Origin of the sequence: Magnetospirillum sp., assembly GCA_027532905.1 — a bacterium.
In the GTDB taxonomy this organism is placed as follows: Bacteria; Pseudomonadota; Alphaproteobacteria; order CACIAM-22H2; family CACIAM-22H2; genus Tagaea.
This window is the reverse complement of the sequence record JAPZUA010000006.1, coordinates 53579-108574: the sequence shown is the minus strand read 5'-3', so window position 1 is coordinate 108574 and position 54996 is coordinate 53579. Positions and strand designations below refer to the sequence as shown.

Here is a 54996-nt window from a genome sequence, read left to right as displayed (position 1 = left end):
TAGAACCCTGACGGCGGAGGGCGTTTGCCATGCAGGCTCGCTTTCGCCTTGTCCTCGCGGGCCTCCTCTGGCTGCTGCCGGGCGCGCCCGTCGCCGCGAGCGAAGCCAAGCTCGAAACCGCCCTTGCGATGTTCTACGAAGCGGCTTTGTGGCGCGACAACACCGCCCCCGGCGACAATACGCCGCGCCCGATCAGCGGCATCGTGCGGCTCGAGCCGCCGTTGCGTCTGCATCTCGGCCGCACGACCAGCAATTCGATCGCCGCTTTCGCCGAAGGCAAGACGCGCGAAGCCGCCGCGATCGTGGGCCTGCCGGTAACGGTCGTCGAGAACTCGGTCGATGCCAATTTCCGCTTCGATTTTTTCGCCGAGAACGCCGTGCCGCCCGGCGTACCGCCGCAGCAAGGCTGCGGCACGGGTGCCCGCGTGCAAGGGACGGCCCTCGTGAGTACGCTGCATATCCGCGCGATCCAGCCCAATTGCGTGGCGCACGAAATCCTGCACGGGTTCGGGCTGCTCGGCCATCCGCACGATTTCGACACGCTGCTGAGCTACAAGCGCGCGCCCACCGCGCGCGAGAACTACACCGAGCTCGACCGGCTTGCCTTGCGCACGCTCTACCAAGCCGGCATGGCGCCCGGCACGTTCCATCTGCCGGCCTTGCTGGTCGCGCGCCAATTCATGGCCGAAGAATTGGGCCTCGTCGCCAAAGGCGGCGATACGACACGGCTCGCGCGCCCCGTGCTCGATGCAGCCGTCGTGCGCATGCGCGCGGCCGCCGCCGAGGGTGCGCGCACCGTCTATCTGCAGCTCGGCTTTGCCTACGAGGTCGGCCATTATGTGGCGGTCGACCCCGTGGAAGCCGTGCGCTTCTGGGAATTGGCGGCCGGCCAGCGCGATGCCGAAGGCCTGTTCCGCCTCGGCCTCGCCCTCCAGCAAGGCAAAGGTACGACGCAAGACGAAGCCGCCGCCCGTCGCCGCTTGCGCGAGGCAAGCGCGCTCGGCCACGGGCCTGCGGCTTTTGTTGTCGCACAAGCCTATCGCGACGGGCGCGGCGGCTGGCCCAATGCGGTCGAGGCCTATGCGTTTTTCGACCTTGCGGCACGGCGCAACGTCGCCCCCGCAGCTTCCGCCCGCGACGCTTTGTTCGCAAGCTTCGATGCCGCCACGCGCACGCGCGCACAAGCGCAAGCGCGCCAGTTCCCGACCGTGCCGTCCGCCCCCGCCCGATAGCGGATGCCGGATCAGTAGATCCCGTCGCCGCCTTCGCTGCCGGGGATCGAGATCGTGAGGCTCGGATCGGCGAAGCGTCCGCCGCCGTCGAGCACGGGGCCGTCGGCGCGCAATTCCGTGCCGGGCTTGAAGGCTTCGAGGATGCTGTCGCGCTCGCCGGGGCGCGCAGGCGCACCGGTCTGCGGATTGACGCGCACGAGGCGAATGCCGGGCGGGATGCGGAACGGCACGTTGGGCGTACCCTTCAGCGCTTCGGCCATCACGTCGCGGAAGATGGGGACCGCGACCGACGAGCCGGTCTCGTTGGGCCCTAGCGTGCGCGGATTGTCGAAGCCGACCCAAACGCCCACGGCCAAATCGGGCGAAAAGCCGATGAACCAGGTGTCGAACGAATCGTTTGTCGTCCCGGTCTTGCCGCCGATGGCGCGGTTGAGTTCGCGCAAACGCCGCCCGGTGCCGCGCTCCACGACACCCTGCAACATCGAGGTCATCTGGTAGGCGGTCGCGGCGTCGATCGCCTGGGCGCGGCCGTCGGGCAGTTCGGGCGGCTCGGAGCCCGGCAACCAGAGATCGCTGCGGCAATCGGCGCAGGCACGCACATCGTGGCGGTAGATCGTGCGGCCCTCGCGGTCCTGCACGCGGTCGATCAGCGTTGCCTGGATGCGCTTGCCGCCATTCACGAACATCGCGTAGGCCGTGGTTTGGCGCATCAGCGTGGTCTCGCCCGCCCCCAGCGCCATCGCGAGGCTCGGCTGCAGCTTCTCGACGACACCCAGGCCTTCGGCGACGGCCGCAACCTTGTCCATGCCGATCGCCTGGGCCAAGCGAATGGTCATCAAGTTGCGCGACTGCTCCATGCCCACGCGCATCGGCGAGGGGCCGTAGAAATTGCGCGAATAGTTCGCCGGGCGCCACGGCGGCTGGCCCGGCCCCTGGTCGACGACGATGGGCGCGTCGAGGATGAGGCTCGCGGGCGAAAACCCGTTGTCGAGGGCGGGCAGATAGACGAACGGCTTGAAGGACGAGCCGGGCTGGCGCTGGGCTTGCGTGGCGCGGTTGAACTGGCTCATCTCAAAGCTCCAGCCGCCCACCATCGCGCGCACGCGCCCCGTATGGGGATCCATCGCCACGATGGCCCCGCCCACATTCGGGATCTGGCGCAGCGCATGGCGATTGAGGGGCGAGGCATCGTCGGCGCGCTTCTCGACGATCACGACGTCGCCCACCGCCAGCACGTCGGCGGGCGCGCGCACGGGCGGGCCCAGGCGCTGTTCGCGCTCGGTCTTGCGCGCCCAGCGCAGATCTTCGAGGGCCAGTGTCGCGCGGCCGCCGTCTAGCAGGCCCAATTCGGCGGCATCGTTGCCGAGGCCGCGCACGAGCGCCAGCGACCATTCGGGCAGCATGCCGGGCGGGCGCTGCACACCCTGCAAGCGCCGGCGCCAATCGCCGCTCGTATCGATGCGCGCGATCGCTCCGCGATAGCCGTGGCGGCGGTCGTAGGCGAGCATGCCGCGCATGAGGGCGGCTTCGGCGGCCGCCTGCAGCATCGGGTCCATCGTCGTGCGTACGCTAAGGCCGCCGCGGAACAGCTCGCGCTCGCCGAAGCGCGCGAACAATTCGCGCCGCACTTCCTCGGCGAAATAGTCGGCGCGCACGGTGTCTTCGGGTCCGCGATTGCGGGTGACGATCGGCGTGCGGCGGGCGGCCTCGTACTCGGCCAGCGAAATCTGGCCGTCTTCGAGCATGCGGCCCAACACCCAGTCGCGCCGCTCGACCGCACGGTCCATGAAGCGCGCGGGATTGTAGTTGTTGGGCGCCTTGGGGAGCACGGCCAGGAACGCGGCTTCGGCGAGCGTGAGTTCGGCCAGCGACCGGTCGAAATAATTCATCGCCGCCGACGCGACACCGTAAGCGCCGTAGCCGAGATAGATCTCGTTCAAATAAAGCTCGAGGATGCGGCGCTTGGAGAGCGTTTCTTCGATGCGCAAAGCGAGGATCGCTTCCTTGACCTTGCGCTCGATCGACACTTCGTTGGTCAGCAGCATGTTCTTGGCGACCTGCTGCGTGATCGTGGACGCGCCCACCGGCCGACGGGCACCCATATTGGCGAGGTTCTGCACGGCCGCGCGCGCAATGTCGGGCAGGCTCACGCCGGGATGCGAATAGAAATTTTTGTCCTCGGCCGCAAGGAACGCGCCCACGACCTGGCGCGGAATCGCGTCGTACGGCACGAAGATGCGCCGCTCGATCGCGAACTCGGCAAGGATGCGCCCGTCGGCCGCATGCACGCGCGTGGTGACGGAAGGCTGGTAGGCCGCAAGCGCGCCGTGGTCGGGCAGGCCGCGCCCGAAATACCAGAGCCCGGCCAGCACGGCCCCACTGCCGCCGACCAGCGCCAACACCAGCAGAACGACAAGCGTGACGAGTGCACGACGCATCGAGGGCGGCCATCCAGGTTCGGTTGCGAGGCGGGAGATATAGCGCAGTGCCGGGGCGCTGTCGCGCCCGTGCGCGGTCTCTTGTTCGGAGCCGCCCCGCCGAACGACGTACCGTTGCATCACTATTGACTGATTATCTTACTTAGGTATATTTATTTGCAATGACTTTAAGGAGAACATAATGCGCATGATCAAACGCGGATACAAGCAGAAATCGGCTTTCGCCCCGTCGGAACGCCAGTGGAGCGCAATGATCGCCCGTGAACAGCGCCGCTTGAGAGAACAAAAAGCGAAACTTAGGGCGCCCGCGGCGAACCAGATTTCGGCCCAGCAATTCAGAGACATGCGCCGGGCCGAACGGCTGCGCGCGCGGCCCTCGACGGAAAACGGACAATGACGACAGTCCTGACAGCCGACGGCGCTGCGCGGCTAGCGCTTCTCGGGCGGCTCGTAGCGTGGGCCGTCGCAGGTCATAACGTCGCGGTGGCTCACCCGCTCGTTCTGCATGGCACAAGCGCAGGCTTCAAAAGCTGGAACAGTATCAACCGATTCCGCATGAGACGGCGCGTAGGCACGGTTCTGCCCAAGCTCTGGCAACGTCAACGCCATCGAGCCTGGCGCGCGTATGATTTCAAATTTGAAGCTGAGAATTTCGTCGATTTCCATCTTGGCGACCGGCATCGATATCTTGCCGTAGCCCTCTGCGTCGAGCTCTTCGCCGACCCAGCGCGCCGTGGAAGACGGCCCGACTTCAGGGTCCCTTCGATAGTCGATTACGATGCGCTCGATGCGCAACGGCGCACCGTTGTCCACCCGTTCGATCCGCACGCGCACGAAAGCGTGCACGTCGTCCGAATGGAACGGGTCGCCGTGCCGTTCGAACCCGAGTTCGACGCGCTTCAAGGCCGCGACCGGATTGCCGATCCGCTTGGACTGCGCCTCGACATTCGGATAGTCGACCGAAAAACTCAGCTCCATCGTGCAGCGCAGCGGCCGGTCGTTGAAATAGTTCGTCTCTGTGATTGCGCGCAGTCGGGATTCCTGAAGTTGGCTGCGCAGCCGGTAATCCTCGGGAACCCGCGAATCGCGCGGATTGATCCGATGATTCTGCGCCATCGCCGTGCCGATCCCTAGCGAGAAAATCAGCATGCCCGCAAGGACGAGCAAACCAAGGCCTGTCCAGCGGCTGCACAGGCCTTGCGCGAAGAAACGCAGCTGCATCTCGCAACTCCGAAAACAGGAAAGGGCACGAACTATGACCAAGAATAACCCGTTCCGGCTGAATCCGGAAGTCAGCACCACTCTGCCAAGATTTCTGGCGCATGCCGAAGGTACGACCGGCGAAACCGGAAAGACCTCCATTGTGCGCAACGGCGACAGCGGCCTGTCCGTCGGGCGCATTCAGATGGACCTATCGAAGCACAAGGACCTTGCCGACCGGCTCGTTGCCATCGGCAAAGCCACCGGAATCGCGGGCGCCGAGGAAATCACCGCCGATATGCTGAAGCAAACGCATGAAGCGTTTAAGGACCGAAACGGAAGGTACAACGAAGTGCAAATCGCAAAGATCGAGAAGTTCGCTGCGGGCGTGCTGAAAACAAAAGAAGGCGAAAGCGCGCTCGAAAATGCCGAGCGCGGCCAAGTCCGCACGGTCGTAGCCAAGGTCGAAGAGGCGTGCGGACAGTCGGGGCCGAACGCGCAGAAATTCTGCGCAAGTCCCCAAGGCCAGCGCGAACTGGCGGCCTATATCCACCAATACGGCACCGGCAAGATCGACGAGCTCAAAGCCCATCTGCGCGGCGAAGTAGTGACGCTTGGCAAAGGCGGCAAGGATGCCGACGGGACCAAGGTGCAACTCACGCAAGAGCTGACCCCGGAAAGCTTCCGCAGCGACTACTGAAACACAACGCTCTATGCGCAGAAGAATCCGGTCCCGATCGCCACGCGCGACAAAAACGTCGATGTCGCAGACGCGCGCAGGCTTCGGGCGTGCGCTCGAAAAAGCCGGGCCGGACGGGTTCGCGCGCAGATTTGCGCTCGGGCAGTTCCGCGATTTTGCGACCCGGCTCGACAACGGCGTGGCGCGCTACGAAGGCCTGAAGCGCGACGGCTGGATCGGGCCGAAGACGACTGACGCGTTCAAGACGGCCCTCTACAATCTCGGGCCGCAGAGCATCGCCGACGATTTGGAGGGGCTGTTTGCCGCTTGAAGCCGCGTCAGCCGCGCCGTGCAGGATTAGCCGCGAAATAGGCGTCGATCGCGCGCAGGATGCCGGCGGCGACCTTCGTGCGATGGTGCGGGCGATTGAGCAGGAGTTCGTCCTGCGCATTCGAGAGATAGCCCATCTCGATCAGCACCGAGGGCGTGTCGGGCGCCCTCAGCACGGCGAAGCCTGCGAAGCGATGCGGGTTCTGCGGCAGCAGCAGCACCTCGCGCCCCATTTCGGACACGAGATGGCGCGCGAACACGATCGAGCGGTTCATCGTCTCGCGCTGCGCAAGATCGATCAGGATCGAGGTCACGTCGCGGTTCTCGCGCGTGAGGTCGACGCCCGCGATGATGTCGGCGCGGTTTTCGCGCGCGGCCAAAGCGGCCGCTTCGTTGTCCGACGCGTTTTCCGACAAAGTGTAGATCGACGCCCCGCGCGTGGCGGTGTTGCCGCTGCCCATCGAGTCCGCATGGATCGAGATGAACAGATCGGCCGATTGCTGGCGCGCGAGTGCGATGCGATCGCGCAGGCGGATGAACACGTCGTCGTCGCGCGTCATCGCCACGCGATAGCGGCCGGTCTGTTCGAGCTGACGGCGGAGTTCGCGCGCCATCGCGAGCGTGATCTCTTTTTCGTGCGTGCCCGAAACGCCGATGGCCCCCGGATCGACGCCACCATGGCCGGGATCGAGCACGATCATCGGCCGCCCGGTCGGGCGCGCCGGTGCGCCGCCCTGGGCATTGGGAAGTTGCGGCGGGCGCGGGCTCGCGACGGCCGCAGGGGCCGCGACGGTCGTGGGCGCCGTCGGGGCCACGGGGGCGGCGACGCGCGGGGCTGCCGTTTGCGCAAACTGGGTGGGCGGGCTCGGTTGCGGTTGCGGCTGGGCGGGCGTTTGGGTTTGCAGTTGCGGCGGTGAAGGCGCATTGGCCTGCATCGCGCGCAGAACGCCGGAAGCCGACCAGGGTTGGACGTTCTGCGCGAACGCTTCGGGTGTCGAGCGCTCGAAATCGAGCACCAGGCGCTGGCCGCGCCCGCTCGGGGCAAGGTCGAAGCGTGCCTCGCGCAATTTGGCGGGCTGGGCAAGATCGAGCACGAGGCGCCCGGCGGCGGCATTGAACGCCCCGTAGCGCAAGCCCGACACGAGCCCCGAGGGGGCGACCTCGCCGCCGGTTATTCGCCACTGCACACTTGGCAAATCAACGACGGCGCGCATCGGCTCGTTCAGGAAGAACACCCGATGGTCGATACGCCGGTTGAGTGTGAGGATAAGGCGTGTGGAGCCCGCCGTTTCGCCCAACGACACGCCTGTGACGATAATTTCCCCGCTTGTTCCGGGGTTTAGGGGCGCATTGGGTGCGGCGCGCTGCGGCGTTTGGGCATGGGCGGCGGGCATGCCAAGGCTCCAGGCTGCCAAGCAGCCCGCAATCCACAAGATATTGAGAAAACGCCCGCGCATGACCGCGACATATATCCTGCGGCGCGAATCGACGGCAAGCACGAACCACGGCAAATTTACCAATTGTGGGGGGGCGGGTTGGTCTGTATTGTGCTTGTCGCATACTGTTCGTTGTTCGCTGGAAAGCGAGCGCCCCAGACCGGAGCGCCCTTTCCGTGCGGGTCCACAGGGAATTGCAGCAACCGCGTCCGGTTTTCGGTTCGCGAAGCGGCAAACCTCCCGAAGATACCGCGGCGAACGCATCAGGGCGGCCGATCCGAACGGCGCACGCCCAAAAAGGACCCCCGCATGCGGCGGGTCCGCCCCCGCTCCCGCCGCTGTTGGGAGCGATCTCAAGCGGGCGGATCCCCATTTGCGAAGGTCAAGACCGCGGCACGGGCCCAAGGAACCCGCGCGCGACCGCAACGCCAACGGGTCCAAGGGCCCGGCGGCATGTGCGCCACGACGATCCGGTCAAAATTTTTTAGCGCGCGCACTCGTTTTGCGCGACCGCGCGGCGTATTCGCCGCATGCGTCGCGCTGCAAAAAAACGAACGGGCCGTGCGCGCTTTCGCATCGGAGAGAAAGTATCGAAATGGCAAAACGTATGTTGATCGACTCGACCCACCCGGAAGAAACCCGCGTGGTCGTGCTCGACGGAAACCGGCTCGAAGAGTTCGATTTCGAAACCGCCAGCAAAAAGCAGCTCAAGGGCAACATCTATCTGGCGCGCGTCACGCGCGTCGAGCCGTCCTTGCAGGCCGCGTTCGTGGAATTCGGCGGCAACCGCCACGGCTTCCTCGCCTTCAACGAAATCCACCCCGACTATTACCGCATCCCGGTCTCCGACCGGCAGGCGCTGATGGCCGAGGCGGAGGAAGAAGACGAGCGCCCGCGCCGCAGCAGCCGCGAAGATGCCGCCGATCCCGCCCCCGTCATCGCGCTGCCGCAGGACGCCAATGCAGGTCCCGTCGATCTGACGCCGGCCCCACTTGCCGAGACGGCCCAGCTGCCGCTGTCGGACGAGCTGCTGCCGCCTGCACCTGTGCAAGCACAGCTCGATCTGGCCGCACCAGCACCCGACGCTGTCCCGCATGCGGATGCCGCACCGGCCCCAAGTGCGGACGCAGCGACGGGCTTTGATCCGGCGCCGCTCGAAGGTGCGCCGATCGAGGGCACGCCGCTCGACGCCCCGCACGAAGCGCTGCCCGGCGAAGAGCCCAGCGAACCGCGCCAGCACATCGTCGAATCGGTCGGCGGCGACACGGTCGACGACGCCCACGAAACGCGGCGCCGCGCGCGGCCGACGCGCCAATACAAAATCCAGGAAGTGCTGAAGCGCCGCCAGGTGCTGCTCGTCCAGGTCGTCAAGGAAGAGCGCGGCAACAAGGGGGCCGCTCTCACCACTTATCTGTCGCTCGCGGGCCGCTATTGCGTGCTGATGCCCAACACCGACCGCGGCGGCGGCATTTCGCGGCGCATCACCTCGCAGCAGGACCGCAAGCGCCTCAAGAACCTGATCGAAGAGCTCGACCTGCCCGACGGCATGGCCGTGATCCTGCGCACCGCCGGAATGGAGCGCGAGACCGCCGACATCCGCCGCGACTACGAATATCTGATGCGGCTGTGGGAAGAGATCCGCGATCTAACGCTGCGCAGCTCGGCCCCGGCGCTGATCTACGAGGAAGGCAGCATCGTCAAGCGCGCCATCCGCGACATGTACAGCTCCGGCGTCGACGAAATCCTCGTTGCGGGCGAACACGGCTTCGACGCCGCGCGCCACTTCATGGGCATGCTGATGCCGAGCGACGTTGCGCGCATCCGCCGCTACGACGACGCGCAAACGCCGCTGTTCCAGCGCTTCCAGGTCGAAACCGAACTCGACGAAATGCATCTGCCGACCGTGCGTCTGCGCTCGGGCGGCTACATCGTGATCAACTCGACCGAAGCGCTCGTCGCGATCGACGTTAACTCGGGCCGTTCGACGCGCGAGCGCAACATCGACGAGACCGCCTACAAGACCAATCTCGAAGCCGCCGACGAGGTGGCGCGCCAATTGCGCCTGCGCGATTTGGCGGGCCTCATCGTCATCGACTTCATCGACATGGACGACCATCGCCACCAGGCGGCGGTCGAACGGCGCCTCAAGGAGGCGATGAAGTCCGACCGCGCGCGCATCCAGATCGGCCGCATCTCGGCCTTCGGCTTGCTCGAGCTGTCGCGCCAGCGCCTGCGCCCGTCGATTTCGGAAATCAGCTTCGAGGTCTGCCCGCACTGCCAGGGCACGGGGCGTCTGCGCTCGACCGAATCGGCCGCCTTGCACGTGCTGCGCGGCATCGAGGAAGAGGGCGTGAAACTGCGCGCGGCCGAAGTGCTCGTGTATGTCGCAACGTCCGTCGCACTCTACTTGTTCAACAACAAGCGCGCGGCGATCGCGGGCATCGAAAGCCGCTACGGCTTCCATCTGCAGTTCCATTCCGACGACAGCCTCATTCCGCCCGCCTTCCGCATCGAGCGCGGCAAGGCCAAAGCGGTCGATGCCACCAGTGCCGCACCAATCCGGCAGATCGAAGACTTTGCACCCAGCGCACCCGAATCGCGCGGCGAGTACTCGGCCGCCGCAGACGTGGCGCGCGACGACGACGACGATGTCGCGGGCGAAACGGCAGCGTCCCCGCGTGCGGCCGAAGAGCGCAACGAAGACGGCAGCATCCGCCGCCGTCGCCGTCGCGGTCGCGGTCGCAATCGCGCAGATGGCCGCCCTGAAGGTCGCCAAGATGGGCGTACTGAAGCGCCGCGCGCCGACAGCGAAGCCGCACAAGCCGCCCCGATGCAAGACGAAGCCGGCGATGCCGCCGGGCCTGCGGAAGGCGTTGATGCCGCAACCGCTGGCGACGAGGCGGGCGGCGACGAAGCCAGCCGCCGTCGGCGTCGGCGCGGTCGGCGCGGCGGTCGGCGTCGCGGACGTCGTCCGGAGGGCGAGAACGGCGCCGAGCAGCCGCAAGCGGCCAATGGCGTCGGCGGCGAGAGCAACGGCGACATGCCGGTCGCAGCCGCCGCAATGCCGGATGCCCCGGCCCTCGCAGCCCCGAGCGACGCCTATGCGCCGGCCCCGATGGGCCGCGTGCAGGGTCCCGGCGACGCGCATGATTGGCCGTGGAACCGCCGCGGCGAAGACGGCCCGGCAACGGCACCTGCGGCAGCGCCCATACCCGCCCCGGCACCTGCCGCCGCAATGCCGCCGCAGATCGCGACACCGGCCGAGCCCATCATGGTCGCACCGCAACCGACCCCGGCTGCAGCACCCGCAGAAGCAAGCGCTCCGCCGCCGCCCGAGGACGATCCCAATCGTCCCAAAAAGCGCGGCTGGTGGAATCGCCTGACGGGTTGAAGAAGGTTTAGCGCCGCCAGGCGACCAAGCGTCTGGCGGCCTCTTCCATGTCGGCGAGCGTGCCGGCAAACGAAAAACGCACGAAGCGGTTGCCGCGCGCCGGATCGAAATCGAGCCCCGGCGTTGCGGCCACACCCGCTTCGTCGAGCATGCGGCGGCAGAATTCCGCACTGTCGTTGGTCATGTGCGCCACATCCGCATAAAGATAGAAGGCGCCGTCCGGCGGGGCGAATTCGCGGAACCCCGCTTTGGGCAAGGCGGCCAGCAGATAGTCGCGGTTCGCACGGTACGCCAGCACATGCGCTTCGCATTCGGCGTGCGCGTCGAACGCGGCGATCGCGGCCAATTGGGCCAAGGTCGGCGGCGAAATGAACAGGTTCTGTGCCAGCCGCTCGACTGCGCGCACCAGATCGGGCGGCACCACGAGCCAGCCCAGGCGCCAGCCGGTCATTGAGTAGTATTTGGAGAAGCTGTTGACCACGAACGCGTCGTCGCCGAACGAAAGCGCTGTGGCCGCACGGCCCTCGAACACAATGCCGTGGTAGATCTCGTCCGACACGAGGCGCACGCCGCGTTTCGAACACCAGCGGCATAGGGCGCCGAGTTCGTCCGGCGACAGCATCGAGCCCGTCGGATTGGCGGGGCTCGCCACGATGAGGCCCGCGAGATCTTTTCCGCTTTGCGCCAGCAATTCCGGCGTGGGCTGGAAGCGCGTGGCGGCCGTGGCGGCAAACCCCACCGGTTCGCAATCGAGCGCCTTTAAGATGTTGCGATAGGCGGGATAGCCCGGATCAGCCAGCGCCACGCGGTCGCCCGCATCGAACGCGGCGAGAAACGCCAGCAGAAAGCCGCCCGACGAGCCGGTCGTAACGCAGATGCGCGCCGGATCGAGCGCCACGCCGTACGTGTCGGCATAATGGCGCGCGATGCGCGCGCGCAACGCGGGCAGGCCCATCGCGTCGGTATAACCGAGCTTGTCGCTGTCGAGGGCGGCTTTGGCGGCGTTACGCACGGTCATGGGTGCAGGCGTGCCGGGCTGGCCCACTTCGAGATGCACGGCGCGTTCGCCCGCATGTGCGGCCGCTTCGTCGCGCCGATTGGCCGCACGCATCACATCCATCACGATGAACGGCGAAATCCCCGCGCGCCGCGCAACCTTCAAAGCCATTGCCGAAACTCCCGCCGCTATTGCGAGCCGGTGGCGAAACCGGCACCGCGCCGGTCGGTTTCGATGCGGCAGGATTCCGGCTGTTCGGTTGCGCCCTCGGCGCAATAGATCGCCTGCACGCGCCCAATACCGCCCGCAACCTCGGCCGCGCGATAGCCGCGCGCGGCAAGGGCAGGTACCAAGCCCGGCCCGTCGACGCCGATGCGCCCGTCGGGCAACGGCGCAGCGCGCGCAAGATCGATCGCGCGATCGAGCGTGAGGCGGTCGGCGAGCACGCCGAGAGCCGTCTGCGACAATGCAAACGGCGCGGCAACCCCGCCCGAGGCGGCCCCTGCGAACACCACGGACTGGCGGTCGCGCAAGGCGATCGCGGCCGTCAGCCAGCGCGTGGCCGATTGTTCGGCCGTCGGCGCCGGGGCGAGCAGAAAGCCGATCCCTTGCGGCAGGCGGCCGATGCCGAACGCCTCAAGGCCGGTGAAGCTGCACGCAACCGCCATGCCGTTGCGGTCGATCACGCTGAGGGCCGTACCCGCCGCCATGTCGGGCTCGGGCGCCCACGGCCCGCCTGCGCCCGCAAGGCCCCGCAGCCGCGACGGCGCAAGCGCGTCGCCCAGCGCAATGCGGTTGGCAAGATCGGGCCCAAGCCACTGCGCACGGTCGCGCGAGGCGGCCGACGCCGTGGCCAGCATCAGGCCGGCACGCTGGTCGGCCGGGGTCGCGCGCCAACGCTCGGCGAGCGCCCCGTAGAGTTGTGCGGTCGCAAGGCTGCCGACAGCAGGGGCCGCCGCCACGAAGAAATCGGGCGTGCCGCCGATATTGAAAGCCGGTTGAATCTGCGGCACCCCGGCGGCGAGGTCCTCGAAACGCAGATCGATGCCGGCGGCTTGAGCCGCACGCGCGAACTGGTGGGCGGTCACGCCTTGATGCAGCTCGCCGGGGCCGCGCTGGCGCAAGGTGCCGAGTACCGCACCCATCTGCGGCTGCGCGAGCGGCTGGCCTTCGGTCAAAGCCTGGCCGTCGCGGCTGAAGATCGCGGCAAGGCCCGGATCGGCCGACACGACGTTCCAATGGCGCGCCAGATCGATCGCCAGCGCACGCGTGGCAGTGGTGCCGCCGCGCGCGAGATTTTCGGCCGGTGCGACGACCTGCTCCCAGCGCAAACGCCCGTAGCGCGCCTGCATCGCAAACAGGCCGCGCGGCAGGCCGGGCGTGGCCACGACCGAGTCGGGCCGGGCGGCCACGGCCGGGAACGACACGGTTTCGACCGTGCGCACGCGGCCCGTGCCGGAAGCCACCATGCACAGCCCGCCCCCGCCCAGCGGCATCTGCCCCGGATAAGTGACGCTGAGCGTCAAGGCGGCAGCGGTGGCCGCATCGGCGGCCGAGCCGCCGGCCGAGAGAATGTCGCGCGCGACGAGGGCCGCACGCGGCTCGTCGGCCGCCGCCCCGCCCAGAAAGCCGCGCACCGAGCCGACCACGCCCGGCACGCCTTCGTCTTTGCCGCCCAGGCCCAATGTGCTGCAGCCGCCCGCGAGCGAAGCTGCGGCAAAAGCGGCAACAATGTGTCGAACGTGTCGGCGGGCCCGCGATTGATTTCGGGTGGTGCTCGGCATAGCTTGTCTCGAGAGTTTGGCGGCCAATTCAGGAGTCGAATGGATCCGCGCAGTGTTTGACAAATTTGCGTTCAAAATGGGGCCGTTTGGGTTGTTGCGCGCGCGCCTGTGCGACGGTCGGAATCGGCTGTCCTTGTTCGCGCGCTTGCTGGCGCTTGCCTTGGTCTGCGCGATGCCGTTTGCCGCGCAGGCGCAGCAGCGTATCAGCTTCATCCGCGACGCCGAAATCGAAAATACCATCCGCATCTACGCCGCACCAGTGTTCCGCGCAGCCGGCCTCAACCCGGACGACATCGCGGTCCACATCGTCAACGACCGTTCGCTGAACGCGTTCGTGGCGGGCGGGCTCAACATGTTTTTCCATACAGGCCTGCTGCTGCGCGTCGAAACGCCCAACCAGCTGATCGGCGTGATCGCGCACGAAACCGGCCACATCGCCGGCGGCCATCTGGCCCGCCTGCCGGACGGCATGCAGGCGTCCTGGGAGACGTTGGTCATCTCGCTTTTGGGGGCGGCAGCGGCGGCCGTGGCGGGCAACGGCAATGCGGCCATGGCCTCGGTCATGGCGGGCCAGCAGATCGCCGAGCGCCAGCTCCTGCGCTACACGCGCACGCTCGAAGCCTCGGCCGATCAGGCCGGCGTTACGTTCCTCGACCGCTCGCAGCAATCCTCGCGCGGCCTCATGGAGTTTCTGCAGGTTCTGGCCGACCAGGAAATGATGGTCGTCGACCGCCAGGACCCGTATGTGCGCTCGCACCCGATCTCGGCCGAACGCGTCGAGTTCGTGCGCCAATGGGTCGCCAATTCGCGCATGTCGAACATGCCAACGCCCCCGGCGTTCGTCGAACTGCACAAGCGCATGCGCGCCAAGCTGCTCGGCTTTACCGATCCGTCGCGCGCCCTCGTCCAGTATCGCGAGGGCGAGACCTCGCGCGAAGGCCGCTATGCGCGTGCCTTCGCCTTCTACCGGCGCGGCGAGATGCCGCGCGCGATCGCGATCGTCGACACCCTGCTCGCCGAAGCGCCCGACGATCCCTATTTCAACGAGACGCGCGGCCAGTTCACCTACGAGGGCGGAAATCCGCGCGGATCCCTGCCCTACTACGAAAAGGCCGTGGCGGCATTGCCCAGCAGCGCGTTGCTGCGCTTGGGCCTTGCGAGTGCGCTGCTGGCGACCGACGACCGCAGCTTGCTGCCCAAAGCGATCGAAAATCTCGAAACAGCACAGCGCTACGAATCCAACTCGGCCGAGCTGTGGCGCCAATTGTCGATCGCCTACGGGCGCGACGGGCAGCTTGGCATGTCGTCCTTGGCGCAAGCCGAGCAGGCGCTGCTGCTGGGCAGGCGCGTCGATGCGCGCGGTTTTGCCGAGCGCGCTGAGCGGTTGCTCCCGGCCGGTTCCCCCCATATCCTGCGAGTCCAAGACATCAAAAACGCCGCCGAACGTTTAGGGCCCCAAACAAGATGACAGCAAATCTGCGCCGCTTCGCCGTTCCGCTTCTTCTTCTGTGCGTCGCCGTGCTCGGCGGCTGTGCAGGCTCGGCGCCGCCGCGCGGCAGCATCGTCGACGGCGGCTTGCGCCTGTTCGCCGACGGCGTGCCGGGCGTGCACGGCAATGCCGACCAGCGTCAATGGTGGACCTCGCGCCCCAACGGTGCCGGCGACTTGGCGCTCGTCGATCTGCAAGGCTCGATCGCGTTGCGCGCCGACGCGCCCGGCGGCATGCAGATGGGCCGCCGCCTCAGCACGGCTTTGACGGCGACACCCTATCTGCGCTGGACCTGGTATCTCGAGCCGGCCGTGTTCGGCGGCGGGCCCGGCGCGGGCCTGGAGCGCGGCATGCGCGTGACGATCTATTTCCGCACGCCGAACCGCTCGGCCAGCGGCGGCTATCTCGCCTTCCTCGGTATGGGCGCCGAGGAATGGGACCGCAGCGTCGAGATCGCGTTCGGCGGCTTCGGTGCCGGGCGCAGCGACGGGGCCACGCAAAGCAAATGGGCCGTCGACAATGCCGGCCGCCGCCTCGAGCTGCGCCCGCCGCGCACGGGCCAGGCAGGCGCCTGGCACGTCGAGGCGATCGATTTGAGCGAAGTCTACCGCTATTTCTGGCCCGGCGAATCGCTCGAAGACGTGCAGATCGCGATCATCGCGGCGGGCGGCTTCTCCGGCCGCGTGCCGCCGGAAGCGGGCATTGCCATCGGCTACGTCGCCGAGATCTCGATTTCGCGGTGAAGTTCCTGGCCAAAGCGCTGGCGCTTGTGCTGCTGGCGGCAATGCCGAGCGGCCTTGCGCAGGCGCAAGAGGCCTTCACGCCCGCCCAGCGCGACGCGCTCCGCGCCATCATCGTGGAGACGCTGCGCAGCCAGCCCGAGTTGGTGCTTGAGGCGCTCCAGGCCCTCGAGCGGCGCCAGGAAGAAGAGCAGCGCGCGACGGCCAAGCGCATGCTCGTCGAAAAGCGGCGCGACCTCTTCGAAGATGCGGGCGATCCCAGCGTGGGCAATCCGCAGGCGCGCACCGTGCTCGTCGAGTTTTTCGACTATCGCTGCCCCTACTGCAAACAGATGGACCAGCCGCTCAAAGCGCTGCTGAGCGCCGATCCGGATTTGCGCATCGTGCGCAAGGATCTGCCCGTGCTCGGCCCCGCCTCGGTCGTGGCCGCACGAGCGGCCCTTGCGTCGCGCGCGCAGAACAAATACGCGCCCTTCCACGACGCGATGATGGGATTCCGCGGCTCGCTCGACGAGGCGACGATCTTCCGCATCGCCGGCGAAGTGGGGCTCGACGTCGCCCGCCTGCGCCGCGACATGGAAGCGCCCGAAATCGCCCAGCGCCTGCAGAAAAACGCGTCCCTTGCGCAAGCGCTGCAGATCAACGGCACGCCCGCTTTCGCGATCGGCGACACGTTGGTGCCGGGTGCGGTCGACCTTGCGACGATGCGCAGCCTCATCGCCGAGGCGCGCGCCAAGCGCTGACGCTCAAGGTGCGGGATCGAAATCCGGCTGGTTTTCAGGGGTTGCCGCCTGGAACGCCGGATGCGCCATGCAAGCCGCGAACACGGCCATGATGGTCGGATAGGCTGCAAGCTCGGCGTCGCTCGCCAGACGCTTGGCGTTGAAGACCTGCGGCACCAAGCAGATATCCGCCAGCCCCGGCACAGACCCGTGGCAGTAAGGCCCAGCCTTGCCGTCGGCCAGCAACTTTTCGAGCGCTTCGAAGCCGACCGCGATCCAATGCCGGTACCAGGCATTGTGCGCATCCTTGTCGAGCCCCAGCGGGCCCAGCAGATAGCGCAGCACGCGCAGATTGTTGACCGGATGGATGTCGCACGCGATCGTGTAGGCAAGGCTGCGCACGCGCGCGCGTCCCACCGGGTCGGCCGGGAGAAACGGCTGCGCGGGATGCATCTCGTCGAGATATTCGCAGATCGCCAGCGACTGCGTAAGCACGACCGGCCCGTCTTCGAACGTGGGCACCAAGCCCAGCGGATTCTTGGCGAGATAGTCCGGTGCGCGCTGCTCGTTGCGGCGCAGATGCACAAACGCGTGCTCGACCGGCAGGCCCTTCAAAGCAAGGGCGATGCGCACGCGAAACGCCGCCGACGAACGGAAATAGCCCCAAAGCTTCATGGCTGCGGTCCTTTGTAGGCTTCGACGATCTGGTCGATGGCGCCGAAAATCGAGCGCCCGCCTTCGTCGGTCATCTCGATGCGCACGCGGTCGCCGAATTTGAGGAACGGCGTGGTTGCGGCCCCGCTCGCGATGATCTCGATCATGCGCTTTTCGGCAAGGCAGCACGAGCCGACGGCCGGATCGCGGTTCGAGACCGTGCCGGAGCCAAGGATCGTGCCCGCCCCCAAAGCGCGCGTGAACGCCGCATGCGCCAGAAGCCGGCCGAAATCGAAATTCATGTCCGCACCCGCATTGGGATGGCCGAACCATTGGCCGTTCAGCGACACGCGCAAAGGCAGATTGAGCTTGGCGCCGTCCCAGGCGGGCCCGAGTTCGTCGGGCGTCACCGCCACGGGCGAAAACGCCGACGACGGTTTCGACTGGAAAAAGCCGAAGCCCTTGGCCAGTTCGGCCGGGATCAGATTGCGCAGCGACACGTCGTTGACGAGCAGCACGAGTTGGATATGGCGGCGCGCGGCCTCAGCGCCGATGCCCATCGGCACGTCGTCGGTCACGACCGCGACTTCCGCCTCGAAATCGATGCCGTGCGCTTCGCTTGTCGCCAGGATCGGCGCGCACGGCCCCAGCATCGTGTCGGAGCCGCCCTGGTACATCAGCGGATCGCGATAGAATTCGGGCGGCATCTCGGCCTTGCGCGCTTTGCGCACAAGCTCGACATGGTTGAGATAGGCCGAACCGTCGATCCATTGCGAAGCGCGCGGCAACGGCGCCATGCAGGCGGTCGCATCGAACTTCGTCACGGCCGCGTCGTTGATATTGTCGCGGCCGTTGTCGAGCAGTTCGGAAATCAACGCGAGCTCGCGCGATGCCCGGCCCCAATCGTCGAGGGCCGCACGCAGCGTTGCGGCCACGCGCGGCGCCTTCACGCAGCGTGCGAGATCGCGCGAGACGACGACCAATGTGCCGTCGCGCCCGCCTTCGTTCAGTGTCGCAAGTTTCAAGGTCGTTACTCCGCAGCTTCCGGTTTGATCTTCCAGGAATCGACGTAACCCGTCCACTCCACCCCTTCGGGCTGGGGTGCAACCTCGACCGCGTCGCGCGTGTCGATCATCACGGCGACTTCGTCGAGCATCTGGCCGCCTTGCGGGTTCTTGGCCGCCAGCGCAAAGGCTTTCGGATGCGGCCCGTGCGCGAAGCCGCAGGGGTGCAGGCTCGCCATTCCGGGATGGATATTGTCGCGGCTGAAAAACTTGCCGCGATGGTAGAAGATGATCTCGTCGTAATCGTCGTTGGAATGGAAAAACGGCACTTTGAGCGCCCCCGGATCACTTTCGGCGGGGCGGGGTGCGAAGGTGCACACGACAAAACGATTTGCCACGAACGTCGTGTGCGCCGACGGCGGCAGATGGTAGCGGTGGCTCATCAGCGGCCGGAAATCGCGCCAATTGACGCGCACGGGGGCAAGATCACCGTGCCAGCCCACCGCATCGAGCGGATTGTAGGGATAGGTCATGGTCGAGATGCGCCCGCCGCGCTTGATCGCAACGCGCGTCGGCTGCTCGGATTTCTGCGCCGCGAACGCATCGTCGAGCTTCGGCGTGTCGAGGCAGCCCGCATCGAAAATCGCATGGCGGCCGACGATACCCTTCTCGGGCAGACGGAAGGAATCGTTGGTGGCCTCGATCAGCAGCAAGGTCGTGGCCTCGCGCGGCACCAAACGCCACATCGCCGAGCGCGGCATCAAGATGTAGTCGCCGTCGCGATATTCGAGATGGCCCCAATCGCAGAAGAGATCGCCCGCACCTTCGTGCACGAATAGCAATTCGTCGCCGTCGGCGTTTCGCGCGAGCTCGGACATCGGCCCCGACACGCGCCATTGGCGGAACTTCATCGCCGCGTTCGACATCAGCAGCGACGCGTCCCAAGGGCTGGCACTCGCCGCGTTGAGCTTGCGATAGTCGAACGCGCGCGGGCGCAGATCGCCTTCGAAGTCGCTCCAGCCGGTCGGCGGGTGCGCGTGGTACATGTGCGCGGCCGGCCCGAAGAAGCCTTCCTTGCCGAGTTCGCGCTCGTAGGTGCCCGCCGGCAAGTCGCAATGTGCCTGGCGCGAGGAGATCCCTTGCGACAGCGGAAAGCCGATCCAGTTTTTCATGGCCAGTTCCTCATGGGTTGTCTCCTCAAGCGCTCTTGAGCGCGCCGCGGCGAATCTGGTCGAGTTCCATCGATTCGAACAGCGCCTTGAAATTGCCTTCGCCGAAACCCTCGTCGCCCTTGCGCTGGATGATCTCGAAGAAGATCGGGCCGATCGCGGTTTCGGTAAAGATCTGCAGGAGCCGCCCGCCTTCTTTGGTGGGGGCCCCGTCGAGCAGGATGTGGTTTTTCTTGAGCCGCACCACGTTTTCGCCATGGCCCGGCAGGCGACGGTCGAGAAGCTCGTAGTAAGTGGCCGGCGTCTTCAGGAACTTGACCTTCTTTTTGCGCAAGGCTTCGACCGTCGCGTAGATGTCGTCCGCCCCCAAGGCGATGTGCTGGATGCCTTCGCCGTTATAGGCCGCCAGATACTCGGCGATCTGCGATTTGTCGTCGGAAGACTCGTTGATCGGGATGCGGATTTTGCCGCACGGGCTTGTCATCGCCTTCGATTTGAGGCCGGTGAGCTTGCCCTCGATGTCGAAATAGCGGATCTCGCGGAAATTGAAGAGGCGCGTGTAGAAATCGGCCCACAGATCCATGCGGCCGCGATGCACATTGTGCGTGAGATGGTCGATGTAGCTCAAGCCCGCCCCGACCGGGTTTGCAGCGGCCCCCTTGATGGGCTTGAAATCGATGTCGTAGATCGAGCCTTTCGCACCGTAACGATCGACGAAATAGATCAGCGAACCGCCGATCCCTTCGATCGCCGGGATGTTGAGTTCCATCGGCCCGACTTTGCCCGCAAAGGGCTTGGCCCCCAGCGCCACCGCGCGCTTGAAGGCGGCAGGCGCATCGGCCACGCGAAACGCCATGGCGCAGGCCGACGGCCCGTGCACGCGCGCGAAGGCCTGCGCGAAACTATCGGGCTCGGCATTGACGATGAAATTGACGTCGCCTTGGCGGTAGAGCGTGACGTTCTTCGAGCGATGTTTGGCGACGGCGACAAAGCCTAGCGAGACAAACAGCGCCTCGAGGCCCTTCACGTCGGGGGCGGTGTATTCGACGAATTCGAAACCATCGGTTCCCATCGGGTTCACGGAAGCGGCGGCGTTTTTGCGGGGCGCGGATTTTTGGGGCATGGCATGCCTCCTTGATTTGGGGTCTTGTCGATCGACTGTTGGCGCGATATTAGTTTCATATGAAACCAATTGCAACGCCCTTCGCGCTCGACCGGTTCGTGCCCTACCGGCTGTCGGTGCTGTCCAACACCGTATCGGACGCGATCGCGGGCCTCTACCGCGACCGCTTCGGCCTCACGATCCCGGAATGGCGCTGCATGGCCGTGCTCGGCAGCTTCGCCCCCCTGTCCGCAAGCGAGGTGGCGACGCGCACGGCGATGGACAAGGTCCAGGTCAGCCGCGCGGTTGCCGCCTTGTTGCAGAAGGGTTTCGCGCTGCAGGCGACCGACCGGCAGGACCGGCGGCGCTCGAAACTTGCGCTGTCGGCGGCGGGCAGCCGCGTCTATGCGCGCATCGTGCCGCTTGCCCAGGCGGCAGAGGCGGAGTTGCTCGCGGCCTTGTCGCCGCCCGAGCGCAAAAGCCTTTCGGCGCTTCTCGACAAGCTATCCGCCCATGCCGCGTCGCTGGCGCAGCAGCGGAAAGGCAGCGAAGAGTAGCTGGCCCGCCAAGCCGAGCCAGTTTTCCGCTGCGAACATGCGGGCGATGGCGGCCTCGGGCGTCTGGCCGAAGGCAAACACGCCCGTGCCGATTTCGGCCAAGAGCAGCAGCACGAGCGAAATTGCCGCCATCGCCACGCGTGCGTCTTGCGACACGGCGAAGCGCTTCAGCACGAAGCCGCAGGCGAACCACGAAACCGCCAGGATGATCGGCAATTCGACGAGCACGGCCGCAGACGCGCCGATTGCGGGTGCGACGGCGAGCACACGCAGCGTGCCGAGCGCAAAGCCGGCCGCATAGACGATCGCGAAATAGACGAGTCCGGCTTCGACGCCGGTTTTCACGCAGATGCCCGCGCGCGCGTGGCGACGGCAAGGCCCGCCGCGATCGCAACGAAGCCCAGCAGCAGATTGAGCGTGACGGCCTCGCCCAGCAGCAGCGCCCCGCCGGCAGCGGCCGCGACCGGATTGAACGAGATCGTCAGCGCCACCGCCGAGGCGGGCACACGCTCGAGCGCCCAGAACCACATGTAGAACGACGCCATGCCGCCCACGAACATGATCCAGAACACGGCGAACCATTGGTCGGGGGCGAAATGCACGAGCCCGGCCAACGGATCGCCGCGCACGAAAAGCGCGGCCGCCAGCGCGAGGCTGCCCGCAAAAAGCTGCACGACCGTCACCGGCAAGGCCGCGTTGCGCCGCAAATAGGGCACCGAGAACACGGCGTGGATCGAGCCGACCAAGGCGGCACCCACCAACAGCAGATCGCCGCGCCACGCCTCGGGCCCCGCACTTGCGCGCTCGCCCAAGGCCACGAACACGCCGGCAAAACCCAACGCGGCTCCGGCGGCCTTGGCAAAGGTCATGCGCTCGCGGCCCATGGCGGTCGCGAGCACCAGCACGAAGATCGGCATCGCCGCGACGACGAGCGCGCCGCGCGCGGCCGGCACATAGGCAAGCCCCGCCGAAAACAGATAGCCGAACCCGCCGAACATCAGCACGCCCAAAGCCGCAACGGGGGCTAGGTCGCGGCGCAATACTCGCGCGCGCGTGGCCGCGAACATGATGGCCGCCATCGCGATACCAGCCCCGCCGCAGCGCAGGAACGCGATCGAGATCGGATCGGACGCGTCGATCACGAAGCGGATCGCGACGGCGGACGAGCCGCCCAGCGTGCTGGAAAGGGCGGCGGCAAAAACCGGAATCAAACGGGACGACGACATGCGGATCCGACTGTGCGCCATCGCGCGCGCGCGCACCAGAGGGCGCGTTGTGCGCATCGCGCAGTGCAGCTATCTTCGACATGCAATAAGGAGTGCGCCATGGAAGATTGGATCGCCCGCCTGTCGGGGCTCGGGCTCGTCTGCGCCATCTATTTTGCCAATGTCGCAAGCCCGGGGCCGAGCAACATGGCCGTCATGGCGTTGTCGATGGAGCGCGGGCGCAAAGCCGGGTTTGCACTTGCCGCCGGCGTGATCGCAGGCTCCTTCACCTGGGCAGGCCTTGCCGCGATCGGCGTTGCGGCCGTGCTGCAGGCTTATGCGGGAGCGCTCGTGTTTCTGAAAATCGGCGGGGCCCTCTATTTTTTCTATCTCGCTTGGCGTGCGGCCAGATCGGCGTGCCGCGCTGCAGCGCCCGCATCGGCAACGGCTGCGGTCGACAGGCGCGAGGGGTTGCGCCTATTCGTGCGCGGCTATCTCATGCATGTCTCGAACCCGAAGGCGATCTTGGGCTGGGTCGCGACGATGGCGATGGGCTTGCGCGTGGGCGAAGACGCCGCCCCGCTCGCCGCGATCTTGGGCGTGTGTTTTGCCATCGGCTGCGCGGTTTTCTCGACCTATGTTCTCGTGTTTTCGAGTGCGACGATGGCGGCCTTCTATTTACGCGTCCGACGCTGGGCCGAGGCCGGTTTTGCGGCGTTTTTCGCCTATGCGGGCTTTCGCCTGCTGACCACCCGCCTCTAGCCCCGCCGGGGTCGATTGCGCGCCCGAAATTGCGTGCTATAACGGCCTCGATACCTTCCCCTTTTTTGTGAGATTCGTCCTTTGGATTCGAAGCCCACCTTGCTGGTCTTGAACGGCCCCAATCTCAATCTGCTGGGCGTGCGCCAGCCGGAAATCTACGGCCGCACGTCGCTCGCCGACATCGAGGCCGATTGCCGTGCGCGCGCCGACGAGCTTGGCTGCACGCTCGATTTCCGCCAGTCGAACCACGAGGGCCAGCTCATCGACTGGATCCAGGAAGCCCGCCAGACGGCCGACGCGATCGGCATCAATCCGGGCGGCCTCACGCACAGTTCGGTTGCCTTGCGCGACGCGCTCGTGGCAAGCGACCTGCCGGTCGTGGAAATCCATCTTTCCAACATCCACGCGCGCGAAGAATTCCGCCACCGCTCCTTCGTGAGCGGCATTGCGCGCGGCGTCATCTGCGGCTTCGGCGCGCAAGGCTATCTGTTCGCCATCGAAGCGCTCGCGCGTTTCGCCGACGCCGAGCAGAACTGACGCGTCCCCTCCCCTATCGTTCCGTTCCCCCACGCGAGATCTAGACCCGCCATGCCGACAAACAAAACGCCCGAGTTTTCGCCCAACCTCGCCACGGTGCGGCGCTTGGCCAAGCTGATGGCCGAAGAGGGCTTGACCGAGCTCGAATTCGAAGACGGCAAACAGCGCCTGCGCTTGGGGCGCGGCGTCGTCGCCGCAGCAGCACCGGCTGCACCCGTTGCCGTCGCCGCACCCGCAACTGCCGCACCCGGAGCAGCAGTCGATGCGGGCGGCGCGCCCGAAGGGGCCGTCACCTCGCCGATGGTCGGCACGTGCTATCTGTCGCCCGAACCGGGCGCGCCCGCTTTCGTGAAGGCGGGCGACCGCGTCAAAGAAGGCCAGACGCTCGTCATCATCGAAGCGATGAAGGTCATGAACCCGATCCGCAGCCCGCGTTCGGGCACGGTCGCGCGGATTCTCGTCGAAAACGGTTCGCCGGTCGAATATGGCGAGCCGCTGATCGTCGTTCTTCCGTGACCGACGCGATGTTCGAAAAAGTCCTGATCGCCAATCGCGGCGAAATCGCACTGCGCATCCACCGAGCCTGCAAGGAACTCGGCATCCAGACCGTGGCCGTGCATTCGACGGCCGATGCCGACGCCATGCATGTGCGCCTGGCCGACGAGGCCGTGTGCATCGGCCCGCCGGCCGCGCGCGACAGCTATCTCAACAAAGCCGCGATCATTTCGGCCGCCGTCATCACCGGGGCGGACGCGATCCATCCGGGCTATGGGTTCCTCTCCGAGAACGCCGATTTCGCGCGCATGGTCGAGGAGCACGGCATCGTGTTCATCGGCCCGAGCCCCGACCACATCTCGATGATGGGCGACAAGATCGAAGCCAAGCGCGCGATGATCGAGCTCAAAGTGCCGTGCGTGCCGGGCTCGGACGGGCCGGTCGCCGACGTCGAAACCGCGCTGAAGCTGGGTGCTGAAATCGGCTATCCGGTGCTGATCAAGGCGGCGGGCGGCGGCGGGGGCAAAGGCATGCGCGTTGCCAACAACGCCGACGAATTGGCCGAAGCCTATCGCAGTGCGCGCAGCGAGGCCGGAGCCAATTTCGGCAACGACGTCGTCTATATCGAAAAGTATCTCGGCCATCCGCGGCACATCGAATTCCAGATCCTCGCCGACGCGCACGGCAATGTCGTGCATCTGGGCGAGCGCGACTGCTCGCTGCAGCGCAAGCACCAGAAGGTGCTCGAGGAAAGCCCGTCGCCCGCGCTCAATCTCGACCAGCGCGCCCGCATGGGCGAGATCGTGACGAGTGCACTCAAGAAGCTCGGCTACCGCAACGCCGGCACGCTCGAGTTCCTGTACCAGGACGGCAATTTCTACTTCATCGAAATGAACACGCGCCTGCAGGTCGAGCATCCGGTCACGGAAATGATCTGCGGGCTCGATCTAGTGCGCGAGCAGATCCGCATCGCGGCAGGAGCACCCCTTGCGTTTACGCAAGAAGACGTGCGCCTGCAAGGCCACGCTATCGAATGCCGCATCAACGCCGAAGACCCCGAGACGTTTGCCCCCGCCCCCGGCCGCGTTGCCGAATATCACCCACCCGGCGGCTTGGGCGTGCGCGTCGATAGCGCGCTCTATTCGGGTTACAAAGTTCCGTCGAACTACGACAGCATGGTGGCCAAGCTCATCGTGCACGGGACCAGCCGCAACGAATGCCTGATGCGCCTGCGCCGCGCCCTCGACGAATACGTGATCGGCGGCATCAAGACCACGTTGCCCTTGCACCGCAAGCTCTTGCAGACGCCCGAATTCATCGACGGGCGCTACGACATCCATTGGCTTGAGCGCTGGATGGGCCTCAAGAAATGACCGGTTCCCAAGTCCTGCACGACGACGACGCCCGCGTGCGCGACTTGGCCGACGACATCGCCAACACGCGCCGCGAGAGCGCCAAAGCGCTGCTACGCGAAGCGAACCTGCCGCAGCCGGGCTTCGTGTGGAATCCCGACGCCGATCTGCTGCCCGTCCCCGTGCTCGCCTCGCTGCGCCGCTTGTGGGACATCGCGCGCGCGACGTCGGATCTGCCGACGGCGGCCCAATTCGAATATCTCGATCTGGGGGCCGCCACCGGCGACGTCGCATGGGCCGAGCCTGCGGAAGGCGCGTTCCAATATGGCTATCGGCGCGTGGGCACGCGGCTTGCGGCGGCCGGCGGCACGGATGCCGCGCGCAACGGCCTCGCGCTTGGCTTGCTGCTGCGCGCCGTCTTGGCTGCCGCCGCCGCACGGCGCAAAGCGATTTTCCTCTTGCATAGCGCACCCGCGCAAGGCGGCCGCCAGGACAGCTGGGCGCGCCTCACCCTGCCGCTCGCCGCCGACCCGAACGGGCCCGTGTGCGGCTTTCTCGTGGGCGCCCTGCCGATGGCGGCAACGCCGGTCGCACTCGGCGGCTTCGGCAAACAGGCCGCATCCTAAGCGACCCCATGGCGGCACTGACCGCACAGCAACTCGTCTGGGCCTACGCCAACGGCGTGTTTCCGATGGCGCCGTCGGCGCAGTCGGCGAAAATCGAATGGTTCGATCCCGATCCGCGCGGCGTGGTGCCGCTCGAGGCCGTGCATGTGCCGCGCTCGCTCAAACGCACGCTGCGACGGGACATCTTCGAAATCCGCGTCGATACGGCGTTCGCCGAGACCATGGCGGGCTGTGCGGAGCGCAGCTCGACCTGGATCAATGCCGACATCAAGCGCGCCTATTTCGATCTGCACGAAATGGGCTTCGCACATTCGGTCGAAAGCTGGTGCGACGGCGAACTTGCGGGCGGCCTCTACGGCGTGCATCTCAAGGGCGCCTTTTTCGGCGAAAGCATGTTCGCGCGCCGCACCGACGCTTCGAAAGTCGCGTTCGTGCATCTGGTGGCAAGGCTGCGCGCGGGCGGTTTTGCGCTGCTCGATACGCAGATGGTGACCGACCATATGTCGCGATTCGGGGCCGTCGAAATTCCGCGCCGCGACTATCGCCGTCGGCTTGCGAGCGCACTCGGGTGCGACGCGACCTTCTACCGCACGGCGGAGCCGGCCGTTCTGGCGGCTTTGCAGTCGTTGACCCAAACGTCGTAGACCGGGTGTTCGAGCGCGGACACAGCCGGGCTCGAGGCGAACATCCAGCCTTTGAACAGATCGACCGGCGCTTCGCCGGCCTTGCGCTCGACGATCTCGATAAAGGCGGCGGTCTCGGGCGGCTCTTCGGGTGCACGCTTGCGGCAGGCGCGCACGGTGATCGTGAGCGGCCCGAATTCGACAGGCTCGCCCACGGGGGCTTCGAGTACCCGCACGCGCCCGGTCACCTTGTCGAGCGTTTGCAGCACGCCGACGGTGCCGGCAACGGCAAGCGGGGCCGTCGATTGCGCGACAGCGGGCGCAACGGCGAAGGCGGCCGAAAAAGCGGCCAGCAGCGGCACCAAGCAGGCGGATTTGCGCATGCCGGATATCAGCGCGGGGCTGCGGCCATGGCGCGCAGCAGCACGCGCGCCACCTGCCGGGCGATGCAGTCGTAGAGCCGGTCGGCCGTGACGGCCGCCTGGGCGGGGCTCAAGCCCTCGAGATGCAGTTGGTTCGTCTCGATGAGATGGCGCATCACGTCGTAGCGCGGGAAAATCAGCACGTCGGCGCGCATCGAAAGATTGCCCATCGCCTCGATGTAAGGCTGGTAGCCGATCAGCCGCGCGGTCTCGCGCGAGAACTGCGGCGTCATCAGAACAAGCTCGGCACCCGAGGTGAGTATGCGGTCGGCTCCATCTTCGAGGGCGGCGGCAAAAGGCTCGGCTCCGATGTTGCGCACGGCCTCGGCCGTTCCGGTTTCCCAGATCACAAGATCGGGCTTGGCCGCGAGCGCATCGGCGGCCATACGCTTGACCATCGCCACGGCCGGGTCGCGCAGCTTGCCACGATTGGCAACCGTGATTTCGGCCTGCGGCAGGCGGCGGCGCAATTCGGCCTCGAGGCGCGCGGGCCACGCGGCGTCGCTCGACGACGCCCCCACGCCGAGCGTGCTCGACGAGCCGATTGCCACGATCGTGAGCTTGCCGTGCGCGAGTTTCTTGGCCGCTTTGGGCAACGTGGTGTCGTCGAAATAAAGCGCGCGCGGCACGTTGCATTGGGCCGGCATGTCGGCCGGCAGCGGTGCAATTGGCGCCGGCGTCTGCGCGAGCGCAAAACACGGCATCGCCAGCGCCAGAATTGCCGCCGCCGCGAAAATCCGCCGGACTATCTCGACCCTGCCCCGCATCATTCGTCCTGCCCGCTGCGCGCCGAACCGGCGCGTTTGCGCGTCTTCGACCACGACAATACCCGCGCCATTCCCAGGAGCAAGAGGCAACCGCCGCCGGTTACCGCTGCCTGGGTCGGCAGATCGCGGCCGAATTCGACCAGCAGCGAATGTCCAGCGACCGAAAGGAAAATTCCGATGCAAAAGATCGGCAGCGAATTCTGGCCGCACAACGTGATCGCGCGCGCGGCAGCGCCCTGCAGCCAGCCCGCATCGCGCGGCACGAGGCGTACCACGACGAGCGCCAGTGCAAGGAAACTCAAGAGCCGCAGCGGCCCGAGATCGGTCTTGTTCGCGAACAGATAGGTGAGTTCGGCAAACGCGGGCGGCACGCCGTCGAAAAAATAGCCGACGCTGATCCAGGCGCGCACGGGCACCACGACGCACAAAAACGCCGCTGCAATCCACACGACAAAGCCGGGGATCGAAATGGGCTTGCCCAAAACGCCGGCACGCCAGCCACAGGCCGCCCCCAGCACAAACAGGAACTGCCAGGCGAACGGGTTGAAAAACCAGGTACCTTCGGGATAGCCCGGCAGATTGAAGCCGACCAGCGGCACGGCGAGATACGTGGCCGCCGACACGACAAGGAGGACCTTGCCGAAACGCGCCAGAAACGGTATCGCGAAGGCAAGACCTGCCAGCAGCACGATGTAGAGCGGCAAGATGTTCATCAGCAGCGGCTGGTGGGCGAGCAGCATCGCCTGCAGGATCGCGATGTGCGGTTCCTGCAGAAAGGCCGCGACCTGCATTTCTTCAACGAACAGCGGATTTTCGAAACGCTGTGCTGTCCAGCTCACTTGGGCGGTGTAGACGACGAACAGAAAAATGTGCGCCACATAGAGCGTCCAGCAGCGTTTGAGCACCTGGACGGAAGCGTAGAGCGTGCCCTCCGGGGCGATCTGGCGGCCGAACACCAGCACGGCCGCGTAGCCCGACAGAAACACGAATATTTCGGCCGCGTCACAGAAGACGAAATTGGCGAGCGTCAGATACGAAAATGCGTTGTCCGGCACATGGTCGATGAAGATGAACAGCAGCCCAAGCCCGCGGAAAAAATCGAGCCGCAGATCGCGCCCCGCCGGGCGAAGTGCCGCATCCATGGTGCGTGTCAGTTCCTGGCCGGCTGGCCCGCACCTTCGGCCGAATTGAAGATAAAGCGGCCGAGCATCTGCACGATGTTCACGGGCGATTGGGTGAATTTGATTTCGCCGCCATTGGCGAGGTTGCGGTCGTCGGCCCCCGGCGCCAGCGCGATGTAGGTGCCGCCGAGCAGCCCTTCGCTCGTGACCTGGGCCGAGCTGTCGGTCGGCAGCTTCACGGAAGCGTCGATCGCGAAGGTCAGCACGGCTTCGAAGCTTTCGGGATCGAGGCGCTGGGCCACGACCGTGCCGACCTTGATGCCGGATATCTTGATGTCGGTGCCGAGGCGCACGCCGTCGATCGCCTTAAATTTGGCGGTGACGGTGTAGCCGCGCACGGGGCGGATATCGGCCGTCGTATAGGCGAAGGCGAGGAACACGCCCGCCACCGCCAACACTACGGCGCCCATCAACGTCTCGACGAGATTTTTGCCCATCGCTTTCGATCGCTCCAAAAAACGGAAAATTCAGGTCAGCGCGGCGTCCAGGCCTCGTAGTCGCCGGTGGCCTTGGCGCGCACGCCGCCGCGATATTCGTGGCCCGGCGGACGGTACGCATTGGGCGTGCCCGTCTGGTTGGGCAAATGCGGCTTGTGCCACGGCTTGGCAGGCGCCAGCCCCTCGGGCGGCGGCGGGGCAGCGATCAGATGGTGCAGCCACGCATGCCATGCGGGCGGCACTTTGGTCGCTTCCGGCTCGCCCTCGTACACGACCCAACGCTTTTCGCGCCGATTGCGCAGAATGCCCGTCTTGTCGCGATAGTAGCGATTGCCGAACGAATCGCGCCCGACTTCGATGCCGCGCCACCAAGTGTAGATTTTCGTCGCAATCGTCATCGTTTCGTCCTGTCCTGGGACGCGCGCCGAATCAGAGAGCAGCGCCCATGTGCCGGGACTATTGCACGGCCCTCCGCCCTCGTCCAGATTGCGGGTCCCATCCTCGCCTCCTCCCGAAAACCTCCCCCGAGCCCTTGGCGCAAATGACCGATTTCTGGCGAAATTCCGGCTACCACCTGCTCGAAACCACGGCTGCCCCGGCCCGCCGCCTGACGCTGACCAACGGATTCTTACGCGCCTATTTGATGCGCCCCGAAATCCGGCCCGTGGCCGAGTCTTGTGCGGCCGAGCGCAAGCTGCATGCGCGCCTGCTCGACGATCCGCGCCACGTTCCCTCCAAGGCCGAGCTTGCCGCATTGGAAGATGCCGACATGCGCGAGAACTACGCCATCCTGCTCGGCTTCTTTGCCAAGCTCATCGCGGCCCCCTCGCTCGAAGAGGCGTATCTGGCGCATTTCCGCAATCCACCCGCGGCCGGTGCCCCGCCGCTGCCGCCGATTTTCTTGGACCAGCTTGCGCACGTGATTTTGCGCCACGCGCTCGACGGCACGGACGATGCGATGCGCGCCCGCGCGGGCGAGCTTCTGTTCCGCAGCCAGCGCGTGACACTCAATGACGGGGCCGTGATGGCCGCCGACGAAGAAATCGTCGAAATGCATGCGGCGCGCCAGCAGGCCGGCGACATGGGCCTTGGCGCCATCGGCGCCTTGCTCAAAGACGCGAACATGCCGGTGCGCAGCGTCGAACTCGATGTGATGACCGAAGCCGACGCCAAGGTCTATTGGGGACGCGACGAGGCACACGATCTGGTGCTCGACCTCACCTTCGGCCGGCCTGGGCTCGATGCGCTCGCGCGCGTGCTCGAAATCTGGGTCGCCCATTTCCTGGGCGCGCGGGTATCGATCCAACCCATGGTGCAGATCAAGGACGAGCGCTGGGTCTGGCATGTGGGCCTCGATGCCGAGGCGAGTACGATCATGAACGACCTCTATCGCGGCCAAACGGTCGAGGAAGATCGACTGCGCCGTATCGTGGCGCTGTTCCGGCTCGATTTCGCCGAACCCGCCTTGATGCGCGCCGACCTTGCCGGCAAGCCCGTCTATTTGGGCCTCGGCCACGATCGCGACATGCGCATCCGCCTCAAGCCGCAAAATCTGCTCGTGAATCTGCCGCTGGCAGCGAGCCATTAGGGGCGACGCGGGCGGTTTTGCGCCGCGTCGCAAAACGACATGCCATTTTTCGGCCTTTTTTTGAATATACGGCGGCATCAGGGTAGAATTAAGCCCATGACTATAAACAACTAAGCCTGGATTTTGAGCGATTCACGAAAGTTCATGCTGCAATGCAGCATGACTAATCTGAGACTCAGACCCCAATCGCAACAAGCTGAAACAAAATGAAAAATTAGTCCTTGACGCGATTTGCTTGGCTTTTTGTAGGTACGGCGGTTGAAACAACAATATATTGATTTTAAATCAGCATCTTGTGGATAATCAGCGCGAAGCCGCAAAATACTGTTGCGGGCGATTCCGGCCTCTGTTCAACATTTGGTAACGAGCTTCGCCCTCCACCACGATATCTAGTGAGGCGGCCTAACCTCTGATCCGGGGACGGAGGGGGAGTCGGCGAAGACGGCGGCAAGGCTTGCGCAGGGGCGCAACAACCAAGCCGCAGCGCCATCAACCGACGTCGTCGCATTTCGACGATGTCCGCAAGAACAAGGGCCGGAGGCCAGCATGCGTATCGAACGTCGATTCACCACGGCAAACCAGGACGCCTACGCGTCGCTCGCCTTCACCACCACGAACAGCGAGATCCGCAACCCCGATGGCTCGGTCGTGTTCCAAGCCAAGGACATCGAGGTGCCGGCAGCCTGGAGCCAAGTGGCGTGCGACGTGCTGGCCCAGAAATACTTCCGCAAGCGCGGCGTGCCCGCCGCCATGAAGCGCGTCGAAGAAAACGACGTGCCGTCGTGGCTGTGGCGCCGCGTGCCCGATGAAGTGGCCTTGGCCAAACTGCCCGAGAACCAGCGCATCCGCGGCGAACAATCGGCCAAAGAAGTGTTCGACCGTCTCGCCGGCACGTGGTGCTACTGGGGCTGGAAGGGCGGCTATTTCGACAGCGAAGACGACGCGCGCGCCTATTTCGACGAAATGCGCTACATGCTGGCGGCCCAAATCGCCGCGCCGAACTCGCCGCAATGGTTCAACACGGGCCTGCACTGGGCCTACGGCATCGACGGCCCCGGCCAGGGCCATTATTACGTCGATTTCCGCTCGGGCAAGCTGACCGCCTCGGACACGGCGTACGAACATCCGCAGCCGCATGCCTGCTTCATCCAGTCCGTCGAAGACGATCTCGTCAACGAGGGCGGCATCATGGATCTTTGGGTGCGCGAGGCGCGCCTGTTCAAATACGGCTCGGGCACGGGTTCGAACTTCTCGCGCCTGCGCGGCGAGAGCGAAAAGCTTTCCGGCGGCGGCAAATCGTCGGGCCTGATGAGCTTCCTCAAGATCGGCGACCGCGCTGCCGGTGCGATCAAGTCGGGCGGCACCACGCGCCGCGCGGCCAAGATGGTGACCGTCGACATCGACCATCCGGATATCGAGAACTACATCAACTGGAAGGTCGTCGAAGAGCAGAAGGTTGCGGCCCTCGTCGCCGGTTCGCGCCTGTGCAACAAGCACCTCAACGACGTAATGGCCGCGTGTGCCAGCGCCACCGGCGACGCCGCCTTCGACCCCAAGCAGAACAAGAAGCTGCGCGACGCCATCAAGGCCGCGCGCAAGTCGCTGATTCCGGAAAGCTACATCCAGCGCATCATCCAGTTCGCCAAGCAGGGTTTCACTTCGGTCGATATCCCGGTCTACGACACCGATTGGGATTCGGAAGCGTACCTCACCGTCTCGGGCCAGAACTCGAACAACTCGGTGCGCGTGACCAACGAGTTCCTGAAGGCGGTGCTCGACAATTCGAAGTGGAAGCTCATGCGCCGCACCGACGGCAAGCTCCACAAGGAAGTCGACGCCAAGGAATTGTGGGACCAGATCGCCTACGCCGCCTGGGCCTCGGCCGATCCGGGCCTGCAGTACGACACGACGATCAACGAGTGGCACACCTGCCCGGCCTCGGGGCGCATCAACGCTTCGAACCCGTGCTCGGAATACATGTTCCTCGACGACACGGCCTGCAACCTCGCCTCGGTCAACCTGCTCGCCCTGCGCAAGACCGACGGCAGCTTCGACACGGCCGCCTTCGAGCATGCCTGCCGCCTGTGGACGGTCACGCTTGAAATCTCCGTGCTGATGGCGCAGTTCCCGTCCAAGCGCATCGCCGAGCTTTCCTACGAGTACCGCACGCTGGGCCTGGGCTTTGCCAATATCGGCGGCTTGCTGATGGCGATGGGCCTGTCCTACGACAGCGACGAAGGCCGTGCGATCTGCGGCGCGATCTCGGCCGTGATGACGGGTGTCAGCTACGCGACCTCGGCTGAGATGGCGAGCGAGCTTGGCGCCTTCCCGGGCTTCGAACCCAACCGCGAGCACATGCTGCGCGTCATCCGCAACCATCGCCGGGCCGCGTACGGCGAAGCGGCAGGCTACGAGGATCTGACGATCCTGCCCGTGCCGCTCGACATCAAGAACTGCAAGGACCAAGTGCTCGTCTCCGCCGCCAAGCGCGTGTGGGACCAGGCCCTTGAGCTTGGCGTCGCGCACGGCTATCGCAATGCGCAGGCGACGGTCGTGGCCCCCACGGGCACCATCGGCCTCGTCATGGATTGCGACACGACGGGCATTGAGCCCGACTTCGCGCTCGTGAAATTCAAGAAGCTGGCTGGCGGCGGCTACTTCAAGATCATCAACCGCGTCGTGCCCGTGGGTCTTGCCACGCTCGGCTACAGCCAGGCGCAGATCGACGACATCATCCTCTACGCGGTCGGCCACGGCACGCTGAAGGGCTCGAACGCGGTGAGCCACGGGGCGCTCCGCGCCAAGGGCTTCGGCGACGCGCAGATCGACGCCCTCGAGGGTGCCCTCAAGACCGCCTTCGACGTGAAGTTCGCCTTCAACAAATGGACGCTCGGCGAAGCCTTCTGCATCGACACGCTGAAGATCACCAAGGCCCAGCTCGACGACCCCGCCTTCGACCTGCTGGCCCATCTCGGCTTCTCGAAGAGCGAAGTCGACGCCGCGAACATCTATTGCTCGGGCTCGATGATGCTTGAAGGGGCACCGCACCTGAAGGACGAGCATCTGGCCGTGTTCGACTGCGCCAATCCGTGCGGTCGCTTGGGCAAGCGCTATCTCTCGGTCGACAGCCACATCCGCATGATGGCGGCCTCGCAGCCCTTCATCTCGGGTGCGATCTCGAAGACCATCAACATGCCGGGCCAGGCGACGGTCGAAGACTGCAAGGAAGCCTATCTGCTGTCGTGGCGCTTGGCGCTCAAGGCGAACGCCCTCTATCGCGACGGCTCGAAGCTCTCGCAGCCGCTCGCTTCGATCGTGGGCGAAGACATCGACCTGCATGAAGAGGTCGAGGAAATCGTCGCAGCTCCCGCGACCGCCAAGGTCGAGCGCGTAGTCGAGCGCATCATCGAGCGCGTGTCGGCGGCAGCAAGCCGCCAGCGCCTGCCGAACCGCCGCAAGGGCTATACGCAGAAGGCGATGGTCGGCGGCCACAAGGTCTATTTGCGCACCGGCGAATACGAGAGCGGCCAGATCGGCGAATTGTTCATCGACATGCACAAAGAGGGTGCCGCCTTCCGCAGCCTCATGAACAACTTCGCGATCGCGGTCTCGATCGGCCTGCAATACGGCGTGCCGCTCGAAGAATACGTGGAGGCCTTCACCTTCACGCGTTTTGAACCCAACGGTCCCGTCCAGGGCAACGACGCGATCAAGAACGCGACCTCGATCCTCGACTACATCTTCCGCGAACTGGCCGTGTCGTATTTGGGCCGCGACGACCTCGCCCATGTGGTGCAGGACGATCTCGCCCCCGATTCGATCGGCAAGGGCGAGCGCGCTTCGGATCTGCCGGGCGAAGGCTCGGCGGCCGCCGCAGCCGCCCTCGACGCGGTCAAGAAGGTCGCCTCGACCGGCTTCGTGCGCCAGCGCTTCAAGGTGCTGCCGGGCGGGACCGCGCCGCGCGCCGCCGCCACGGCCTTGGCCGGCGACGTCGCCCTGCTCGAGGAAGAGGAAGAAGCCAACGCGCCCGCGATCGGCGACATCCGCGAGGATGCAAGCGTGGAAGCAGCCTTGGCCGAAGCCGACCAGTCGGACGCCGCCGAAGCCGGCCGCCAGCCGATCGGCTTTGCCATCGAAGCTGTCGCCACGGCCATGAATGCGGCCTTGAACGCCTCGGGTGCTGCCGCACCGGTCGTGGGCAAAATCGCCCAGGTCCGCGAGGCCCGCATGAAGGGTTATACGGGCGACTCATGCGAAAACTGCGGCTCGATGGCGATGGTGCGCAACGGCACGTGCACCAAGTGCGTCGATTGCGGCTCGACGAGCGGGTGCTCGTAAAGCGCGTACGAGACACCCTCGCAATACGAGGAGGGCCGGTCGCTTGCGACCGGCCCTTTTTGTTTGGCGCAAGCCTCGCTAAAGTCGGGGCATGAGCCCGGCCAAACTCCGCATTGCATTGATCCACGCGCTTCGCGATTCGGTCGCTCCGGCGATGGAGGCGATGGCGCGCGGCTGGCCGGACGCGGCGCCCGTCAATTTGCTCGACGATTCGCTGTCGGCCGATCTGGCGCGCGACGGGCATCTGACGGACGCGATGACCGGCCGATTCGTGAGCCTTGCCAAATACGCCGTCGCGAACGGGGCCGACGGCATCCTCTTTACCTGCTCGGCCTTCGGGCCGGCCATCGAGGCAGCGCGGTCTGCCGTTTCCGTCCCCGTCCTCAAACCCAATGAGAGCGCTTTTGCGGCTGCCCTTGCGGCCGGTTCGGCGATCGGCCTCTTGGTCACGTTCCCGGGCTCGCTCGCACCCTTGGGTGCGGAGCTGCGCGCGCTGGCGGCGGGCCGCGATCTGTCGCTTGCCGCCCATATGGTGCCCGACGCGCTTGCAGCATTGCAGACCGGCGACGGGGCGACGCACGACCGGCTGATCGCGGCGGCGGCCCGCAAATTGCCGCCGGGCAATGCGGTGGTGCTCGGGCAGTTCTCGATGGCGCGCGCACGAACGCAGGTGCAAAGCGCCGTCGCAGCCACCGTGCTGGCAACGCCCGACGCCGCCGTCGCCGATCTGCGCGGCAGGCTCGGCGCATGAAGCCCGATCCGCGGCCCGAAACGCTCGTCGAGCGCTACGACGACCGTGCCTTGCGCGAGATGCTGCGCCTCGCGGGCGACTCTCTCGAAGGGCTGTTGATGCGCCAGGTGCCGTTCGTCGAAGGCGATCTCGACCGCGAGATTTTCGACGATGCGGCGCGCAGCGGCTGCCTGCGCTTCAAGGATCCGACCGGCGCTTTCGCCGACGAGCAGATGACGTTCGACACGCGCATGGGTCGCCTCGACGCGGCCCGCCCCATCGACCCCAAAGCCCCGCCCGGCAGCGCCCAGCTCGTGCGCTCCGGCAACGAATCGACGCTGATGCGCGACAACGATCCGGGCACGGAATACAACCGCCGCGTCGTCGAAATCGTGTCGCAAGTGCTGGGCCTCGGCATCGCCGAAACCGTGACGCTGGGCCAGCCTTTGCCGTTTTCGGCCCTCATCTATCTGCGGCCGCTGCCCACGCCCGAGGATTCGGGCGACCGTTTCGTCGAGCAGATCATCGCGGCCCTCGCGCGCTACAAGCCGCAGGCGATCAAAGACAAGCGCATGTTCGACGCGACCTACGAAAAGCTCGTGAAGCGCCTAGTCGCGTCGGGCATAGCACCCAACCGAATGATGCCGATCAATCTGCACGAAACCATCCTGCAGGAATCGTTGCGCGCGATGGTGAAGGTCGAGATCTGGCGCAAATTGTGGCGCTGGACGATCGAGTGCCACACGCAGGTCGTGGATCTGCGCACCGTGCAGGCGATCATCGCCAACCAGGATCTCACGCGCCACGTGCGCGATCTCGAAGAAGCGCTCAAACGCATCGCCAAGATCGTCGGCAACTATTCGGCCAATGGCTGCGCGCTCTACGGGCGCGCTGTCGGCGGCACGGATTTCTACGTCGAAGCGATGCCCGCCATCATCTATATCCGCGACGCGCGCCCGATCGTGGAAGACCTCTTCGCGCGCGTGAATGCGTGGTCGGCGATCTGGACGGGCTTTCCCAAAGCGGGCTCAATCAAAGAAGGGCTCGACCGGTTCCAGCCGCATCTGCATTCGATGCGCCAAGTCGCCGCCATGGCGATCCCGCGCGCGGTCGCGGGCTAAAGCGTTTTCAGCGCACGAGACCGAAACGCCGCAGCATCGCGGCCAACGCATCGCCCGCTACGGGCACCACGCGCCCCGGCGGCGCCTCGAACAGGGCCGGGTCGAGCGTGCCGAGGGCTGCATTCTCGAAGCGCCAATCGAATGTGCCGGGTGTGCCTTGCGCTTCGCCCGCCCCTTGCAGGCGCCACAGTATGCCTTCGTTGCCGACCCAGGCAAAACCGTCGAAGGCCGGGTCGGCAGCCGTGCGCGTCAAACGCAATTTCGACATCGCAATGCCCGAAATGGTTTCGCGCGCGACAAGTTGCTCGCGGAACCCCTCGCCGCCAAGGGCGCGCGGGCTCAAGCCGATGCCCGAAATGTCGGTCTGGAAGGCCAAGCCCAGACTCGGCAGCACGAACCACGCAATGTCGCGATCAAGCCGAGCCACAACCGTGTGCGCCACGGAGCCGCTGCGCGCCTCGTAGCGGATCGCCGTCCGAGTGCGATAGAGGCGCGCGGGCAAGGTCTCGCGGCCGAAATAGCCGTCGATCGCATAGTCGCGCGGGACCGCGAAGGCCGACGCAGCGCGGCCTTGCGCATGCGTGCTGCCCGCCGCACTTGCCGCACCAAGAATCCCGGCCAAAAACAAACGTCGCTGCATGGGTTCGATCCTATCGCGACTTCTGGCATTCGCAAGGCCGCTCGGCTAACGTTCCAACGGCACGGCACCGCCGTTTGTTCCCCCCGCTTTGGAGAAATCGATGCCCGGAAAAATCGACGCCCGTCTGGCCGAACTGGGCCTGGTCCTTCCCGCAGCGGCTGCACCGGCAGGCAACTACGTGCCCTATGTGGTCAGCGGCAAGCTCGTGTTCGTGGCGGGCCAAATCACCTTGCAGGACGGCAAGCCGCAATTCCTCGGCAAGCTCGGCCGCGAATTCGGCATCGAGGAAGGCCAAGCGGCAGCGCGCCTGTGCGCGATCAATATCCTGTCGCAGCTGCGCGCGGCCGCGGGCGGCGATCTCGACCGTATTGTGCGCGTCGTGCGCCTGGGCGGCTTCGTGAACTGCACGCCCGATTTCGTCGACCAGCCGCAAGTCATCAACGGCGCTTCCGACCTTATCGTCGCCGTGTTCGGCGAAGCGGGCAAACATGCGCGCGCGGCCGTGGGCGCACCGTCGCTGCCGCGCGGCGTTGCGGTCGAGATCGAAGCCGTCGCCGAGCTTGCCTGACGCATGGCCGACGGCGACCGCAATCTCTCGCTCGAGACGATCGAAGGCCTCGATGCGGTCGCGGCAGCCGAGTGGGATGCCTGTGCGGGAGCCGACAATCCGTTTGTGTCGCACGCCTTCCTGCGTGCGATCGAAGAGTCGGGCTCGGCCTCAGCCGAAACCGGCTGGCAGCCGCATCATTTGATCGCGCGCGACGCTGCCGGCACGCTCGTGGGTGCCGTGCCGATGTATGCCAAGGGCCATTCCTACGGCGAATACGTGTTCGACCATAGCTGGGCCGACGCCTATCGCCGGGCGGGCGGGCGCTATTATCCGAAGCTGCAGGTCTGCGTGCCGTTCACGCCGGTTCCGGGGCCGCGCCTGCTCGTGCGCCCCGGCCCCTTGGCCGAGGGCGTGCGCGAAGCGCTGGCGGCTTCGATGGCCGATCTGCCCAAGCGGCTCAACGTGTCGTCGCTGCACGCAACCTTCTGCACGGAAGAAGAAGCCGGCGTGTTCGCCGATGCGGGCTTCATCCTGCGCCGCGGTTTCCAGTTCCACTGGACCAATCGCGGCTATGCCGATTTCGAAGCGTTCCTCGCCGAGCTCTCGCATTCGCGGCGCAAATCGATCCGCAAGGAGCGGCGCGAAGTGGCGCAGATGGGCGTCGAACTCGTGCGCCTCACGGGCGACGCGATTCTACCCGAGCATTGGGACGCGTTTTTCGAGTTCTACATTTCCACGTCCGACCGCAAATGGGGCAGCCCCTATCTCACGCGCGAATTTTTCGACATGTTGGGGGCGCGCATGGCCGACAAAGTGCTGCTCGTGATGGCGCGCAAAGACGGGCAATGGGTTGCAGGAGCGCTGAACCTCATCGGCAGCGATACGCTCTACGGCCGCAATTGGGGCTGTGCGGGCGACTTCAAGCATTTGCATTTCGAGGCGTGCTACTACCAAGCGCTCGATTTCGCGATCGAGCGCAAACTCACGCGCGTCGAAGCGGGTGCGCAAGGCGAGCACAAGCTCCAGCGCGGCTACATGCCCGTACCGACGTGGAGTGCGCACCGGCTGCGCGACGCCGGATTCGACAAAGCCGTGCGCGATTTCTGCGCCAACGAAGCGCAAGCGGTCGAAGCGCATTGCCGCGAGCTTGCGGCGGCGGGCCCCTTCAAGGCGGCGGGTCCGCAGGCGTAACAGGCGGGCTCGCAGCCGCCGCATTGCGCGTCGCCACCTCGTGGCGCATTTCGGCCGCAACGACCTTTTCGGTCATTACGCGCAAATTGTTCACGAACATGCGCAAGAGTGCGCGCACGAACGGGTCGGTGCTGCGCAGCTTTTCCTGGAACTGGTCGGCCGGGACCGCGAGCACGACCACGTCGCTCGCCGCGATCGCGTCCGCCATGCGCGGTTTGCCGTCGATGAGCGCCATCTCGCCGAAAATCTCGCCGGCCGCCAGCGTCGCAATGAGCCGGTTCTGTCCGGCCACAGGCCGCACGATATCGACGGTCCCGCTCTGGATCACATAGGCGACGTCGCCCGCATCGCCCTTGCGGAAGATGGCCTTGCCCGCCCGATAGGTCTTGCGCGGCAGGAACTGCGACATGGTCCCTTTCCTGCAATTGCCCCGCGATGGGCCCCGCGATCAGCCGCGCTACCCGGCGAGTGCCGGCACTTTGGGAGCACCCTTTTCGGGCGGGGCCGGCGGCGGATAGTCGAAAGCGAGTTTGCCGTTTTCGACCTTCACGCGCACCTTGCCGCCCTTGGCGAGCTTGCCGAACAGCAATTCGTCGGCCAGCGGCTTCTTGATGTTCTCCTGGATCACGCGGCCGAGCGGACGCGCCCCGTAGAGCTCGTCGTAGCCCTTTTCGCCGAGCCACGTGCGCGCTTCGTCGGACACCTGGAGAGCCACCTGACGGTCGGCCAATTGGCGCTCGAGCTGGCCCACGAACTTGTCGACGACCTTGTGGATCGTGTCCTGCGACAGGCGCGCGAACCCGATCGTGGCGTCGAGGCGGTTGCGGAATTCCGGCGTGAACATGCGCTTGATCGCCTCTTCGTCTTCGCCCGTGCGCATCTCGTTGCCGAAGCCGATCGCGGCTTTGGCCTGTTCGGCGGCCCCTGCGTTCGTCGTCATGATCAGGATCACGTTGCGGAAATCGACGTTCTTGCCGTTGTGGTCCGTGAGCTTCCCGTGGTCCATGACCTGCAGCAGAATATTGTAGAGATCGGGGTGCGCCTTCTCGATTTCGTCGAGCAGCAGCACGCAATGCGGATGCTGATCGATCGCGTCGGTGAGCAGGCCGCCTTGGTCGAAGCCGACATAGCCCGGCGGCGCACCAATGAGGCGCGACACGGTGTGGCGCTCCATGTATTCCGACATGTCGAAGCGCTTGAGTTCGACGCCGAGCGACAAGGCAAGCTGGCGTGCGACTTCGGTTTTGCCGACACCCGTGGGGCCGGAGAACAGATACGAACCGATCGGCTTCTCGGGCTCGCGCAGACCTGCGCGCGCCAGCTTGATCGACGCGCACAACGCGTCGATCGCGCGGTCCTGGCCGTAGACGACGCCCTTGAGCTGGCTTTCGAGATTCTGCAGCACGGTCTTGTCGTCGGTCGAAACCGATTTGGGGGGGATGCGGGCGATCTTGGCGATCGTCGCTTCCACATCCTTGACCGCGATCGTCTTCTTGCGCTTGGCGGGCGGCAGCAGCATCTGGGCCGCCCCCACCTCGTCGATCACGTCGATCGCCTTGTCGGGCAGCTTGCGGTCGTTGACGTAGCGCGCCGACAGCTCGACCGCGGCCTTCACCGCGTCCTTCGTGTAACGCACCTTGTGGTGCTCTTCGTAGTAGGGCTTGATGCCTTCGACGATCTTGATCGCATCTTCGATCGACGGTTCGTTGACGTCGATCTTCTGGAAGCGGCGCACAAGCGCGCGGTCCTTTTCGAAATAGCCGCGATATTCCTTGTAGGTCGTCGAGCCGATGCAGCGCAACTGGCCCGAGGCGAGTGCGGGCTTCAACAAGTTCGACGCGTCCATCGAACCGCCGGACGTCGCCCCCGCACCGATCACGGTGTGGATCTCGTCGATGAACAGGATGGCGTTTTCCTGCGCTTCAAGTTCCGAGAGCACGGCCTTCAAGCGCTCTTCGAAATCGCCGCGATAGCGGGTACCCGCAAGCAGCGTGCCCATGTCGATCGAATAGATCGTGGCGTTGAGCAACACTTCGGGCACTTCGCCCTTCACGATCTTGCGCGCGAGCCCCTCGGCGATCGCCGTCTTGCCAACGCCGGGGTCGCCCACATAGAGCGGGTTGTTCTTGAAGCGCCGGCACAGAATCTGGATCGTGCGTTCGACCTCGGCCTCGCGGCCGATCAGCGGATCGATTTTGCCTTGCGTCGCCTTCTTGTTGAGATTGACGCAATAGGCGGCAAGTGCCCCTTCTTTGCCCTTGGATGCCGGCTTCTCGGCCGCACGCTCGGGACCGCGCTCGGGACCGCGGTCGTTCGACTGGCCGGTCGTTTCGTCTTCCGAAGCACCGCGCACGCGGCGCGGCTCGGAACGGCCCGGCACCTTCGCAACACCGTGCGAGATGTAGTTGACCGCATCGAGGCGCGACATGTCCTGCTCCTGCAGGAAATAGACGGCGTGGCTCTCGCGCTCGGAGAACATCGCCACGAGCACGTTGGCCCCCGTCACTTCTTCGCGGCCCGAGGACTGCACGTGGATCGCGGCCCGCTGCAGCACGCGCTGGAAGCCCGCCGTGGGCTTGGCTTCGCCGCCGCGCGAGGTCACGAGACCCGCCAATTCGTTGTCGAGATACTGGCCGAGATCGCGGCGCAGCTTGTCGATATCCACGCCGCAAGCGCGCAAGACGGCGACCGAGTCTTGGTCTTCGGTCAGTGCCAGCAGCAGATGTTCGAGCGTGGCGTATTCGTGGCGGCGTTCGTTGGCGTGTGCCAATGCGCGGTGCAGGCTCTGTTCGAGATTGCGCGACAACATGTGCGTGTCTTCCCCTCCCCTGGGCCCGGGAGGCAACGCTGCGACGGCAGCGCGCCCCGAACGGAGCCTGGCAAACCGCTGTACCGAACCCGACGCGACGCGACGTTTGGAGTCCGACATTCGAACTCTACGCTCGCAACGCCGACTGCGCCATCGATAGCGCAAAAACTTTGCGAGCCGAGACTCTGCAAACGTCGGGCCGTTCGGGTTCGCCTGCAGCAGCGCGGTATCGGACGAAGTCCGAAGTTGCAGCGCCGCCATCGACGAATTCAGCGACCAAGATCAATTTAGGACGATCGGCGCCCAATTGCGAGAGATGGGCACCACAAGATTTTGATTTCGTTTTTGATCAGTCTTTTTCGAGCGTGCAGCGCAGCGGATGCTGGTTGCGGCGCGCAAACTCGGTCACTTGATTGACCTTCGTCTCCGCGACCTCGTACGTGAACACGCCGCACACGCCGACACCGCGCTGGTGCACCTGCAGCATGATCGCAGTCGCGGCCTCGCGGTTCTTCGAGAAAAACCGCTCGAGCACATGCACGACGAATTCCATCGGCGTGTAGTCGTCGTTGAGCATCAAGACCTTGTACATGGCGGGCTTTTTGGTCCGCGTACGGGTTTGCAGCGCAACGCCGTTACCAAGCCCGTCGTCGCCAGGACCCCGATCGCCGTCCTTCTCGTCGCCCATCCGCAGCAGATTTCGATCGATCATTGCCTTTTTGTCCCCAATTCCGCCGCGGATGATATGGCATTCAGGGGGGCCGTTAAAAGGGGGTGCATTGCCCGTGCGCGCCGATTTGCGCAGAATCCTTGCGAAAAAGAAAAACCCGCCGACCTCGCGGCCGACGGGTTTTTGCAGGCAGGCGGCAGAGCCACCCACGGGCCATTAGGCCGCGTTGGCAGGCTTCAGCAGCTTTTCGACCGCGACATTGACGCGGGCGTTGATCGGCTGGATCGCTTCGTTGGCGACCTTGATCGACATTTCCGACAGCTTGGTGCTCTCGGCAACGTACTTGTCGAAGGTCGTCTTGGCGAAGTCGGTCTGCAGGTCGACGGCTTCCTTCAGCGTCTTGGCGCCGAGGAGCGCCTTGGCGACGGCGGCCGAAGCTTCGACCGTTTCCTGGGTCAGCGCGTACCAAGCCTTGCCGACATTTTCGAAGCCCTTGGCGTAGAGCGTCGAGGCGACGACGAATGCGTCGACGTTTTCCTTCGAGAACGCGGCCATGTCGGCAACGGCCTTGGTCGTCTGGGCCTGCGCCTTTTCGACCTGTTCCTTGGCCTGACCCATATAGTCTTCGAAGCCCTTCGGGTTGAACATCTGGGCGATCTGCTGGAATTGTTCGGTCATGGGAGATCCTTTCTCGATCTTCGGGGCGATCATTGCGACCGCCGGTTGGGTTGCAGGTGCTTTGGGTGCCGCCGATGCGGCCTGCGGTGCTGCGACAGGCTGGACCGGCGGGGGGGTGGCCTCCGGCGTGCGCAGCGCAGGTTGAACCGCTTTCGGCGGAGCAGTTTCGGCTTTCGAAGCGGGAGCAATCGCGACGTCGGCCTTGCCCTGCGGCTTGACCGGCGACGCCTTTGCGCCCTTGTTTTTGCCCTTGGATTTACCCATCACGGCACCCGCTTCCAATGTCGAAATGCTGCAATGCAGCATGCCAACAATATATGCGATTCGCCGGCAGCTTCAAGCGATAATTGTGCGCTGCAGCATAAATCCGTCGCTGCGATATCTAACCATATGAAAGAAATACTAAATCAGTAAAGGCTCGAGGGTCCGACAATCCCGTTCGGCGCCAGCCGAACCTCGAATGTACGATCGCCACCCGCTTCGCGGACCCGGTCGCGATATGCGGCATATGCGTTCTCGGGCGGTGCCGCAAAGGGAATCTCGGTTTTATCGTGCATCAACAGCAAGGCTGGAAACGCCAATGTCGGTGCGAGGCTGCCCGCAGCGCGCCAGCCGTTGATGTGGAACTTGCCCTCGGCACAGGCCGTCACGATCCAATAATAGTCCCACGACGGGAAGGCGATGTCGGTGCGCGTTGGGGCGCCGAAGCCATCCGCCTCGAGTGCGCGTGCCAAAGCACGGTAGGTATCGAGATCGAGGGTGGCCGTGCTTTCGCGCTCGGGCCGCCACGGGTTTTTGTAGCCGCCGCCGTAGCTGAACAAAGTGATATTGGCGGCCGATACGACCGTGCGCAGGGTTGCCCCTTCGGCGGTGCGCACGAGATCGTAGACGCGGGTCTGGTCTTCGTAGTCGCCGTTGTAGACGAGCCGATAGCGCGCGGGCGCCCCGGCGACGCAGGCTTCGCGAATGTCGCGGCCTTCGAGCAGCGCAAACCACGACAGACGCCCCACGACCGGCGTGCGCGCCTGCTCGACATTGCTGCAGGCGGCCGTCGCCAAGATGGCGGCGAGTGCGAACAAAGCTTTGGCCTGCATCGTTGTCGTCCTCGTGGGCATTTCTAGAGTCGGTCGCAATTGCCTGGAATCACGAATATATGGTGACACTATTGCGAGGCACAGGTAATGTCGAGTCGCTGAAATATTCTGCAACAAGACACAGCAAAGGCTGCCTCGACGATGCGCATCTCCGATCGCTTTCTCCGGCTTGCTTTCGCGACCTTGGCCGTTGTCGGCATGGCCGCTTTGTCGATGCCGGCGCAGGCACGTTACGCTTCGATCGTCGTCGATTTCGAGACCGGCCGTGTGCTCAGCGAACAGGGGGCCGACGAACGTCGCCATCCCGCGTCGCTGACCAAGATGATGACGCTGTTTTTGATCTTCGAGGCCCTTGACCAAAAGAAGATCACGCTGGACCAACGCTGGAACGTGACCGCCTTTGCTGCCGGACAGTCTCCGACCAAATTGGGGCTGGAAGAAGGCGACCGTGTTCGCGTGCGGGACGTGATCCTCGGCCTCGTCACGCGCTCGGCCAACGACGCGGCCGTCGTCGCCGCCGAAGGTCTGGGCGGCACCGAGCCCCGCTTTGCCGAGATGATGACGCGCCGTGCGCGCCAGCTTGGCATGAGTGCCACCGTGTTCATGAACGCCTCGGGCCTGCCGCACGACCAGCAAATCACCACGGCGCGCGACATGGCGACCCTCGGGCGCGAGTTGATCCGCCAGTATCCGCACCACTACCATTATTTCTCGACCACGGAATTCAGCTACGAAGGCCGCCAGTTCGCGAATCACAACCGGCTCATGCGCTGGTACGAAGGGGCCGACGGCATCAAGACCGGCTTCATCCGCGCGTCGGGCTTCAACCTCGTCGCCTCGGCCATGCGCGACGGTCGGCGCATCGTCGGTGCCGTGATCGGCGGCCCGAACCCCAGCGAGCGCGACCAGTATATGGGCAAGCTGCTCGATGCCGGTTTCGAGCGCCGGGCGCCCAATATCGCGGTCGCCCAAGCGCCGACCGCCCCTGCGGCCGCGCGCAATCAGACGGCCCGCAACCAGACGGCCAACGCCGCCAAACCGAAGCCCGCTGCCGCCGCGCCGGCCAAGCCCGCCGCCGTCAAAAGCGAAAAGCCCGCCTCGAGCCAGCAGCGCACCGACGCCGCCCCGGCGCAAGGCGAATGGGCCATCCAGGTCGGCGCCTTCAACCAACGCGTCGCCGCGCGCAAGGCCGCCGAAGACGCCAGCCGCATCGCCGCCCAGCATGTGGCGAAGGCCGAGATCCAAATCCTCGGGCCTGCCTCGGCGGCGCGCAATGCCGCTGCCCATCGCGCCCGCCTCACCGGCCTCACGCAAGCCCAAGCGCGCGCTGCCTGCCGGGCGCTCGACGCCAAAGACATGGATTGCATGATCGTGGGCCCGTCCGCCGAGCGCCGCCAAAGCGGTGCGTCGGTCGCCAACGCCGGTTAACGCGGCGCCCAGGGCTGGGTCTTGAGCTCGGCCATGAAGTTTTTTTTGTGCCGCCGGACCCAGGCTTCGTAGTCCCAGGGCTGCGGGGCGACGACGAATTCCACCGAACCGTCCTCGACGAACAAAACGGCTTCCCGGGCTTTGCCGTTTGCGTCGATCGCCGAAACAATCCTTCGGCCGTAGCCGGGACCTTCGTAGATGTCGAGCAAGCGGCCGGCCGCTTTGTCGAGGCCACGGGCCAGTACGCCGTCGATCGACGCCGTGCGATCGGGCCGCGCGATCGGAAAACTGGCACCTTTGAGCGCGAACCGTCGCCAGCCCTCAAGCCGGGCGGGCTCGACCGCGGCGGGCGCAAGATCGCCCATCACATGGCGGCGAATGTCGGGGTCGATCAGCGTGCCGTAGAAGAAGTAACGCATCGCGACCCGCACCCGATCTAGTGGCCGGAAGCCGCGTCGTCGGGCAAAGCGATGCCCGAGGCCGCAAGCTGCGCTTCGAGGGCCGCCTGGAGGCGCGCCAGACCGGCCGCATCCTTGGCCTCGCAGCGGGCGACCAGCACGTCCTGCGTGTTGGAGGCGCGCAACAGCCACCAGCCGTCGGCCGTGGTCACGCGAACGCCGTCGACATCGCTGACCTTGGCGCCCGATGCGGCAAGCCGCGCTTTGACCTCATCGACCACGCCGCGCTTTCGCGTGTCGGCGCAAGGAAAACGCAACTCCGGCGTGTTGACGACGTTCGGCATGCGGTCGCGGAAATCGGCGAGCGAGGCTTCCCCGCCGACGAGGATCGCGAGCAGCCGCAGGGCCGCGTACATCGCATCGTCGAACCCGTACCAGCCGTCGGCGAAAAAGATATGGCCCGACATTTCGCCGGCCAAGGGTGCGCCCGTTTCCGTCATCTTCGTCTTGATGATCGAGTGGCCGGTCTTCCACATCAAAGGCACACCGCCCATGCGCGCGATCTCGTCGAACAGGACCTGGCTTGCCTTGACGTCCGCGATGATCGTCGAACCCGGAAGTCGAGAAAGGATCTCCGACGCCAACACGGCGACGAGCTGGTCGCCCCACAGAATGCGGCCCTGCCCGTCCACAACGCCGATGCGGTCGCCGTCGCCGTCGAAGGCAATGCCAAGATCGGCCTTCTCGGCCATCACGGCGTTCTGCAGCTGGACGAGGTTCTTGGCGACCGTCGGATCGGGATGGTGGGCAGGAAACGTGCCGTCGATGTTTTCGTTGAGCAAAATATGGCGACCCGGCAGCCGCTTGGCGACGGCAACAAGAACCTCGCCCATCGAGCCGTTGCCGGCATCCCACACGATCGTGAGCTTCTTGCCCGCCTTCGGGAAATCGCGCAGCAGCCGGTCCACGTAAGCCGCCTGCACGGCAAGATCGCCAACGCTTCCCTTGCCCGAAACCAAGTCGCCGGCCGCAACGGCACGTCCCATGGCCTGGATCTCCGGGCCCCAGAACGAGGCCTTGGCGCGCATCATCTTGAAGCCGTTGTAGTCGGCCGGATTGTGCGAGCCCGTGATCATCACGCCGCCGTCGAGATGGTTTTCGCGCACGGCGAAATAAAGCTGCGGCGTGGGCCCAAGGCCGGTGCGCAACACCTCGAGCCCGCTATCGGCCAAACCCTTGGCCGTTTGCGCCATCATTTCGGGCGACGACAGACGCCCGTCCCACCCAAGCGCCACACGGCTGCCGCCGCTGCTTGCGATCGCCGACCCAAAGCCGCGCCCAAGCGCGTAGGCATCCGCCACATGCAGCGTTTTGCCGACAATGCCGCGCACGTCGTATTCGCGCAGGATGGTGGCTTCGAAGGTGTGGCGGAAACTCATTCCTCGGCTCCGGAACCGACGGCCGCCGCGGGGCGCCCGACCGAATGGTAGACGAAGCCCGCCGCCTTCATGTCGGCCGGCGAATAGACATTGCGCAGATCGACGACGATCGGCGATTTCAGCAGCTTCTTGACGCGATCGAGCTGCAGCGAGCGGAACTGGTTCCACTCGGTCACGATGACGAGGCAGTCGGCCCCTTCCATCGCGGCATAGGCGTCCTTCGCAAGCTCGACGCCGGGCAGCATGTGCTTGGCCTCATGCATGCCTTCAGGATCGTAGGCGACCACGCGGGCACCGGCGGCCTGCAAGGCGGGCAGAATGTCGAGCGACGGGCTGTCGCGCATATCGTCGGTGTTGGGCTTGAAGGTGAGGCCGAGCACGGCCACCGTCTTGCCTTTGACCGAACCGCCGCAGGCAGCGACGACCTTTTCGGCCATGCGCTTCTTGCGCTTGTCGTTGATGTCGACGACCGTTTCGATGATGCGCAGCGGCGAGCCGTAATCCTGAGCCGTCTTCACCAAGGCCAGCGTGTCCTTGGGGAAACACGAGCCGCCGTAGCCGGGACCGGGATGCAGGAACTTCTTGCCGATGCGCCCGTCGAGGCCGATGCCCTTGGCGACGTCGTGCACGTCCGCACCCACTTTTTCGCACAGATCGGCGATCTCGTTGATGAACGTGATCTTGGCCGCAAGGAACGTGTTGGCGGCGTATTTGATGAGCTCGGACGTCTCGAGGGCCGTGAACACGATCGGCGTTTCGATCAGATAAAGCGGGCGATAGAGCTGGCGCATCACGTCGCGCGCGCGCTCGCTTTCGGCCCCAATAACCACGCGGTCGGGCCGCATGAAGTCGCCGATCGCGGCCCCTTCGCGCAGGAACTCCGGGTTCGAGGCGACGTCGAACTGCGCATCGGGCCGCACGGCCTTGATGCGGCGGGCGACTTCGCGACCCGTACCCACGGGTACTGTCGACTTTGTCACGACCACGGCATAGCCGGTCAATGCGCGGCCGATCTCTTCGGCGGCGGCGTAAACGTAAGAGAGATCGGCATGGCCGTCGCCGCGGCGCGACGGCGTGCCGACCGCGATGAACACAGCATCGGCTCCGGGGACGGCGGCTTTGAGATCGGTCGTGAAGGACAGGCGACCGGCCTTCACGTTCGATTCGACGAGCTTGTCCAAGCCCGGCTCGAAGATCGGAATGCCGCCGGCCTTGAGGCGCGCGATCTTGCCTTCGTCCTTGTCGACGCAAACCACGTCGACGCCGAATTCCGAGAAGCAGGCTCCGGTCACCAGGCCGACATAGCCCGTTCCCACCATGACGATGCGCATGTTCGATTCCCTTTAAGTGTAGCGCTTGATGACGGCTTGCGCCGCCGGCCCCAGATCGGCGCGCGCCAGCGCAAACGCGATCTGGGCTTCGAAAAAGCCGATTTTGTCGCCGCAATCGAAGCGCTGGCCTTCGAAGCGATAGCCGTGGAACGGGCTCGTGCCGATCATGGGCACCAGCGAATCCGTGAGTTGGATTTCGCCGCCTGCCCCTTTGGACTTCTTGTCGAGATGGGCAAACACGGCGGGCTCGAGAATGTAGCGGCCGATCACGGCGAGCGTGGACGGCGCTTCTTCGGCCTTCGGCTTTTCGACGAGGCCGCGCACCTGCACGAGCCGCCCGTCGTCGCGGCCGGGCGACAGAATGCCGTAGCGCTGCGTATGCGCCTTCGGCACGTCCATCACCGCAACCATGTTGCCGCGCACTTCGGGATAGATATCGCACATTTGCTTGAGTGCAGGCGTCTTGGCCAAGATCAAATCGTCGGCGAGCAAAACGGCAAACGGCTCGTCGCCGACGAGATCGCGGGCACACCACACCGCATGGCCCAAACCCAGCGGCACTTGCTGGCGCGTGTAGGCAACGTCGCCGGCCGGCGGCAGCCAGGCGCGCAGCGCTTCGAGTTCGGCGGTTTTGCCGCGCGCTTCGAGCGTATGTTCGAGTTCGTAGGAATGGTCGAAATGGTCTTCGATCGTGGTCTTGCCGCGCCCGGTGACGAAGATGAATTCCTCAATGCCGGCGGCCCGCGCTTCTTCGACCGCATACTGGATCAGCGGCGTGTCGACGACGGGCAGCATCTCTTTGGGCATCGCCTTGGTCGCGGGCAGAAACCGCGTGCCAAGACCGCCCACGGGAAAGATCGCTTTGCGAACGCGGCGCATCATGAAACGTGATTCCTGAAACAGTGCCAGAGGGGTTGCGGCAGAGAACGCGCAAGCCCACGCCTTCATGCCCGTGGCGCTAATGCCATAGCCACGCCCGCCCCGCAAGTTGACCCTGCGGCACCCAAAACGCGGCCGTGCGACATCTGCGCGACATGGACGCGACATCGGCGCAGCGCCCACGCGACGTGGACGCGACATAGGCGCGACGTTTTCGAGTCTAAGCCTCTGATTTAGCGTTGTTTCACCCCAAACTCGCAGTAAAAAATCGAGGTTGCGCAAGACCGGTACCATGAGAGCCTCCTTTCGCGGAGAGACTACCCGAAATCAGAAATTTAAGCTATATAAGATTATTAACATATATAGAACAAATACCCCGAAGAAAAAGCGTCACTGCGACCGTGTAGAATCCGTGGGCGCCGATCGAACCCAGACCCCCGGAATGTACCGATGCCGCCATTGCCCTGCCGTCGCCGTGTTTCGACTATCGCTTTGATGGCGGTCGCCGCCGCCTTACTGATCGCAGGCCCCACTGCCGCCTTCGACCTGCAGGGCCATCGCGGCGCGCGCGGCCTCGCCCCCGAAAACACGCTGCCGGCTTTTGCAACCGCCCTTGGCATCGGCGTTTCCACGCTCGAATTCGATGTCGGCATTTCGGCCGACGGGGCGGTCGTCGTGGCGCATGACCGCCGCCTCAATCCGGACATCACGAAAGACGCCGACGGCGCTTGGCTTGCAACCCCCGCCCCGCGCTTGCGCGACTTGCCGCTCGCCGCCTTGCAGCGCTTCGATTTGGGCGCCATTAAGCCGGGTACGGACTATGCGCGGCAGTTCGCCACGCAATCGCCCAAGCCCGGCGCACGCATGCCAACACTCGCCGAGGTAGCAGCACTGGCGGCCCGCGCGAACGCTGCCGATATGCGCTTCAATATCGAAACCAAAATCTCGCCGCTCGCCGCCGACGAAACTTTGCCGCCGGAGACCTTCGCGCAGACGCTGATCGACGAAATTCGCCGCTTGGGGCTCGCCTCGCGCACGACGATCCAAAGCTTCGATTGGCGCACGCTCGCGCATGTCGCGCGCACAGCGCCTGAGATCGCGCGCGTCCATCTCACCTTCGAACGCGCGGACGGCAGCGGCAGCGATACGGTCGGCAAAGGGCGCGGCGTGTCGCCCTGGACTGGGCTCGATGCCGCCAACCACGGCAATTCCACGCCGCGCTTAGTGGCCGCGGCCGGCGGCAAAATCTGGTCGCCGTTTTTCCGCAACCTCTCGGCCGAGGCGATGGCCGAAGCCAAAACCCTCGGCCTCGCCGTGATCCCGTGGACCGTGAACACACCCGCCGACATGGACGCGATGCTCGCACTCGGCGTCGACGGCATCATCACCGACTATCCCGACCGGTTGCGCACTCAAATGGCAGCACGCGGCCTCCCCTTGCCGCCGCAGCGGCCGGTGGTGCCTTAGACGACAAAAAATCGCACCGCCTGTCGAAAACAACCAACGTCGCGCGTCTTCCCTTCGCAAACGGGCAATCGGGCCGTTTCGCCACAAGGGGGATATGCAATCATGACCATGAAATTCGCGACCACAGCGGCTTTGGCGGCGATCGTCTCGTTCGCGGCGATGGGCACTGCTGCTGCGCAAACGCCGCGCGGCACGCAGCACGCGCTCGAGACGCTTTCCGGCGTCTATACAAGTGCCGCACCCGAATCCTGGTACGGCAGCTGGGGCACGCGGCATTTTGTGTTCGAGAACGGTCGCTGGGAATTGAACTTCACCCATGCGCTCGACCCGAACATGGAGAAAAAGACCTTCCGCTTCCGCACGCTCGGGCCGTACCGCATCGCAGGGCCCGTCGCGAGCGTGCCCGGCGGCTTCCATGGCGTGTTCGGGGAGGCACAGAAATTTGTCACGCTGCTGACCGACGATCCAGCCATCGTGGCGGCGATGGGCTTGGCTGCGTGCGGGCTCAAGCTCAATGTCGAGACCGACATTTCGCTGACCGGCTGCGGCAATTGGAAGCCCGTGGCGCAATGCGGCGAAGACCACGATCTCGTGGCACTCGACGGCAACCGCCTGTGGTTCGGCGTGCGCCCGCGCGACAACGACATGTGCACGCCCGACAAGCGCCCGACCGCCCTGCTCGAGCCGCCGGTCGTCAAACGCTAGGCGACGGCCCTCGCCTCAATCGCCGAGCAGCACGCGTTTGGCGTCGTTGAGGCGGGCGGCGAGTTCGTCCGTACCGCCATGGTCGGGATGCACCTTCATCATCAAGCGGCGATGGGCGGCTTTGATCGTCGCCGCGTCGGCATCTTCGGCGACACCCAACAGGCGGGCGGCCTCGCTGCGCGTCATCCCGCCGCGCGCAGGCGACGCGGGCGGTGCTTCGCCCGAGGCCGCCCCGCCGTGGCTGCGCCAGTCGGGGGCCGCACGGTCGAGAAAGGCTTCGAGCAGCGGCGCACTGTCCGGATCGTCGAGGCGGGCTTCGGCGAGAAGGTCGAGCAACGCATCGAGCCCGAGTTCGGAGAGTTTGCGCCCGCGCATCTTGCCTTCGCGCACGAGCCCGTCCATCGCCCCCGTCGCGTGGTCGAGCGTCATGCGCAGAAGCCGCGTCTCGACGCTTGAATCGTCGGTCTCGGTTTGCGCCGTACCCCCCTGGCCGATCTGCCAGCTTTTGAAGAAGCGCATAAGTGCCGGGGCAAACGCCGAGCCGAGGGCGAGCACCGACCACAGGCGCCCGGTCACGAGCAGGAACAAGGCGCCCAGAATGCCCACGCCTGCCCCTGCGATCTTCGCACCGGCAATGATCTTTTTGGGCGGGGCGTCGGCCAGCGTGCGCAAGAGCAGCCACAGCAGAAACGCAACGCCGCAGCCGATCAGGAGATAAAAAAGGCCCATCGCCGCACCCGCCCGCTATTTGAGCTGGGCGAGCAGCGTTTGGGCGGCGGCCCCGCTGCTGCGCTTGGAAAGATCGGCGAGTGCGGGCCTGCCGCCCGCGGCATAGGCGGCGGCGGCGGCCAGAAGATTCTTGAGCGCGTCGGGCGCGTTCGCGTCGAACGGGCAATAGGCCCCGCGCGTGAGGCGCGCGATGGTCTCGAGCGTGCGGCGCGCGGCCGGATCCCCGCCCTCGTGGAACACGAACACGGGCAGGCCTGCGAGGGCGAGTTGGCCCGCAAGACCCGCCAGCAGATCGGCACTTTCCTCGACCGCGTCGCCCACGAACACGAGAGCGCCCACCTTGCGCCGCTTGGTTTCGGCAAGGGCATGGCGCAGCACGTTGGCGATCTGCGTTTCGCCCGCTTGGCAACGCACGGCTCCCATGCGCGCCACCAGATCGGCCGCATTGTCGGCCCAGGGCGAGGCTTCGAACGTCGTAAGGCCGCCGTAATGCACAAGCTGCACGGCAAGCCCGCCCAGATCGCGCGCGGCGAGGAACATCTCGCCCTGGATCTTGGCGGCGCGCTCCCACATCGGCTCGCGGCTCGCGGTGGCGTCCATCGCGTAGACAAGGCGGCCTTTGGGCGCGGTTTTGGCCGTGCCGACGGGGGCAAGCGACTGGGCGCGCGCCAAAAACGCTGCCACCTGTTTGCTGCCGCCGGTCGAAGGAAGGTTTTTGCCGCTCATGCGACACAAGAGATAGGGAGAATGGCGGCCAATTGCTAGGCGCCCAATCGCTATGCGCTACGTGCCAACACGGGTGCGGGTGCGGGTACGGAGGTCGGCACCGGGATGGGCCCCGGCGGGGCATGCAGGCCGATCGCTTCGATGAGGCTGCGGATTTCCTGGCGGCCGGCGATGTGCGACATCGTGAGCGGCGTCTGGATGCCGCGTTCGCGCAGATCGAGCAGCGTGAGGCCAGACAGGAAAAGCTCGCGGAAAATCACGCGGTCGCCGAGGCCCGGCGCTTGGCGGAAGCCGAAGCGGCGGGCGAGCGTGTCGAGCGTTTGGGCCATGTTGCGCTTGTTGCGCGCATCCACACCCGCCAGCCGATTGCGCAGCACGAGCCAGTCGATGCTCTCGCCGTTGCGCTTGGCGCGGATTTTCTTTTGCTCCCACACCATCGCGCTGTAGGCCGAGGGGCAGATCACGCGCAACGTCATCGGCTCGACCTTCGCGAGCAGATCGAGATCGACGAAACTGTCGTTCATCGGCGTGATCAGCGTATCGGCGTAGGAGTGCGCCACACGGCTCATCGTCTGGTCGGAGCCGGGCGTGTCGATTACGATGGTCTGGCAGGTGGCCGAAAGTTCCGCGATCGCGGCTTCGAGACGCGCGGTCTCGTCGGCAATGCCGGCCTCGCCGAGCTGCGCCGAGCGCGGCACGAGCCGATGCTCGGACATCGGCAGCGGCAGTTTGAGCCGCTCCATCGACTGGTTGCGGTTTTCGAGATAGCGCGTGAGCGTGGCCTGGCGGGAATCGACGTCGATCGTGCCGACGCGCAAGCCCGCGCGCAGCAGCCCCACCGTGAGGTGCATCGCCACCGTCGATTTGCCAGAACCGCCCTTTTCGTTGCCCAAAACCAGAATACGCGCGCGCGGTGCCGGGACGGGCGCCGCCGTCGCCGGAAAATTTTCTGTGAGAATCCCCGAATCGGCCGTCATAACTCTAGTCTACCGCGTTCGAGGCGGTTTAATCTTGCGTTCTGCTATGGCCAACGATTCCGACATCGAAGATACGCTGCCGCCCTCGGGGCATCGGCTCAAATTCGTCGCCGACCGACACGGCGCGTTTCTGTTCGGCCGTCCGGGCGGACAGCGTGCGGATTCGCGCAAGGAGAA

Annotated in this window: 56 protein-coding genes (2 of these 56 only partly in view); 27 read left to right on the top strand and 29 right to left on the bottom strand. The window is 65.6% G+C overall.

Annotated elements, in window-relative coordinates; genetic code table 11:
- Together O9320_19175 and O9320_19170 are read left to right on the top strand one after the other, a co-directional pair.
- Positions 1 to 3, top strand: the final stretch of a protein-coding gene (locus O9320_19175) for an Lrp/AsnC ligand binding domain-containing protein (protein ID MCZ8312976.1). It extends 234 nt beyond the left edge of the window; only the last 3 of its 237 coding nucleotides appear in the window; its start codon lies off the left edge, out of view; its stop codon occupies positions 1 to 3.
- A 26-nt stretch (positions 4 to 29) separates the two neighbouring features.
- Positions 30 to 1232: a tetratricopeptide repeat protein gene (locus O9320_19170; GenBank protein ID MCZ8312975.1), complete on the top strand. Its 1203-nt coding sequence runs from the start codon at positions 30 to 32 to the stop codon at positions 1230 to 1232.
- An 11-nt stretch (positions 1233 to 1243) separates the two neighbouring features.
- Here O9320_19170 and O9320_19165 read toward each other — a convergent pair whose 3' ends face one another.
- Positions 1244 to 3670 carry a penicillin-binding protein 1A gene (locus tag O9320_19165; GenBank protein ID MCZ8312974.1) on the bottom strand — a complete coding sequence of 809 codons (2427 nt, stop codon included), beginning with the start codon at positions 3668 to 3670 and terminating at the stop codon, positions 1244 to 1246.
- A 181-nt stretch (positions 3671 to 3851) separates the two neighbouring features.
- Between O9320_19165 and O9320_19160 the strand changes: the two genes are divergently transcribed.
- The gene (locus O9320_19160) at positions 3852 to 4067 is read left to right on the top strand and encodes a hypothetical protein (GenBank protein MCZ8312973.1); all 216 of its coding nucleotides are present in this window, start codon (positions 3852 to 3854) and stop codon (positions 4065 to 4067) included.
- Between the two features lie 32 nt (positions 4068 to 4099).
- Here O9320_19160 and O9320_19155 read toward each other — a convergent pair whose 3' ends face one another.
- Positions 4100 to 4819, bottom strand: a complete 720-nt coding sequence (locus tag O9320_19155; GenBank protein ID MCZ8312972.1) for a hypothetical protein — start codon at positions 4817 to 4819, stop codon at positions 4100 to 4102.
- A 106-nt stretch (positions 4820 to 4925) separates the two neighbouring features.
- Between O9320_19155 and O9320_19150 the strand changes: the two genes are divergently transcribed.
- Together O9320_19150 and O9320_19145 are read left to right on the top strand one after the other, a co-directional pair.
- A complete protein-coding gene (locus O9320_19150; GenBank protein ID MCZ8312971.1) occupies positions 4926 to 5570 on the top strand; it encodes a hypothetical protein in 645 nt (214 codons plus the stop codon).
- A 61-nt stretch (positions 5571 to 5631) separates the two neighbouring features.
- A complete protein-coding gene (locus O9320_19145; GenBank protein ID MCZ8312970.1) occupies positions 5632 to 5880 on the top strand; it encodes a hypothetical protein in 249 nt (82 codons plus the stop codon).
- A 7-nt stretch (positions 5881 to 5887) separates the two neighbouring features.
- Here O9320_19145 and O9320_19140 read toward each other — a convergent pair whose 3' ends face one another.
- Entirely contained in the window at positions 5888 to 7336 is a 1449-nt protein-coding gene (locus O9320_19140; protein MCZ8312969.1) for an N-acetylmuramoyl-L-alanine amidase, read from the bottom strand.
- A gap of 574 nt (positions 7337 to 7910) precedes the next feature.
- Here O9320_19140 and O9320_19135 point away from each other — a divergent pair.
- Positions 7911 to 10706 (top strand): ribonuclease E/G, encoded by a 2796-nt coding sequence (locus tag O9320_19135; protein ID MCZ8312968.1) that lies wholly within the window; start codon positions 7911 to 7913, stop codon positions 10704 to 10706.
- Between the two features lie 7 nt (positions 10707 to 10713).
- Here the strand turns inward: O9320_19135 and O9320_19130 are convergent, their stop codons facing one another.
- Together O9320_19130 and O9320_19125 are read right to left on the bottom strand one after the other, a co-directional pair.
- Positions 10714 to 11874 (bottom strand): aminotransferase class I/II-fold pyridoxal phosphate-dependent enzyme, encoded by a 1161-nt coding sequence (locus O9320_19130; protein MCZ8312967.1) that lies wholly within the window; start codon positions 11872 to 11874, stop codon positions 10714 to 10716.
- Positions 11875 to 11891: 17 nt separating this feature from the next.
- The gene (locus O9320_19125; protein ID MCZ8312966.1) at positions 11892 to 13388 is read right to left on the bottom strand and encodes a gamma-glutamyltransferase; all 1497 of its coding nucleotides are present in this window, start codon (positions 13386 to 13388) and stop codon (positions 11892 to 11894) included.
- Between the two features lie 151 nt (positions 13389 to 13539).
- Between O9320_19125 and O9320_19120 the strand changes: the two genes are divergently transcribed.
- From O9320_19120 to O9320_19110, 3 genes are read left to right on the top strand one after another with little or no spacing between them, the layout of a single operon-like run.
- Positions 13540 to 14955 (top strand): M48 family metalloprotease, encoded by a 1416-nt coding sequence (locus O9320_19120; protein MCZ8312965.1) that lies wholly within the window; start codon positions 13540 to 13542, stop codon positions 14953 to 14955.
- Positions 14952 to 15719, top strand: a complete 768-nt coding sequence (locus O9320_19115) for a hypothetical protein (GenBank protein MCZ8312964.1) — start codon at positions 14952 to 14954, stop codon at positions 15717 to 15719. Before O9320_19120 ends, O9320_19115 begins: the two co-directional genes overlap by 4 nt.
- Positions 15716 to 16459: a DsbA family protein gene (locus tag O9320_19110; protein MCZ8312963.1), complete on the top strand. Its 744-nt coding sequence runs from the start codon at positions 15716 to 15718 to the stop codon at positions 16457 to 16459. The genes O9320_19115 and O9320_19110 overlap by 4 nt, the downstream gene beginning before the upstream one ends.
- Before the next feature lie 3 nt (positions 16460 to 16462).
- On the opposite strand, the gene maiA is transcribed toward O9320_19110, so the two are convergent.
- Genes maiA through hppD form a run of 4 tightly spaced genes read right to left on the bottom strand, consistent with a single transcriptional unit; the run spans position 16463 to position 20388 of the window.
- Entirely contained in the window at positions 16463 to 17113 is a 651-nt protein-coding gene (maiA, locus tag O9320_19105; GenBank protein ID MCZ8312962.1) for a maleylacetoacetate isomerase, read from the bottom strand.
- The gene (locus O9320_19100; protein MCZ8312961.1) at positions 17110 to 18117 is read right to left on the bottom strand and encodes a fumarylacetoacetate hydrolase family protein; all 1008 of its coding nucleotides are present in this window, start codon (positions 18115 to 18117) and stop codon (positions 17110 to 17112) included. The genes maiA and O9320_19100 overlap by 4 nt, the downstream gene beginning before the upstream one ends.
- 5 nt (positions 18118 to 18122) lie before the next feature.
- Positions 18123 to 19268, bottom strand: coding sequence for a homogentisate 1,2-dioxygenase (locus tag O9320_19095; GenBank protein ID MCZ8312960.1), 1146 nt, complete (start codon positions 19266 to 19268; stop codon positions 18123 to 18125).
- A 25-nt stretch (positions 19269 to 19293) separates the two neighbouring features.
- A complete protein-coding gene (gene hppD / locus O9320_19090) occupies positions 19294 to 20388 on the bottom strand; it encodes a 4-hydroxyphenylpyruvate dioxygenase (protein MCZ8312959.1) in 1095 nt (364 codons plus the stop codon).
- Positions 20389 to 20447: 59 nt separating this feature from the next.
- Between hppD and O9320_19085 the strand changes: the two genes are divergently transcribed.
- Complete coding sequence (locus O9320_19085; GenBank protein ID MCZ8312958.1) at positions 20448 to 20924, top strand: MarR family winged helix-turn-helix transcriptional regulator; 477 nt, start codon at positions 20448 to 20450, stop codon at positions 20922 to 20924.
- Here O9320_19085 and O9320_19080 read toward each other — a convergent pair.
- Positions 20871 to 21269, bottom strand: a complete 399-nt coding sequence (locus O9320_19080) for a hypothetical protein (protein MCZ8312957.1) — start codon at positions 21267 to 21269, stop codon at positions 20871 to 20873. The genes O9320_19085 and O9320_19080 overlap by 54 nt on opposite strands.
- Positions 21266 to 22207 (bottom strand): DMT family transporter, encoded by a 942-nt coding sequence (locus O9320_19075; GenBank protein ID MCZ8312956.1) that lies wholly within the window; start codon positions 22205 to 22207, stop codon positions 21266 to 21268. Before O9320_19075 ends, O9320_19080 begins: the two co-directional genes overlap by 4 nt.
- A 42-nt stretch (positions 22208 to 22249) precedes the next feature.
- Between O9320_19075 and O9320_19070 the strand changes: the two genes are divergently transcribed.
- From O9320_19070 to aat, 6 genes are all read left to right on the top strand, one after another.
- Positions 22250 to 22891, top strand: a complete 642-nt coding sequence (locus O9320_19070; protein ID MCZ8312955.1) for a LysE family translocator — start codon at positions 22250 to 22252, stop codon at positions 22889 to 22891.
- Positions 22892 to 22972: 81 nt separating this feature from the next.
- Positions 22973 to 23428: a type II 3-dehydroquinate dehydratase gene (aroQ, locus tag O9320_19065; GenBank protein MCZ8312954.1), complete on the top strand. Its 456-nt coding sequence runs from the start codon at positions 22973 to 22975 to the stop codon at positions 23426 to 23428.
- A 51-nt stretch (positions 23429 to 23479) separates the two neighbouring features.
- Positions 23480 to 23944, top strand: a complete 465-nt coding sequence (gene accB / locus O9320_19060) for an acetyl-CoA carboxylase biotin carboxyl carrier protein (GenBank protein MCZ8312953.1) — start codon at positions 23480 to 23482, stop codon at positions 23942 to 23944.
- Positions 23945 to 23952: 8 nt separating this feature from the next.
- Complete coding sequence (gene accC, locus O9320_19055) at positions 23953 to 25296, top strand: acetyl-CoA carboxylase biotin carboxylase subunit (protein ID MCZ8312952.1); 1344 nt, start codon at positions 23953 to 23955, stop codon at positions 25294 to 25296.
- Positions 25293 to 25901, top strand: coding sequence for a hypothetical protein (locus O9320_19050; protein ID MCZ8312951.1), 609 nt, complete (start codon positions 25293 to 25295; stop codon positions 25899 to 25901). Before accC ends, O9320_19050 begins: the two co-directional genes overlap by 4 nt.
- An 8-nt stretch (positions 25902 to 25909) precedes the next feature.
- Positions 25910 to 26545 (top strand): leucyl/phenylalanyl-tRNA--protein transferase, encoded by a 636-nt coding sequence (gene aat / locus O9320_19045; protein ID MCZ8312950.1) that lies wholly within the window; start codon positions 25910 to 25912, stop codon positions 26543 to 26545.
- Here aat and O9320_19040 read toward each other — a convergent pair.
- The 5 genes from O9320_19040 to O9320_19020 are packed head-to-tail and all read right to left on the bottom strand — an operon-like array spanning position 26485 to position 29729.
- Entirely contained in the window at positions 26485 to 26907 is a 423-nt protein-coding gene (locus O9320_19040; protein ID MCZ8312949.1) for a DUF2155 domain-containing protein, read from the bottom strand. The two genes, aat and O9320_19040, sit on opposite strands and share 61 nt — an antisense overlap.
- An 8-nt stretch (positions 26908 to 26915) precedes the next feature.
- Positions 26916 to 27716, bottom strand: a complete 801-nt coding sequence (locus O9320_19035; GenBank protein MCZ8312948.1) for an SGNH/GDSL hydrolase family protein — start codon at positions 27714 to 27716, stop codon at positions 26916 to 26918.
- Complete coding sequence (locus O9320_19030) at positions 27713 to 28855, bottom strand: OpgC domain-containing protein (GenBank protein ID MCZ8312947.1); 1143 nt, start codon at positions 28853 to 28855, stop codon at positions 27713 to 27715. Before O9320_19030 ends, O9320_19035 begins: the two co-directional genes overlap by 4 nt.
- An 8-nt stretch (positions 28856 to 28863) precedes the next feature.
- Positions 28864 to 29331, bottom strand: coding sequence for an outer membrane lipid asymmetry maintenance protein MlaD (gene mlaD, locus O9320_19025; GenBank protein MCZ8312946.1), 468 nt, complete (start codon positions 29329 to 29331; stop codon positions 28864 to 28866).
- 35 nt (positions 29332 to 29366) lie between these two features.
- On the bottom strand, positions 29367 to 29729 hold the full coding sequence (locus O9320_19020; protein ID MCZ8312945.1) for an NADH:ubiquinone oxidoreductase subunit NDUFA12: 363 nt from the start codon (positions 29727 to 29729) through the stop codon (positions 29367 to 29369).
- A 143-nt stretch (positions 29730 to 29872) separates the two neighbouring features.
- Here O9320_19020 and O9320_19015 point away from each other — a divergent pair, with 143 nt between their 5' ends.
- The 4 genes from O9320_19015 to O9320_19000 all read left to right on the top strand — a co-directional run bounded on the left by O9320_19015 (position 29873) and on the right by O9320_19000 (position 37108).
- Positions 29873 to 30919, top strand: coding sequence for a DUF6352 family protein (locus tag O9320_19015; protein MCZ8312944.1), 1047 nt, complete (start codon positions 29873 to 29875; stop codon positions 30917 to 30919).
- A gap of 546 nt (positions 30920 to 31465) precedes the next feature.
- Complete coding sequence (locus O9320_19010) at positions 31466 to 35257, top strand: vitamin B12-dependent ribonucleotide reductase (GenBank protein ID MCZ8312943.1); 3792 nt, start codon at positions 31466 to 31468, stop codon at positions 35255 to 35257.
- Positions 35258 to 35348: 91 nt separating this feature from the next.
- Complete coding sequence (locus O9320_19005) at positions 35349 to 36008, top strand: aspartate/glutamate racemase family protein (GenBank protein MCZ8312942.1); 660 nt, start codon at positions 35349 to 35351, stop codon at positions 36006 to 36008.
- Positions 36005 to 37108: a hypothetical protein gene (locus O9320_19000; protein MCZ8312941.1), complete on the top strand. Its 1104-nt coding sequence runs from the start codon at positions 36005 to 36007 to the stop codon at positions 37106 to 37108. The genes O9320_19005 and O9320_19000 overlap by 4 nt, the downstream gene beginning before the upstream one ends.
- 7 nt (positions 37109 to 37115) lie before the next feature.
- Here O9320_19000 and O9320_18995 read toward each other — a convergent pair whose 3' ends face one another.
- Positions 37116 to 37748: a hypothetical protein gene (locus O9320_18995; protein ID MCZ8312940.1), complete on the bottom strand. Its 633-nt coding sequence runs from the start codon at positions 37746 to 37748 to the stop codon at positions 37116 to 37118.
- Positions 37749 to 37848: 100 nt separating this feature from the next.
- On the opposite strand from O9320_18995, the gene O9320_18990 reads away from it, so the two are divergent.
- Both O9320_18990 and O9320_18985 read left to right on the top strand, forming a co-directional pair.
- Entirely contained in the window at positions 37849 to 38316 is a 468-nt protein-coding gene (locus O9320_18990) for a RidA family protein (GenBank protein ID MCZ8312939.1), read from the top strand.
- Positions 38317 to 38319: 3 nt separating this feature from the next.
- Complete coding sequence (locus tag O9320_18985; GenBank protein ID MCZ8312938.1) at positions 38320 to 39489, top strand: GNAT family N-acetyltransferase; 1170 nt, start codon at positions 38320 to 38322, stop codon at positions 39487 to 39489.
- On the opposite strand, the gene O9320_18980 is transcribed toward O9320_18985, so the two are convergent.
- The 4 genes from O9320_18980 to phaP all read right to left on the bottom strand — a co-directional run bounded on the left by O9320_18980 (position 39464) and on the right by phaP (position 43646).
- Complete coding sequence (locus O9320_18980) at positions 39464 to 39898, bottom strand: cyclic nucleotide-binding domain-containing protein (protein ID MCZ8312937.1); 435 nt, start codon at positions 39896 to 39898, stop codon at positions 39464 to 39466. The genes O9320_18985 and O9320_18980 overlap by 26 nt on opposite strands.
- 48 nt (positions 39899 to 39946) lie before the next feature.
- Positions 39947 to 42298: an ATP-dependent Clp protease ATP-binding subunit ClpA gene (gene clpA, locus O9320_18975; GenBank protein MCZ8312936.1), complete on the bottom strand. Its 2352-nt coding sequence runs from the start codon at positions 42296 to 42298 to the stop codon at positions 39947 to 39949.
- 349 nt (positions 42299 to 42647) lie between these two features.
- Entirely contained in the window at positions 42648 to 42986 is a 339-nt protein-coding gene (clpS, locus tag O9320_18970; protein ID MCZ8312935.1) for an ATP-dependent Clp protease adapter ClpS, read from the bottom strand.
- A gap of 198 nt (positions 42987 to 43184) precedes the next feature.
- Positions 43185 to 43646: a TIGR01841 family phasin gene (gene phaP / locus O9320_18965; GenBank protein MCZ8312934.1), complete on the bottom strand. Its 462-nt coding sequence runs from the start codon at positions 43644 to 43646 to the stop codon at positions 43185 to 43187.
- Between phaP and O9320_18960 the strand changes: the two genes are divergently transcribed.
- Positions 43645 to 43791, top strand: a complete 147-nt coding sequence (locus tag O9320_18960) for a hypothetical protein (GenBank protein ID MCZ8312933.1) — start codon at positions 43645 to 43647, stop codon at positions 43789 to 43791. The two genes, phaP and O9320_18960, sit on opposite strands and share 2 nt — an antisense overlap.
- A gap of 262 nt (positions 43792 to 44053) precedes the next feature.
- Here O9320_18960 and O9320_18955 read toward each other — a convergent pair whose 3' ends face one another.
- On the bottom strand, positions 44054 to 44740 hold the full coding sequence (locus O9320_18955; GenBank protein MCZ8312932.1) for a hypothetical protein: 687 nt from the start codon (positions 44738 to 44740) through the stop codon (positions 44054 to 44056).
- Between the two features lie 141 nt (positions 44741 to 44881).
- Here O9320_18955 and O9320_18950 point away from each other — a divergent pair, with 141 nt between their 5' ends.
- A complete protein-coding gene (locus tag O9320_18950; protein MCZ8312931.1) occupies positions 44882 to 46168 on the top strand; it encodes a D-alanyl-D-alanine carboxypeptidase in 1287 nt (428 codons plus the stop codon).
- Here the strand turns inward: O9320_18950 and O9320_18945 are convergent.
- Genes O9320_18945 through galU form a run of 4 tightly spaced genes read right to left on the bottom strand, consistent with a single transcriptional unit; the run spans position 46165 to position 50218 of the window.
- Entirely contained in the window at positions 46165 to 46587 is a 423-nt protein-coding gene (locus O9320_18945; protein MCZ8312930.1) for a gamma-glutamylcyclotransferase, read from the bottom strand. The genes O9320_18950 and O9320_18945 overlap by 4 nt on opposite strands.
- Before the next feature lie 17 nt (positions 46588 to 46604).
- On the bottom strand, positions 46605 to 48005 hold the full coding sequence (locus O9320_18940; protein ID MCZ8312929.1) for a phosphomannomutase/phosphoglucomutase: 1401 nt from the start codon (positions 48003 to 48005) through the stop codon (positions 46605 to 46607).
- The gene (locus O9320_18935) at positions 48002 to 49336 is read right to left on the bottom strand and encodes a UDP-glucose/GDP-mannose dehydrogenase family protein (protein MCZ8312928.1); all 1335 of its coding nucleotides are present in this window, start codon (positions 49334 to 49336) and stop codon (positions 48002 to 48004) included. Before O9320_18935 ends, O9320_18940 begins: the two co-directional genes overlap by 4 nt.
- A 12-nt stretch (positions 49337 to 49348) precedes the next feature.
- Positions 49349 to 50218 carry a UTP--glucose-1-phosphate uridylyltransferase GalU gene (gene galU / locus O9320_18930; protein ID MCZ8312927.1) on the bottom strand — a complete coding sequence of 290 codons (870 nt, stop codon included), beginning with the start codon at positions 50216 to 50218 and terminating at the stop codon, positions 49349 to 49351.
- Between the two features lie 447 nt (positions 50219 to 50665).
- Here galU and O9320_18925 point away from each other — a divergent pair, with 447 nt between their 5' ends.
- Both O9320_18925 and O9320_18920 read left to right on the top strand, forming a co-directional pair.
- The gene (locus O9320_18925; GenBank protein MCZ8312926.1) at positions 50666 to 51682 is read left to right on the top strand and encodes a glycerophosphodiester phosphodiesterase; all 1017 of its coding nucleotides are present in this window, start codon (positions 50666 to 50668) and stop codon (positions 51680 to 51682) included.
- Positions 51683 to 51784: 102 nt separating this feature from the next.
- On the top strand, positions 51785 to 52387 hold the full coding sequence (locus tag O9320_18920; protein MCZ8312925.1) for a hypothetical protein: 603 nt from the start codon (positions 51785 to 51787) through the stop codon (positions 52385 to 52387).
- 15 nt (positions 52388 to 52402) lie between these two features.
- Here the strand turns inward: O9320_18920 and O9320_18915 are convergent, their stop codons facing one another.
- From O9320_18915 to O9320_18905, 3 genes are read right to left on the bottom strand one after another with little or no spacing between them, the layout of a single operon-like run.
- On the bottom strand, positions 52403 to 53116 hold the full coding sequence (locus O9320_18915; GenBank protein ID MCZ8312924.1) for a DnaJ domain-containing protein: 714 nt from the start codon (positions 53114 to 53116) through the stop codon (positions 52403 to 52405).
- A gap of 15 nt (positions 53117 to 53131) precedes the next feature.
- Positions 53132 to 53842 (bottom strand): VWA domain-containing protein, encoded by a 711-nt coding sequence (locus O9320_18910; GenBank protein ID MCZ8312923.1) that lies wholly within the window; start codon positions 53840 to 53842, stop codon positions 53132 to 53134.
- Positions 53843 to 53892: 50 nt separating this feature from the next.
- The gene (locus O9320_18905; protein MCZ8312922.1) at positions 53893 to 54819 is read right to left on the bottom strand and encodes an AAA family ATPase; all 927 of its coding nucleotides are present in this window, start codon (positions 54817 to 54819) and stop codon (positions 53893 to 53895) included.
- A 46-nt stretch (positions 54820 to 54865) separates the two neighbouring features.
- Between O9320_18905 and O9320_18900 the strand changes: the two genes are divergently transcribed.
- Positions 54866 to 54996 carry the 5' portion of a pentapeptide repeat-containing protein gene (locus tag O9320_18900; GenBank protein ID MCZ8312921.1) on the top strand. Its footprint extends 1129 nt past the window's final position, so only the first 131 of its 1260 coding nucleotides appear in the window; the start codon lies at positions 54866 to 54868; its stop codon lies beyond the right edge, outside the window.

Coding starts and splice junctions, on each gene's coding strand:
- O9320_19170 (MCZ8312975.1), top strand. CDS start 30: ATGCAGGCTCGCTTTCGCCTTGTCCTCGCGGGCCTCCTCTGGCTGCTG.
- O9320_19165 (MCZ8312974.1), bottom strand. CDS start 3,670: ATGCGTCGTGCACTCGTCACGCTTGTCGTTCTGCTGGTGTTGGCGCTG.
- O9320_19160 (MCZ8312973.1), top strand. CDS start 3,852: ATGCGCATGATCAAACGCGGATACAAGCAGAAATCGGCTTTCGCCCCG.
- O9320_19155 (MCZ8312972.1), bottom strand. CDS start 4,819: ATGCTGATTTTCTCGCTAGGGATCGGCACGGCGATGGCGCAGAATCAT.
- O9320_19150 (MCZ8312971.1), top strand. CDS start 4,926: ATGACCAAGAATAACCCGTTCCGGCTGAATCCGGAAGTCAGCACCACT.
- O9320_19145 (MCZ8312970.1), top strand. CDS start 5,632: ATGTCGCAGACGCGCGCAGGCTTCGGGCGTGCGCTCGAAAAAGCCGGG.
- O9320_19140 (MCZ8312969.1), bottom strand. CDS start 7,336: ATGCGCGGGCGTTTTCTCAATATCTTGTGGATTGCGGGCTGCTTGGCA.
- O9320_19135 (MCZ8312968.1), top strand. CDS start 7,911: ATGGCAAAACGTATGTTGATCGACTCGACCCACCCGGAAGAAACCCGC.
- O9320_19130 (MCZ8312967.1), bottom strand. CDS start 11,874: ATGGCTTTGAAGGTTGCGCGGCGCGCGGGGATTTCGCCGTTCATCGTG.
- O9320_19115 (MCZ8312964.1), top strand. CDS start 14,952: ATGACAGCAAATCTGCGCCGCTTCGCCGTTCCGCTTCTTCTTCTGTGC.
- maiA (MCZ8312962.1), bottom strand. CDS start 17,113: ATGAAGCTTTGGGGCTATTTCCGTTCGTCGGCGGCGTTTCGCGTGCGC.
- O9320_19095 (MCZ8312960.1), bottom strand. CDS start 19,268: ATGAAAAACTGGATCGGCTTTCCGCTGTCGCAAGGGATCTCCTCGCGC.
- hppD (MCZ8312959.1), bottom strand. CDS start 20,388: ATGCCCCAAAAATCCGCGCCCCGCAAAAACGCCGCCGCTTCCGTGAAC.
- O9320_19085 (MCZ8312958.1), top strand. CDS start 20,448: ATGAAACCAATTGCAACGCCCTTCGCGCTCGACCGGTTCGTGCCCTAC.
- O9320_19075 (MCZ8312956.1), bottom strand. CDS start 22,207: ATGCGCACAACGCGCCCTCTGGTGCGCGCGCGCGCGATGGCGCACAGT.
- O9320_19070 (MCZ8312955.1), top strand. CDS start 22,250: ATGGAAGATTGGATCGCCCGCCTGTCGGGGCTCGGGCTCGTCTGCGCC.
- accB (MCZ8312953.1), top strand. CDS start 23,480: ATGCCGACAAACAAAACGCCCGAGTTTTCGCCCAACCTCGCCACGGTG.
- accC (MCZ8312952.1), top strand. CDS start 23,953: ATGTTCGAAAAAGTCCTGATCGCCAATCGCGGCGAAATCGCACTGCGC.
- O9320_19050 (MCZ8312951.1), top strand. CDS start 25,293: ATGACCGGTTCCCAAGTCCTGCACGACGACGACGCCCGCGTGCGCGAC.
- aat (MCZ8312950.1), top strand. CDS start 25,910: ATGGCGGCACTGACCGCACAGCAACTCGTCTGGGCCTACGCCAACGGC.
- O9320_19040 (MCZ8312949.1), bottom strand. CDS start 26,907: ATGCGCAAATCCGCCTGCTTGGTGCCGCTGCTGGCCGCTTTTTCGGCC.
- O9320_19035 (MCZ8312948.1), bottom strand. CDS start 27,716: ATGATGCGGGGCAGGGTCGAGATAGTCCGGCGGATTTTCGCGGCGGCG.
- O9320_19030 (MCZ8312947.1), bottom strand. CDS start 28,855: ATGGATGCGGCACTTCGCCCGGCGGGGCGCGATCTGCGGCTCGATTTT.
- mlaD (MCZ8312946.1), bottom strand. CDS start 29,331: ATGGGCAAAAATCTCGTCGAGACGTTGATGGGCGCCGTAGTGTTGGCG.
- O9320_19020 (MCZ8312945.1), bottom strand. CDS start 29,729: ATGACGATTGCGACGAAAATCTACACTTGGTGGCGCGGCATCGAAGTC.
- O9320_19015 (MCZ8312944.1), top strand. CDS start 29,873: ATGACCGATTTCTGGCGAAATTCCGGCTACCACCTGCTCGAAACCACG.
- O9320_19010 (MCZ8312943.1), top strand. CDS start 31,466: ATGCGTATCGAACGTCGATTCACCACGGCAAACCAGGACGCCTACGCG.
- O9320_19005 (MCZ8312942.1), top strand. CDS start 35,349: ATGAGCCCGGCCAAACTCCGCATTGCATTGATCCACGCGCTTCGCGAT.
- O9320_19000 (MCZ8312941.1), top strand. CDS start 36,005: ATGAAGCCCGATCCGCGGCCCGAAACGCTCGTCGAGCGCTACGACGAC.
- O9320_18995 (MCZ8312940.1), bottom strand. CDS start 37,748: ATGCAGCGACGTTTGTTTTTGGCCGGGATTCTTGGTGCGGCAAGTGCG.
- O9320_18990 (MCZ8312939.1), top strand. CDS start 37,849: ATGCCCGGAAAAATCGACGCCCGTCTGGCCGAACTGGGCCTGGTCCTT.
- O9320_18985 (MCZ8312938.1), top strand. CDS start 38,320: ATGGCCGACGGCGACCGCAATCTCTCGCTCGAGACGATCGAAGGCCTC.
- O9320_18980 (MCZ8312937.1), bottom strand. CDS start 39,898: ATGTCGCAGTTCCTGCCGCGCAAGACCTATCGGGCGGGCAAGGCCATC.
- clpA (MCZ8312936.1), bottom strand. CDS start 42,298: ATGTTGTCGCGCAATCTCGAACAGAGCCTGCACCGCGCATTGGCACAC.
- clpS (MCZ8312935.1), bottom strand. CDS start 42,986: ATGGGCGACGAGAAGGACGGCGATCGGGGTCCTGGCGACGACGGGCTT.
- O9320_18960 (MCZ8312933.1), top strand. CDS start 43,645: ATGGGAGATCCTTTCTCGATCTTCGGGGCGATCATTGCGACCGCCGGT.
- phaP (MCZ8312934.1), bottom strand. CDS start 43,646: ATGACCGAACAATTCCAGCAGATCGCCCAGATGTTCAACCCGAAGGGC.
- O9320_18955 (MCZ8312932.1), bottom strand. CDS start 44,740: ATGCAGGCCAAAGCTTTGTTCGCACTCGCCGCCATCTTGGCGACGGCC.
- O9320_18950 (MCZ8312931.1), top strand. CDS start 44,882: ATGCGCATCTCCGATCGCTTTCTCCGGCTTGCTTTCGCGACCTTGGCC.
- O9320_18945 (MCZ8312930.1), bottom strand. CDS start 46,587: ATGCGTTACTTCTTCTACGGCACGCTGATCGACCCCGACATTCGCCGC.
- O9320_18940 (MCZ8312929.1), bottom strand. CDS start 48,005: ATGAGTTTCCGCCACACCTTCGAAGCCACCATCCTGCGCGAATACGAC.
- O9320_18935 (MCZ8312928.1), bottom strand. CDS start 49,336: ATGCGCATCGTCATGGTGGGAACGGGCTATGTCGGCCTGGTGACCGGA.
- galU (MCZ8312927.1), bottom strand. CDS start 50,218: ATGATGCGCCGCGTTCGCAAAGCGATCTTTCCCGTGGGCGGTCTTGGC.
- O9320_18925 (MCZ8312926.1), top strand. CDS start 50,666: ATGCCGCCATTGCCCTGCCGTCGCCGTGTTTCGACTATCGCTTTGATG.
- O9320_18920 (MCZ8312925.1), top strand. CDS start 51,785: ATGACCATGAAATTCGCGACCACAGCGGCTTTGGCGGCGATCGTCTCG.
- O9320_18915 (MCZ8312924.1), bottom strand. CDS start 53,116: ATGGGCCTTTTTTATCTCCTGATCGGCTGCGGCGTTGCGTTTCTGCTG.
- O9320_18910 (MCZ8312923.1), bottom strand. CDS start 53,842: ATGAGCGGCAAAAACCTTCCTTCGACCGGCGGCAGCAAACAGGTGGCA.
- O9320_18905 (MCZ8312922.1), bottom strand. CDS start 54,819: ATGACGGCCGATTCGGGGATTCTCACAGAAAATTTTCCGGCGACGGCG.